The 47398-nt window shown below is 67.7% G+C and carries 45 protein-coding genes and 3 pseudogenes; 28 read left to right on the forward strand and 20 right to left on the reverse strand.

Annotated features, from left to right (window positions below; genetic code table 11):
* Positions 1 to 31 precede the first annotated feature (31 nt).
* The 5 genes from IPZ69_RS31225 to IPZ69_RS31245 all read right to left on the reverse strand — a co-directional run bounded on the left by IPZ69_RS31225 (position 32) and on the right by IPZ69_RS31245 (position 5771).
* Entirely contained in the window at positions 32 to 1279 is a 1248-nt protein-coding gene (locus IPZ69_RS31225) for a cytochrome P450 family protein (RefSeq protein WP_235458012.1), read from the reverse strand.
* Positions 1280 to 1558: 279 nt separating this feature from the next.
* On the reverse strand, positions 1559 to 3283 hold the full coding sequence (locus tag IPZ69_RS31230) for an acyl-CoA dehydrogenase family protein (protein ID WP_235458013.1): 1725 nt from the start codon (positions 3281 to 3283) through the stop codon (positions 1559 to 1561).
* A 102-nt stretch (positions 3284 to 3385) separates the two neighbouring features.
* Positions 3386 to 3958 carry a PadR family transcriptional regulator gene (locus tag IPZ69_RS31235; protein ID WP_235458014.1) on the reverse strand — a complete coding sequence of 191 codons (573 nt, stop codon included), beginning with the start codon at positions 3956 to 3958 and terminating at the stop codon, positions 3386 to 3388.
* A 167-nt stretch (positions 3959 to 4125) separates the two neighbouring features.
* A complete protein-coding gene (locus IPZ69_RS31240) occupies positions 4126 to 4653 on the reverse strand; it encodes a DinB family protein (RefSeq protein WP_235458015.1) in 528 nt (175 codons plus the stop codon).
* A gap of 125 nt (positions 4654 to 4778) precedes the next feature.
* The gene (locus tag IPZ69_RS31245; protein WP_235458016.1) at positions 4779 to 5771 is read right to left on the reverse strand and encodes a zinc-dependent alcohol dehydrogenase family protein; all 993 of its coding nucleotides are present in this window, start codon (positions 5769 to 5771) and stop codon (positions 4779 to 4781) included.
* Positions 5772 to 5873: 102 nt separating this feature from the next.
* Between IPZ69_RS31245 and IPZ69_RS31250 the strand changes: the two genes are divergently transcribed.
* The 5 genes from IPZ69_RS31250 to IPZ69_RS31270 all read left to right on the forward strand — a co-directional run bounded on the left by IPZ69_RS31250 (position 5874) and on the right by IPZ69_RS31270 (position 9878).
* A complete protein-coding gene (locus tag IPZ69_RS31250) occupies positions 5874 to 6806 on the forward strand; it encodes an AraC family transcriptional regulator (protein ID WP_235458017.1) in 933 nt (310 codons plus the stop codon).
* A 330-nt stretch (positions 6807 to 7136) separates the two neighbouring features.
* Complete coding sequence (locus IPZ69_RS31255) at positions 7137 to 7340, forward strand: cold-shock protein (protein ID WP_037751662.1); 204 nt, start codon at positions 7137 to 7139, stop codon at positions 7338 to 7340.
* A gap of 475 nt (positions 7341 to 7815) precedes the next feature.
* A complete protein-coding gene (locus IPZ69_RS31260) occupies positions 7816 to 8289 on the forward strand; it encodes an ester cyclase (RefSeq protein WP_235458018.1) in 474 nt (157 codons plus the stop codon).
* Positions 8290 to 8336: 47 nt separating this feature from the next.
* Positions 8337 to 8843 carry a nuclear transport factor 2 family protein gene (locus IPZ69_RS31265; protein ID WP_235458019.1) on the forward strand — a complete coding sequence of 169 codons (507 nt, stop codon included), beginning with the start codon at positions 8337 to 8339 and terminating at the stop codon, positions 8841 to 8843.
* Between the two features lie 480 nt (positions 8844 to 9323).
* Positions 9324 to 9878, forward strand: a complete 555-nt coding sequence (locus IPZ69_RS31270; RefSeq protein WP_235458020.1) for a LysR family transcriptional regulator — start codon at positions 9324 to 9326, stop codon at positions 9876 to 9878.
* Positions 9879 to 10018: 140 nt separating this feature from the next.
* On the opposite strand, the gene IPZ69_RS31275 is transcribed toward IPZ69_RS31270, so the two are convergent.
* On the reverse strand, positions 10019 to 10627 hold the full coding sequence (locus IPZ69_RS31275; RefSeq protein ID WP_235458021.1) for a hypothetical protein: 609 nt from the start codon (positions 10625 to 10627) through the stop codon (positions 10019 to 10021).
* 772 nt (positions 10628 to 11399) lie between these two features.
* On the opposite strand from IPZ69_RS31275, the gene IPZ69_RS31280 reads away from it, so the two are divergent.
* Both IPZ69_RS31280 and IPZ69_RS31285 read left to right on the forward strand, forming a co-directional pair.
* Positions 11400 to 12917, forward strand: coding sequence for a serine/threonine-protein kinase (locus tag IPZ69_RS31280; RefSeq protein ID WP_235458022.1), 1518 nt, complete (start codon positions 11400 to 11402; stop codon positions 12915 to 12917).
* Between the two features lie 1130 nt (positions 12918 to 14047).
* A pseudogene (locus tag IPZ69_RS31285) lies at positions 14048 to 14338 on the forward strand (NPCBM/NEW2 domain-containing protein); the annotation flags it as partial.
* Positions 14339 to 14477: 139 nt separating this feature from the next.
* Here the strand turns inward: IPZ69_RS31285 and IPZ69_RS31290 are convergent.
* The gene (locus IPZ69_RS31290) at positions 14478 to 15194 is read right to left on the reverse strand and encodes a FadR/GntR family transcriptional regulator (RefSeq protein WP_235458050.1); all 717 of its coding nucleotides are present in this window, start codon (positions 15192 to 15194) and stop codon (positions 14478 to 14480) included.
* 240 nt (positions 15195 to 15434) lie between these two features.
* Between IPZ69_RS31290 and IPZ69_RS31295 the strand changes: the two genes are divergently transcribed.
* Together IPZ69_RS31295 and IPZ69_RS31300 are read left to right on the forward strand one after the other, a co-directional pair.
* Positions 15435 to 16265: an IS5 family transposase gene (locus IPZ69_RS31295; RefSeq protein WP_235458023.1), complete on the forward strand. Its 831-nt coding sequence runs from the start codon at positions 15435 to 15437 to the stop codon at positions 16263 to 16265.
* Positions 16262 to 16702 (forward strand): hypothetical protein, encoded by a 441-nt coding sequence (locus tag IPZ69_RS31300; RefSeq protein WP_235458024.1) that lies wholly within the window; start codon positions 16262 to 16264, stop codon positions 16700 to 16702. The genes IPZ69_RS31295 and IPZ69_RS31300 overlap by 4 nt, the downstream gene beginning before the upstream one ends.
* Before the next feature lie 9 nt (positions 16703 to 16711).
* On the opposite strand, the gene IPZ69_RS31305 is transcribed toward IPZ69_RS31300, so the two are convergent.
* Positions 16712 to 16981 (reverse strand): helix-turn-helix domain-containing protein, encoded by a 270-nt coding sequence (locus IPZ69_RS31305; protein ID WP_235458025.1) that lies wholly within the window; start codon positions 16979 to 16981, stop codon positions 16712 to 16714.
* Between the two features lie 260 nt (positions 16982 to 17241).
* Positions 17242 to 17544 carry an ATP-binding protein gene (locus IPZ69_RS31310; protein WP_235458026.1) on the reverse strand — a complete coding sequence of 101 codons (303 nt, stop codon included), beginning with the start codon at positions 17542 to 17544 and terminating at the stop codon, positions 17242 to 17244.
* A gap of 804 nt (positions 17545 to 18348) precedes the next feature.
* Between IPZ69_RS31310 and IPZ69_RS47095 the strand changes: the two genes are divergently transcribed.
* The 9 genes from IPZ69_RS47095 (at position 18349) to IPZ69_RS31350 (ending at position 25975) form a co-directional block, all read left to right on the forward strand.
* Positions 18349 to 18474: a hypothetical protein gene (locus tag IPZ69_RS47095; protein ID WP_268835261.1), complete on the forward strand. Its 126-nt coding sequence runs from the start codon at positions 18349 to 18351 to the stop codon at positions 18472 to 18474.
* Between the two features lie 106 nt (positions 18475 to 18580).
* Positions 18581 to 19531 (forward strand): SagB/ThcOx family dehydrogenase, encoded by a 951-nt coding sequence (locus tag IPZ69_RS31315; protein ID WP_235458027.1) that lies wholly within the window; start codon positions 18581 to 18583, stop codon positions 19529 to 19531.
* Between the two features lie 9 nt (positions 19532 to 19540).
* The gene (locus IPZ69_RS31320; protein ID WP_235458028.1) at positions 19541 to 20629 is read left to right on the forward strand and encodes a hypothetical protein; all 1089 of its coding nucleotides are present in this window, start codon (positions 19541 to 19543) and stop codon (positions 20627 to 20629) included.
* Positions 20626 to 21990 carry a YcaO-like family protein gene (locus IPZ69_RS31325; RefSeq protein ID WP_235458029.1) on the forward strand — a complete coding sequence of 455 codons (1365 nt, stop codon included), beginning with the start codon at positions 20626 to 20628 and terminating at the stop codon, positions 21988 to 21990. The genes IPZ69_RS31320 and IPZ69_RS31325 overlap by 4 nt, the downstream gene beginning before the upstream one ends.
* Positions 21965 to 22639 (forward strand): CPBP family intramembrane glutamic endopeptidase, encoded by a 675-nt coding sequence (locus IPZ69_RS31330; RefSeq protein WP_235458030.1) that lies wholly within the window; start codon positions 21965 to 21967, stop codon positions 22637 to 22639. The genes IPZ69_RS31325 and IPZ69_RS31330 overlap by 26 nt, the downstream gene beginning before the upstream one ends.
* Positions 22636 to 23397 carry a CPBP family glutamic-type intramembrane protease gene (locus IPZ69_RS31335; protein ID WP_235458031.1) on the forward strand — a complete coding sequence of 254 codons (762 nt, stop codon included), beginning with the start codon at positions 22636 to 22638 and terminating at the stop codon, positions 23395 to 23397. Before IPZ69_RS31330 ends, IPZ69_RS31335 begins: the two co-directional genes overlap by 4 nt.
* Complete coding sequence (locus IPZ69_RS31340) at positions 23394 to 24407, forward strand: ABC transporter ATP-binding protein (RefSeq protein ID WP_308407564.1); 1014 nt, start codon at positions 23394 to 23396, stop codon at positions 24405 to 24407. Before IPZ69_RS31335 ends, IPZ69_RS31340 begins: the two co-directional genes overlap by 4 nt.
* 3 nt (positions 24408 to 24410) lie before the next feature.
* Entirely contained in the window at positions 24411 to 25160 is a 750-nt protein-coding gene (locus IPZ69_RS31345; RefSeq protein ID WP_268835262.1) for an ABC transporter permease, read from the forward strand.
* 5 nt (positions 25161 to 25165) lie between these two features.
* The gene (locus IPZ69_RS31350) at positions 25166 to 25975 is read left to right on the forward strand and encodes a class I SAM-dependent methyltransferase (RefSeq protein WP_235458034.1); all 810 of its coding nucleotides are present in this window, start codon (positions 25166 to 25168) and stop codon (positions 25973 to 25975) included.
* Between the two features lie 217 nt (positions 25976 to 26192).
* On the opposite strand, the gene IPZ69_RS31355 is transcribed toward IPZ69_RS31350, so the two are convergent.
* The 5 genes and pseudogenes from IPZ69_RS31355 to cynR all read right to left on the reverse strand — a co-directional run bounded on the left by IPZ69_RS31355 (position 26193) and on the right by cynR (position 31318).
* The gene (locus IPZ69_RS31355) at positions 26193 to 27161 is read right to left on the reverse strand and encodes a LysR family transcriptional regulator (protein WP_235458035.1); all 969 of its coding nucleotides are present in this window, start codon (positions 27159 to 27161) and stop codon (positions 26193 to 26195) included.
* Positions 27162 to 27787: 626 nt separating this feature from the next.
* Positions 27788 to 28711 (reverse strand): glycoside hydrolase family 31 protein, encoded by a 924-nt coding sequence (locus IPZ69_RS47100; protein ID WP_268835263.1) that lies wholly within the window; start codon positions 28709 to 28711, stop codon positions 27788 to 27790.
* Between the two features lie 82 nt (positions 28712 to 28793).
* Positions 28794 to 29147 (reverse strand): annotated as a pseudogene (locus IPZ69_RS47105) (TIM-barrel domain-containing protein); the annotation flags it as partial.
* A gap of 290 nt (positions 29148 to 29437) precedes the next feature.
* Positions 29438 to 29773 (reverse strand): annotated as a pseudogene (locus IPZ69_RS47945) (glycosyl hydrolase family 31); the annotation flags it as partial.
* Between the two features lie 639 nt (positions 29774 to 30412).
* Complete coding sequence (gene cynR / locus IPZ69_RS31370) at positions 30413 to 31318, reverse strand: transcriptional regulator CynR (RefSeq protein WP_235458036.1); 906 nt, start codon at positions 31316 to 31318, stop codon at positions 30413 to 30415.
* Between the two features lie 130 nt (positions 31319 to 31448).
* Here cynR and IPZ69_RS31375 point away from each other — a divergent pair, with 130 nt between their 5' ends.
* Positions 31449 to 32042 carry a carbonic anhydrase gene (locus IPZ69_RS31375; RefSeq protein WP_235458037.1) on the forward strand — a complete coding sequence of 198 codons (594 nt, stop codon included), beginning with the start codon at positions 31449 to 31451 and terminating at the stop codon, positions 32040 to 32042.
* Positions 32043 to 32148: 106 nt separating this feature from the next.
* Positions 32149 to 32619 carry a cyanase gene (gene cynS, locus IPZ69_RS31380; RefSeq protein WP_235458038.1) on the forward strand — a complete coding sequence of 157 codons (471 nt, stop codon included), beginning with the start codon at positions 32149 to 32151 and terminating at the stop codon, positions 32617 to 32619.
* A gap of 226 nt (positions 32620 to 32845) precedes the next feature.
* Here cynS and IPZ69_RS31385 read toward each other — a convergent pair whose 3' ends face one another.
* From IPZ69_RS31385 to IPZ69_RS31400, 4 genes are all read right to left on the reverse strand, one after another.
* Positions 32846 to 33421 carry a TetR/AcrR family transcriptional regulator gene (locus IPZ69_RS31385; protein ID WP_235458039.1) on the reverse strand — a complete coding sequence of 192 codons (576 nt, stop codon included), beginning with the start codon at positions 33419 to 33421 and terminating at the stop codon, positions 32846 to 32848.
* Between the two features lie 35 nt (positions 33422 to 33456).
* A complete protein-coding gene (locus IPZ69_RS31390) occupies positions 33457 to 33972 on the reverse strand; it encodes an ATP-binding protein (protein WP_235458040.1) in 516 nt (171 codons plus the stop codon).
* 201 nt (positions 33973 to 34173) lie between these two features.
* Positions 34174 to 34647 (reverse strand): nuclear transport factor 2 family protein, encoded by a 474-nt coding sequence (locus IPZ69_RS31395; protein ID WP_235458041.1) that lies wholly within the window; start codon positions 34645 to 34647, stop codon positions 34174 to 34176.
* Between the two features lie 196 nt (positions 34648 to 34843).
* Entirely contained in the window at positions 34844 to 35995 is a 1152-nt protein-coding gene (locus IPZ69_RS31400; RefSeq protein ID WP_235458042.1) for a glycoside hydrolase family 3 N-terminal domain-containing protein, read from the reverse strand.
* 548 nt (positions 35996 to 36543) lie between these two features.
* On the opposite strand from IPZ69_RS31400, the gene IPZ69_RS31405 reads away from it, so the two are divergent.
* The 5 genes from IPZ69_RS31405 to IPZ69_RS47110 all read left to right on the forward strand — a co-directional run bounded on the left by IPZ69_RS31405 (position 36544) and on the right by IPZ69_RS47110 (position 42753).
* Complete coding sequence (locus IPZ69_RS31405; RefSeq protein WP_235458043.1) at positions 36544 to 37410, forward strand: LysR family transcriptional regulator; 867 nt, start codon at positions 36544 to 36546, stop codon at positions 37408 to 37410.
* Between the two features lie 908 nt (positions 37411 to 38318).
* Entirely contained in the window at positions 38319 to 39737 is a 1419-nt protein-coding gene (locus tag IPZ69_RS31410; RefSeq protein ID WP_235458044.1) for an aldehyde dehydrogenase family protein, read from the forward strand.
* Positions 39738 to 39809: 72 nt separating this feature from the next.
* Positions 39810 to 41249, forward strand: coding sequence for a GMC family oxidoreductase (locus IPZ69_RS31415; protein ID WP_235458045.1), 1440 nt, complete (start codon positions 39810 to 39812; stop codon positions 41247 to 41249).
* 422 nt (positions 41250 to 41671) lie between these two features.
* Positions 41672 to 41875 carry a cold-shock protein gene (locus IPZ69_RS31420; RefSeq protein ID WP_037751662.1) on the forward strand — a complete coding sequence of 68 codons (204 nt, stop codon included), beginning with the start codon at positions 41672 to 41674 and terminating at the stop codon, positions 41873 to 41875.
* Between the two features lie 749 nt (positions 41876 to 42624).
* On the forward strand, positions 42625 to 42753 hold the full coding sequence (locus tag IPZ69_RS47110; protein ID WP_268835265.1) for a hypothetical protein: 129 nt from the start codon (positions 42625 to 42627) through the stop codon (positions 42751 to 42753).
* 108 nt (positions 42754 to 42861) lie between these two features.
* Here IPZ69_RS47110 and IPZ69_RS31425 read toward each other — a convergent pair whose 3' ends face one another.
* Positions 42862 to 44028 (reverse strand): FAD-dependent oxidoreductase, encoded by a 1167-nt coding sequence (locus IPZ69_RS31425; RefSeq protein ID WP_374294472.1) that lies wholly within the window; start codon positions 44026 to 44028, stop codon positions 42862 to 42864.
* Positions 44029 to 44036: 8 nt separating this feature from the next.
* The gene (locus IPZ69_RS31430) at positions 44037 to 45008 is read right to left on the reverse strand and encodes a Clp protease N-terminal domain-containing protein (RefSeq protein ID WP_235458047.1); all 972 of its coding nucleotides are present in this window, start codon (positions 45006 to 45008) and stop codon (positions 44037 to 44039) included.
* A 68-nt stretch (positions 45009 to 45076) separates the two neighbouring features.
* On the opposite strand from IPZ69_RS31430, the gene IPZ69_RS31435 reads away from it, so the two are divergent.
* The 3 genes from IPZ69_RS31435 to IPZ69_RS31445 form a co-directional block, all read left to right on the forward strand.
* Positions 45077 to 45436 (forward strand): excisionase, encoded by a 360-nt coding sequence (locus tag IPZ69_RS31435; RefSeq protein ID WP_235458048.1) that lies wholly within the window; start codon positions 45077 to 45079, stop codon positions 45434 to 45436.
* Positions 45437 to 45873: 437 nt separating this feature from the next.
* Positions 45874 to 46251, forward strand: coding sequence for a hypothetical protein (locus IPZ69_RS31440; RefSeq protein WP_235458049.1), 378 nt, complete (start codon positions 45874 to 45876; stop codon positions 46249 to 46251).
* 202 nt (positions 46252 to 46453) lie between these two features.
* Positions 46454 to 47398, forward strand: a 945-nt coding sequence (locus IPZ69_RS31445; protein WP_308407565.1) for a PP2C family protein-serine/threonine phosphatase, incomplete at its 3' end; no start/stop codon positions are given.

A 47398-nucleotide genomic window follows, 5' to 3' on the forward strand; every position in this document is an offset into this window, starting at 1 on the left:
GGGCAGAGACCCCCTGAACAGCCGATGCGTCTCAGCGCCGCACCGGGCGGACCGGGAGCGCTTCGACACTGTTGCCGATGAAGCTGCGCTGACGGGGCAGTTCGGCCTCGGGGACGGCGAGGTCGAGGTCCGGGAAACGGGTGAAGAGCCGTTCCAGCGCGATCGTGGCCTCAAGGCGGGCGAGCGGGGCGCCCACGCAGTAGTGCGCGCCCTGGCCGAAGGAGAGGTGCCGGGCCGCACCGGGTCGGGTGACGTCGAAGCGATCGGCGTCCGGGCCGTGGAAGGCCTCGTCGCGCCCGGCGGCGGTGTAGCCGGCTAGGACCGGGGTGCCCTGCGGGATCACGGTGCCGCCGAGGGCCAGGTCGCGGGTGGGGTAGCGGAAGGGGAACCAGCTGACCGGGCCGTCCCAGCGCAGCGTCTCGTCCACCACGTCCGACCAGGTGGCCTTGCCCTCCAGGACCAGCGTCAGCTGGTCGCGGTGGGTGCAGAGTGCCCGGACGGCATTGCTGATCAGGTTGAGGGTGGTCTCGTGGCCGGCGACCAGCATCAGGCGCATCGTGCCGATGAGTTCGGCCTCGCTGAGCCGGTCGCCGCCGTCCTCGCGGGCGGCTATCAGGGCGCTGGTGAGGTCGTCGCCGGGGGCGGCCCGGCGGGCGGCCGCGATCGTACCGAGCAGCTCGACGAGCTCGCGTACGGCGGCCATCACCTCGGCCGGGGTGGTGTCGGTGGCGATGATCACCGTGTAGGTGAGGTCGTGCAGTCGGCCGCGGTGCTCGTCGTCCACACCGAGCAGCTCGCAGATGACGCTCAGCGGGAGCGGGAGCGCGAAGTGGGTGCGCAGGTCCGCGATGCCGTCCGGGTCCTCGTCGGCGGACCGGCCGAGGTCGTCGAGGAGGCCGACGGTGAGTTCCTCGATGCGCGGCCGCAGCCGCTCCACCTGGCGGGCGGTGAAGGCGTTGCCGACGAGGGAGCGCAGCCGGCGGTGGTCGGCGCCGTCGGCAGTGTGCATGCCCTGGGCATTGGCGAAGACCCGCAGCGGCCAGTCCGCTGGGATCGTTCCGTCGTTCAGGGCCGGGCAGTGGCGGGCGTCCTTGGCCACGTCGGGGTGGGAGAGGAACTCCTTGAGCGTGTCGTGCCCCAGGACGACCGCCGCGGGCACCCCGCCGGGCAGGACGATGTCCGCGACGGGGCCCCGGGTCCGCAGGTCGGCGTTCAGGGCGTGCGGACAGCCGCCGGCGGGGTCGACGACGTGGGCGGGCGCGGGGGTTTGGGAGGACAAGCCGGGACTCCTGATCCTGTGGACGACTACCGGCCAACAGTGCGGTGTCGAAGGCCGGTTGTACAAGTCCACCTCGCCGATGCGTCGGCCGAGAGCCCGGCGGCACGGCGTCCAGGTCGATGGTCCGGTCGAGAACCCGGGCGGGCTGGATACGGCCTTCGGGCACGACGCCGCGTACAGGTTGGCCACATCAACGGTGGGAATCGACGCAGAGCCGAAACCTGACCCACCGGTGGCGAGCCCCGGGCGAGGCTCACCACCGGTGATGCGCGGACGCGCCTACGGAGCCATCTCGTACGCGCCGGACAGCGCCTCGACCCGCTCCCAGACCCGCTCCGTACGCGCCTCGTCGACGACCGGCCGCCGGATCGCACTCAGCGCCCAGCCTTGCTGCTGCTCGGTCGCGGAATCCTTGCCGTGCAGCTCGACGGCGTGTGCGGTGAAGTCCCGTACGAGGACGGCGAAGAGTTCGTCGAGCACGTCCTCGTCGAGTCCGTTCAGGGCGGCCTGCTCCAGGACGAGCTGCCCGTGCACGACGAGGGCGAAGAGCTGCCCGACCGCGAGGACGAGGTCGAGATCACGGCTCTGGTCCGCGTCGGGAGCGGCCGTGGCCACGAACTCACAGAGCGCATCGGCCTGTTCGCGGAAGCGGGCCACGTTGGGCAGGTGCGCGTACGAGTCGAAGGCGGGTCGCCAGTCGTGGAAGCGCACCGAGCCGAGGCCGCGGGCCGGACCCTGCCGGAACAGGAAGTCGTCGTCGGCCGCGTCGAGACGGGTCGGCACCGCGGGGTACTCGGTCGGGTCGAGGAGGTGGCTGCGCATGAACTTCAGGATCAGGGCCAGGTTGACGTGGACCGTACCCTCCAGCTTCGGCAGACCGCGGATCTCCACGGCGGCCTGACCGAAGTAGTTGTCCTTCTCGAAGCCCTTGGCGGCGATGACGTCCCACATGAGGTCGATGACCTTCTCGCCCTCCGTGGTCACCTTCATCTTCGTCATCGGGTTGAAGAGCAGGTAGCGGCGGTCGTCAGGGCCGGCGGAGCGGAAGTAGTCGACGGCGCGCTCGCTGAACGACTTCATGCCGACGAGCCTGACGTACGCGTCGGTCAACTCGCGCCGCACGTGCGGGAAGCTGGTGACGGGACGGCCGTAGAGGATGCGGTTGTGGGCGTGGGTGACGGCCTCGTACATCGCGTGCTCGCAGATGCCGATCGAGGCGGTGCACAGGTTGAACTTGCCGATGTTGACGGTGTTGAGGGCGGCGTCGAAGGCGGCGCGGCCGGTGTGCAGGACATCCTCGGCCGTTACGGGATAGTCCTCCAGGCGGAACTCGCTGACGAACTTCGAGGAGTCGACGACGTTCTTGACCAGGTGATAGGCCGGGTGACGGCTGTCCGCGGCGAAGAATACGTAGCCGTCGGGGCCCTCGACGTCGGTACGGCGGCCGAAGACGGAGACGAGTCCGGCGGCGTTTCCGTTGCCGATGTAGTACTTGGAGCCCGTGGCGCGGAAGCCGCCGTTGCCGTCGGGTTCCAGCAGCATGTCGGTGGAGTAGATGTCGGCGCCGTGCGTCTTTTCGGACAGGCCGAACGCGAACACCTCACCCTGGGCGAGGAGTTCCGCGGCGCGGGCGCGGGCGGCGGCGTTGTCGCTCTGCCAGACCGGGCCGAGGCCGAGGATCGTGACCTGCCAGGCGTACCAGTAGTCGAGGCCGTAGAAGCCCAGTATCTCGTTGAGCGCGGCGATCCGGGCGGTGTCCCACCGCTTGTCCGGTTCCCCCGCCCCCGCGGCGGACGACGGCGTCAGGAACGTGGCGAACAGGTTCTCCTTCGCCGCGAAAGCGAGGAAGTCGCCGAGCCACGCGCGGGTCCGGTAGTCCTCGATCAGCTGCTTCTTCCCGCGCTCCTCGAACCAGTCGACGGTGGCACGCAGCAAGCGGCGCGTCTCGGGGTCGAAGTGCGCGGGGTCGTAGGTGCGCGGGTTGAACAGCGGCTGGTCGGCCATGGGGCTGTCACCTTTCGGCTGGTGGACGGGTGGGATTCGGGACGTCTGACGACTGGGCGGGCCGGATCGGGAGGATCGGCCGGCGGGTGGGTGTGGCGGGGGTCAGCGGCCTGGACCGAACCGGGACAGCGTGGCCAGCACGTCGTCCAGCCAGTCGATCATCATGCGCTCGTAGGCGATGCCGCCGCGCAGTACGACGTGCTGGAGCTCCCGCTCGGCGTCGAGCGGTGCCCGCGGACCGGCCGTGCTCGCTTCGGGCACCGTGAAGTCCCTTGTCTCTCCCGCGAGATAGTGCGCCAGCCGGTCCCGATGCACCTGCCGGTGTCGCTCCACCTCGCGGATCAGGGCGGCCGGGTCGTCGAAGGCGGCGCCCCGGATCTTGACGGCCAGGTCGTGGCGGACGCTCTCCGGCTCGATCGGATCGTGCAACCAGGACGACAGCGCGGCCCGGCCGAGGTCGGCGACGGAGTACTCCTTCTTGTCCGGCCGGCCCTGCTGCGGGATGTCCCGGACCTCGACCCAACCGTCGTTGTCCATGCGCTTGAGCACGCGATAGATCTGCTGGTGGGTCGCGGTCCAGAAGTAGCCGATGGACCGTTCGAAACGCCGGGCCAGCTCGTAGCCGGAACCCGGCTTCTCCAAGAGCGACACCAAAATCGCATGTTCGAGCGCCATGCCGCTGATCCTTCTATGCAACTCGTTGCATAGCAAGCCTGGCTCGCTCCGATGCGACGCGGCTCACCCTCCGGACGCCTCCATGACTGAACGAAAGGCCGCCACCAGCTGAGAGGGAGGCGGCCGCTTGCGCGGTGGAGGAGGTCCTCCGACCGCGCAAGCAGTTCTCATACCCCGGTGACTCCGTCGATCTGCTCGCGGATGAGATCGGCATGACCGTTGTGACGTGCGTATTCCTCGATCATGTGCACCATGATCCAGCGCAGGGAGACTCCCTGATCCCCCACGTGACCCGCTTCCTGTTCGGACAGGCTGCAGGAGTCGTCGAGCGACGCTTCGGCAATCAGCTCACGTCCGCGAGCAACCTCCGCTTGCCAGGCAGCCATCGCCTCGTCGAGTCCACGGCCCGACTCAAGGGCGAAACCGTCGGGATTACCTTGCCCGAAGACCGCCGACACGTCCTGGCCCGCGAAGACACGCTGGAACCAGTTGCGTTCGACCTCGGCCATGTGCTGCACGAGACCAAGCAGTGTCATCGACGACGGCGACGCCGCGGCAAGCCGCAATTGAACATCTTTGAGGCCCGTGCATTTGAGAGCGAGAGTCGCACGGTGAAAGTCCAGCCATGCGTCCAGCATGGCGCGCTCGTCAGCATGCGCGGGCGGGACAGGGCGCCCATCCGGTGTCGTATTCATGAGCACACCCTGGCAGGAGCGGACGCGGCGCAGGACCGTCTTCGCCGACGTCCAGGAGTTGCCGCTGCCCGTTCCCGGCGCGCTCCTCGGCCTCCAGCATCGCCGTCGGCAACCGGGGGGCGCCGTCAGACCCGTACGACGATCTTTCCTGTGTGCCGGCCGGACTCCATCAGGCGGTGCGCGTCCCGGATGCGGTCCAGGCCGTCGAAGACCTCCGCCACGACAGGGCTGAGGGTGCCGTCGGCGAGTCCGGAGGCGAGGTAGTGGGAGGCCCGGCGCCGGCCCTCCGGATTCCCGGTGAGTACGACGTTCGCGTACCCGTGCACGGTGAGTGGCCACTGCCTGGGGAGCAGGATGGGCTGCTCGTCCAGCCAGCCGTAGCTGACCAGGGTGCCGTCCTGAACGGTCGCCCCGCCCAGTTCGGCAAAGCCGGAGCCACCGATCGCGTCGAGGACGATGTGCACACCGTCCCCGCCGGTCAGCCGCTTCGCCTCCTCGATCACGTCCTCCTCTCCGCTGACGATGACATGCTCGGCGCCGAGGTCGAGCAGCCGCCGCCGTTTCTCCGCCGTGCGGGTGGTGACGATCGGTACGGCACCGGCCCGGCGGGCGACCTGGATCGCGGCCGTGCCCACACCGCTGGACGCGCCGGTGATCAGCACCCGGCGGCCGGGGACCAGTCCCGCCCGTTCCACCAGGGCGCCATAGGCCGTCGTGTAGGTGAGCCAGACGGCGGCCGCGGTGACCGCGTCGGTCCCGGCCGGGCGCGGGACGAGGGCGCTCACGGGCAGGACGACCCGGTCGCCGTACACCCCGTGGGCGCTGAGTTCGAAGTTGGCAGCGGCGATGACGGGGTCTCCCGGCGCGAACGCCGTGACGCCCTCCCCCACCGCCTCGACCTCGCCCGCGGCCTCGTAACCGTTGCGCGAGCCCGGCAGGGTCGGCTGGTAGTAGTAGCCGCCCGAGCGGAAGAGCGCCTCGGCGCGGTTGAGTCCCAGCGCCTCGACCCTGACGAGCACCTCGCCGGGTCCGGGCGCGGCCAGTTCGACCTCCTCGACGGTCAGGACGTCGGGGCCGCCGAGTTCATGAAAGAGCACTGCACGTGCGGAAGTTGACATGCCGTCGACGCTACGCAGCAAGCCCAGGACGATCCATGTCCATCGAGCTCGATTTCATGTCCGTACGTCTTCCATCCCGGACTCCAGAGCTACGGTGGGAGCATGGACGTGCTCAGCGACGTCGTCGCCGCGATGCGCACCGGCCGACCGCACTCCGCGCGCCGGGACAAGTACGCGCCCTGGGGTCTGCGGTTCGCCGCGGCGGACGAGGCCGGGTTCCATGTGGTGCTACGCGGTTCGGCCTGGCTGATCCCGGCAGAGGGCGAGCCGGTGGCCCTGGCACCGGGCGACGTGGTGTTCCTGGCGCACGGGCACGGGCACGCGCTGGCCAGCGGTCTCGACGTACCACTGCGGGAGGTACGACTCCTGCCGGACGGCACCTGGAACGAGTCACCGCCGAGCGGACCGACCGCCGGACCATCCTCGTGCTGCCCCGACACCGTCACGCTGTGCGGCACCTACCGGCTCGACCGGTCCCGCGCCCGCCGTCTGCTGGCCGAACTGCCCGAGGTCGTGCATCTGCCCGCACGGGTCGGCACGCACCGCTCTCTGCGCGCCGCAGTGGAGCTGCTGGGCATGGAACTGGAGGAGAACCAGCCGGGTACGGACGCGATCGTCACCTCGCTCCTCGACACCCTGCTGCTCTACATCCTGCGTGCCTGGTGGCAGAGCGAGCGCGAGGCCGGGCGCCCGCGGGGCTGGGCGGCCGCACTGGCCGACCCGGCGGTCTCGGCGGCGCTGCGCGCGATCCACGGCGACCCGACGCACCCGTGGACAGTGGAGGAGCTCGGCGCCACCGGCGGCCTGTCCCGCGCGGCCTTCGCCCGCCGGTTCGCCGCGCTGGTGGGCGAGCCGCCGCTGACGTACCTGACGTGGTGGCGCATGACCACGGCCGGCCGGCTCCTGCGCCACGACGACCTCTCGCTCCGCCAGGTCGCCGAACGCACCGGCTACACCTCGGAGTTCGCCTTCGCCAAGGCCTTCAAGCGGGAGTACGGGGTGGCACCGGGCCGGTACCGCAGGGGCAACGCCTGACGAGCACGTGGGAGCGGTCGGGACACACGGACCGCGGTCGATCGACAGCGTCTCCCTCTTCCAACCGCTCTCGTCCACCAGCAACAGCCCGGGGACCATCCGCTGTCCGTGCCGCACGGCTCAACGCAAATCGCGACACTGCCTGGTCCGATGATGCCTACTCACTGGTGACAGAGCAGAGTCGCAGTGTAACGTCACTCCCAGATGTCGTGGTTCGCAGTACCTGCCCGCGCTGTTGCGCGGGCGTTTTGCTGTGCAGTGCCCGAGGACCAGGACGACCACCTCCGGGTCCGCGCGGTGCGGACCCGCCATCGATTGGAAGGCACAGACATGGCCAGCGGTACCGTCAAGTGGTTCAACGCCGAAAAGGGCTTCGGCTTCATCGCGCAGGACGGAGGCGGCCCCGACGTCTTCGCGCACTACTCCAACATCAACGCCAGCGGCTTCCGCGAGCTCCAGGAAGGCCAGGCCGTCACCTTCGACATCACCCAGGGCCAGAAGGGCCCCCAGGCGGAGAACATCACCCCCGCCTAATCGAATACCGCAGACGATGCACGGTGCCCAAGCGCCCACGCCAACGGCACCGTGCATCGCGGCACACCAACCGGCCCAGTTCAACCCGCCGGAGCAAGCCACGGTGTGAGACTCCACCTCCACCAAATCCGTCCTACCGCCGCCCCCGCCGCCCGCCCTGTCGCCTGGGCCCGGCAGCCCCACCCAGAGGCCGCGGAGATCGTCGGTGCCCCGCCGAGCTGCAAACTAATCAGGTAGGCATAGCCGGCATCCTCATCCGGCCCTTCAGCCGCAAGGCGGCGTCCGCTTCCCCCTCCTTGCCGGTGACGTAGGTAGAGCGTCGGATGCCCTAGGTGCAGTTGCACGCCCGGGTGCTCTGGCGCACGTGGGGACAAGGATCCCGTCGACACCGGGCGGACAGCTCCGGACAGGAATGGACAGCCACCACTTCTGCCGGACCTGGAAAGTGGACACCGTCCCTCGCGAGACTCGCCCCATGAACCTCCAAGGAACACAGCCGCGGGAGACGTCAAGCGCTCCCCAGGGCAATCGCGAAGCCACGCAGACGATGCTGGACGCATGGGTCCGACTCTGGAACGGCGACCTGGCTCAGGCCGCAGTGATCATCGCGCCCGATTTCCGTATCCACGCCGCCCTCCTCGACGGCGGAGACGGTAGCAACCTGCCCGGTGTTGACGGCCTGGTGGCCTGGATCAGCCAGATACGTGCGGCCTTCCCGGACCTGCGCTTCGCCGTCGAAGTCCCCCCGCTGATCGACGGCGGCTACGCATCCGTGCGCTGGACGGCCACCGGCACCTACGCCGGCGGTTTCCCCGGCGCCCAGGCCGAGCCCGGCACCGTGGTCACTTTCACCGGCACCGACACCCTCCGCGTGGAGGGCGGCCGATTCGTCGAATACTGGATCAACTCCGACACTCTGGAACTGGTCAGGCAACTCCAGGTGCAGTGACGTACCGATCCATCACCCGCCGCACCATCATCCAAAGGAACATCACCATGAAGTTCAGCCCGGCCCGTGCCACGACCGCGCTGATCGGCGCCACAGCCGTCTGCGCCGCTTTCGGCACCACAGCTTCCGCCGCACAACCCGCCGAACAGCGCCTGCCGAAGGCCGTTACGGCCTGGGCCGCAGCCTGGAACGGCACCGACCCCCAAGCGCTCGGCGCTCTGTTCACCACCAACGGCACCTATACCGACCAGGGCCTGGGCGTCACCTTCCACGGCCGCAAGGAAATCGCAGGCTGGAAGGCTCGCTCCGACGCCCTTATCGACAACATCCACGTCACCGTCCGAGCCGCATACCGCGACAGCGACCACATCACCATCAAGGCCGTCTACGCCGGGCACCTCAAGGGAGCGCCCAAGCCCTTCGCCGTGCCGATGGCCACTCTCCTCGAACTCGACAACCGCCACCGGATCAGGTCCGACCAGGACTACTACGCTCTCAACGCCGTCCTCGCCCAGTCCGGCCTGCCCGCGGACTGGACCCCGCCCACTCACTGAGCGGCGAGACCGACGTCTGTCTGGTCTGGTGACTCCCGTGGAAGAGACCTGAACTGTTCGGGCCCGGGCCGTTCCCTGGTTAGGCGCCCAGCGCTTGTCATGAAGACCCGCGTCCGCCTAGTGAACTTCACCCTCGATTTGCGGACCGAAGATGGCAGTTACTCAGTCCGTGTGTCAACTCCAGCCAGTAAAGGACCTGTTGGATACGTCGAGCCGCTGCGCCCCACAGAGGCATTGTGCAGGCACAACCCAGTACCTCACCTTGCACCGGCCGACACTCGCAGGATGAGCATCACACTCTCCATTCCCCTTGCCCTCTTGGCAATTCACGGAAGCGTGTGGAAAGTTGAGTACCACCAACTCGACATACCGAACGGCGAATGGGCGGGGGCTACTTCCCCTTGTCCGACAAGATCAACGTGTGCACAGGCGACCAGGCGATGTGTTCACCTGGTCGCCCGTGGCCGTTCCGAAGGGAACATGTACTGGCGTACCAAGGCCCGCCGGATCTCGCCAGCGTCCGCTCAAGGCCCGTGCCACCACGTCGAAGTGCCGCTTCGACACGGGTTGGCTACCGATCTCCGAGCCCGCCTCTCGGTGCGGCGTCCTGTCTACCGCTACGGACGTGTCGGCAAGGCCGCGAGCCTGCTCGGCCTGTCCCAGCCGACCGTCGCACGTCATCTCAAGACACTTGAACGCAGCACAGGACGCCAGCTCTTCGACCGCCGGACCCGAGGGGTCGCCCCGGCGTCCGGGGCAGGAATCCTCCTCGCCGCCCGGCTCGCCACCCACGCTGGGGGCACCGAGCGACCTGCTCTCCGTCCACGTCCTGCCCAAACTGACCCCGCTACCGGAACGCGGCACCCACCCTCACCATCGCCGACCTCCGCACCATCGTCACCGCCGTCACAGCCGGCACCGGCCGCCATGACGCCAGCAATGGGCAACTCTCAGAGCAGGCAAGGTGTTTGCTACGAATCAACTGAGTGGCAGCCGCACCGGAGACGGAACTGCGTGCCCACGCGCCACGCATGACAGCTGGCGCCGCGCACCGACGGTCAGATCCCACGGTGCGCTGCAGGGTCGTAAGGCAAAGCGTCAGGCGCAGTGCGTCGACATCGATGCGCCAGGGCCTTCCCTGCTATGGTCTGACCCCCACCGCACGGCAAGCATGATCAGGTGGAGACAGGCTCCTTGTCCGCCACCGAAGCGGCAACCGCGGTATAGAACACAGACTTGCCCTGCTTACTGCGCCGGACCTGCCCCTTCGCCACCATCGCCTCAAGCGTGCTGCGCACAACAGTGATCTTGATGCCCCGATCCCGGTACGCCTCACTCAAAGCATCAGTGACGACAAGAGCCGAACACGGCCGCCCTTGCTCACTGAGGTACCCCACCACGAGATCACGCAGAGTCGGAGTGCTCCGCCCACCCGGAGCGGCAACAGCAGACCCCGCCGAGGACACCGCCCGCTCGGACGTTGACTGCTCGCCCCGATCCGCCTCCGGCCTGGCAGCCCCTGACCCCACACCACCCTGCGACGGCACAGGGACACCGGGGCCGGCCTGCGGCAACGTCCCGCCAGACCCCTCCACATCTCCAAGCGCCTGCTGCATATTGGCCAACAGAACCTGGTTACCCCGCAAGGTCTCCAACCGCTCCTGCAGAGCAGCCACCTCACTGACCAACCGCTCCTGCTCCTGAGCGTTGCGCTCCAAGTCCTCCGCCAACCGCGCCGCATACAGCGGCTTGAGATTGGCGATGTCGTCCTGAATGTCAGCCACGTTGGCCCTCCCTGCCGGAATCACCTGCCATTGCGTTACTGGATAGTACTCACAACAATTACGAATATCTCAAGCACGCACCCAATCTCCAACACCACCTGTGATGGATCCGTTGCAACGCCGGGCCCGACATCGGCCTTCCAGCAGAGCGGCCGCCGAGGCAAGTAACTGGCCGTACTCCTGAGCGGTGGTCGGCACGGCCGGGGCCTGCGCTCTCGGTACACCAGGCGTGCCGGAATGCTGGCACTGAGCGCCTGAGGGGGCCCGAGCAGGAGTCCTGCCAGTTCTCACTCCACTCGTTGGAATGGTGGTCCGGTCAAACAACCCCTGACGCGCCATCAGACAACCATACCCGTGTGGACGCATTGGCGAGCGTCTCATCGACGCCGTCTGCAGCAAGGGCGCCGCCCTCAGGACACACAGCCGGTTACTCCATGGGCCTGGCCGGAGAAGACATCCGCGGCAAGCCAGGAGTAACCATGGCACCCGGGAGAGAGTCACCTACACGGGCCGCCGCGAGCCTGTGGTGTGCTCCCGTGAGTCACCGGTGAAGGCAGCCGGCAGACGGCACCCGCAACACGGAAGGCCCTGCTTTCATCGGGGCCCCACCCTCCGACACCACCCACCCAAGCTCTCCCCCCCGGCCGAGCCAAGGCAGCGAGCGACTGGAATCCACTCATCCCGTTTCGGGCCCTGCGCGATTGAGTCGAATGGGTTATCGTTCTTCGCCGACCTGTCCCATTCACGAATGGGAAGCGTAGAAGGAGACCCGGTGTCCGATCTTGGGCGGCTCGTCGTCGGCCGGTACCTGCTCGTGGAGCGGGTGGGTAGCGGTGGCATGGGCACCGTGTGGCGTGCCGAGGATCAGCTACTCGGCCGTCATGTCGCCGTGAAGAAGCTGCGCGTCCCGCCGCACTTGCACGACGACCAGGTCCAGACGCTCCACGAACGCACCCGGCGCGAGGCCCGCAGTGCCGCCCGAATCGCCCACCCGAACGTGATCGTGGTGCACGACGTCGTCGATGACGAGGGCCTGCCGTGCATCGTCATGGAGTACATACCTTCACTCACGCTGGGTGACGTTCTCAAGCGTCGGGGTGCGCTGCCACCCGAGGAAGCCGCCCGGATCGGCCATGCCGTGGCAGCTGCCCTGCGCGCCGCCCACGACGCCGGGGTGCTGCACCGGGACGTCAAACCCGCCAACGTTCTGCTCGGCGACGACGGGCGGATCGTCCTCACCGACTTCGGGATCGCCGTTGAGTCGGGAACGTCCTCACTGACCAAGTCCGGTGAGTTGATCGGTAGCATCCGTTACCTTGCGCCCGAACGCCTCAAAAGCGGAAATGTCGGGCCTGGCCCCGCCAGTGACCTGTGGGCCGTCGGAGCGATGCTCTACCAGGCGGTCGAGGGACGGCACCCGTTCCTGCGTGATACCCCGATCGAGATCGCCTACGCCATCGCCACCGAACCGTACGAGCCGCTACGCCGTGCCGGGGACCTGGCCCCGGTGATCGAGGGCCTGCTCGTCAAAGACCCGGACCAACGCTTGGACGTACGGGAGGTCGAACGCCGCCTGAAGGATGTGATCACCGGTACCCGAACCGCTCCCGTCGATTCCCCCACGCGGCCCGCCCGTATCGGTGACCTCATGCCTGCCGAAGCAAAGCCCGCCGGCAACCGCCGTCGCACAGTATTGCGATCGGCCGTGGCGGCGGCACTCGTCACCACCGCGGCAGGCGGGGCACTGTGGTGGCTCAAGGACCCTGCCGGCACACCGAGTGGCCATGCCGCCCGAACCCCCTCCGTCTCCTCCCCGACTGCCAGCCCCACCCTGCCGCCCGTGCCGGCCGGATACCACCTCAAGAAGGCGGACAGCGGCATCCTGGTGCCCGTGCCGGACGGCTGGACCAGCAAGACGCTGCCCGGTGGTGAGGTCGCCTACATTGATCCGTCCGGCCTGGTGGGGCTGAGGATCAACGTCGTCCGGTTCGCGGGCTCCGATCCGCTGCGGCACTGGCGTGAAACGGAAGAGGACCAGACTCGACGTGACAACCCCGGCTATGAGCGAGTGAGGATGGCCGCAACAACCTTCCGCGGACGACCGGCCGGGTATTGGGAGTTCACCTTCGACGGCCGAGCACGCAAGTACCGGGCAGCCGAGTTGGCCTTCGCCGCCGCGGACGACACCCAGTACGTGATCTACCTCTCCGCACCGAACGCGCAATGGCAGACCTACCGGCGTGTCTTCGACACGGCCACGGGCGGAGCTCACCTGAGCAACGACGCCTGACGGCCAACTAGCCGGAAGGGCAGAGCGGTCCCACAACCGCATCCGGGAGAAGCACGATTCCCGCACCGGCTTCCGGCACGCCGCGCCCCGATGATCAGGCCCGTGGGGTCGGCGGTGCCGGGGATGATGAACCACCGCTGCCCCGCGGTTGGCCCGCCAGTGCCATCCTGCCGGATCGCTTGCGATTCACCGATGTGCAGGCCCAGGTAGGCGGGGCGCACACAGCGGCATGACTGCGGCACGCCACCCGAGCACGACAGTGCCGCCCTGACCGAACCCGCATACGCCGACCCGCGACGCAAGCACCGGCCCGCCCATCAACACCATGCATCAGCATGATGCAGGGGACAGCGCTGTACCGGCGGAGAGGGACACAGCGCTGTCCAGCAGTCGCACCCGGGAAGCGAAGGTTTCCCACGCCGGACCCGGCGGAAGACCGGTTCCGCCGAGATTCCGGCTCCTCAGCCGGGAAACCTCCGTCCCGGGCGCTACATGGATCATGGATCCCCTTGACCTGCGCAGGGAGATACCAGCCACCGATAACGCACGGCTATCCGAGGCCGTCAGATCCGGCATCGAGCCGGATACGGCATGACAACCCTCATCAACATGCCACGTTCTAAATCGGGTTGAGAAGTCGTCATGCATTGACGCACTCCTTGACGGAGGTATGCCCCCGACCTGGGTGTACTTGCGGATCTCGACGGGCCCTGCCGCAGTCGCACCGGTTTCGCCCGGACCGCCGACGACGCCGTCCGCGCTGAGCACGCTAACTCTCTCCTATCACCCTTTGCCATCATCACACCTGCCACATGGGCCCCGACACTCGACCGATGGCACCTCCCCCACATCCAAGGAGCCATCGATGGGCGTTTCCCTGCGTCGGGTCCCGACGGCGGCGGTTCCCAGGTCACGGACTCATCATCGTCCAACTGGCCTCCACGGCACCGGCCCAGCTCTAGGCATCCAACGCCGGACACCCCGTCCTGCGGCCGAAGCCCGTCATTGGACCTACGACGCCTCGGGTGCGCCCTCGTTCGCGTCCAAACGAATGTTGGTCTTCGGCTCATAGCGCTCCATGCCGCCGTTCGGCGAGGACAGCGAACCGACCGTTCGGCGGTGCCCCACCCCAAGAGCTGATCGCGGTCGACCAGGACCGGTTGGGGCGGCAGGCCACTGTGCTGTCGTCCAGTGGGGGCCGCTGGGTCATCGTCAAACAACTCGCCGACGGCAGCCGTGCGGTGGCCTTGTTCAACGAGACCGGCCAGCCCCAGACCATCAGCACGACCGCCAGAGCGGTTCAACTGCCCACCGCAAGCACGTACACCGTCCGCGATCTGTGGCAGCACACCGACACCCGTACGACGGGAAACATCACTGCCACCGTGCCCGCTCACGGAACCGTCGTTTACCGGGTCTCCCCCGCTACGACAGGCAACTGACCAACCACGCATACCGCCTGACACGCACTCCCCCCTCGCTCCTGAATCGAGGGGGGAGCTCAGTCACCGATTCGGCTACGCCGCCACACGGCCGACTAGCGCTGCGTTGCCTCACGTCCTAAGCGTAGGGGGCATCAGCCGTGCCGGACTCGTGCGCTCTTTCGCCTAGGAGGCGACGCATGGCGTGTTCTGCCGCGTCCGGGTCCTGCTCTCGTACGGCCTCAAGAACGGCCCGGAAGCGGGACATGAGGTTCACGTCGAGCGGGTGGGCATCGTGGGCCAGGTGGGCGCGATGGGCCACGTCCGCGGCGACGACTGGGTGCATGCGTATGAGTAGTTCGTTGTGGGTGGCGGCGAGCACCGCCCGGTGAAAGGCCTGGCCAGCCATCAGGGTGTGCTCAGAGCCGGCTTGCTCCTGCATCGCGGTCAGCGCCGTCTGTAAGGCTTCCAAGTCCGTGTCCGTTCGGCGGATGGCGGCCAGCCGGGCGGCGGCGGGCTCGACGATGCTGCGCACCTCGCCGAGGCTGTGAAGCAGTGCACCGTCGGCGGCGGTGCCGCATCCGTCCCCGAACTGCCAGCGCAACACGTCGGCGTCCAGGAGATTCCAGTCGGTCCGGGGACGCACGAACGTGCCACGCCGTTGGCGGGCGTCGACCATTCCTTTGGCCACGAGCACCTTCAGGGCCTCACGCAGAGCGGTCAGGCTGACGCCCAGTTCACCTCTGAGGGCCCCGATATTGAGGGTGGCTCCCTCGGGGATCTGACCGCTGAGCACGCGGTGACCGAGAGTCTCCACGGTCCGGCCGTGCACTCCACGGCGCGCGTAGGACTGCAAGCTGTCCGCCACTTCTTCCTTGCCTCCCGAGGCCGACGCAGGACCCCTGAACGACGACAATGCTGATCGCTTACGCCACTACACGCTCAAGGCGGGCCGAACCCTCCGGTTGGGGACCGTTGGACCAGTGGGCTCTCAGAGGGCGGTATGAGACTTCATACGGGTTTTGTCGTCACCTGAACGTGTGACGGTGCGGCATCCCGGCCGGTCGGCGGCCATGGGCATGTTGGGCTGGTCGCTGTGAGCGAGCGCAAGCCCTACAAGACCGACGTGAGTGACGAGCAGTGGGCGCTGGTCGAGCCTGTGATCGCCGCGTGGAAAGCCGCGCATCCCTCGGTCAGCGGCCATCAGGGCCGGTACGCGATGCGGGAGATCGTCAACGCGCTGCTCTACCAGGGCCGCACCGGCTGTCAGTGGGAACTGCTCCCGCACGATTTTCCGCCGGCCGGCGCGGTGAAGTACTACTTCTACACCTGGCGTGACGACGGCATCGACCAGACCATTCACGACCTGCTGCGCTGGCAGGTGCGGGAAATGGCGCGCCGGAAGGCGGACCCGAGCCTGGTGGTGCTCGACACCCAGAGCGTGCACGCGGCAGCTGGGGTGCCCGCTGAGTCGACGGGGCGTGATGCGGCAAAAAAAGTACCGGGCCGCAAGCGCGGCCTGGCCGTTGACATTCCGGGGCTGGTGATCGCGGTGGTTGTGGCGGCCGCGTCGGCGCACGAGAACGCCGTCGGGATCGCGCTGCTGGACAAGGTCGCCGCCGACACCGACACCGTGCAGAAGGCCCTGGTCGACCAGGGCTTCAAGAACGCCGTCGTCGCGCACGGGGAGAAGGCGGGCATCGAGGTGGAGATCGTCGAGCGCAATCCCGCGCAGACCGGGTTCGTTCCCCAGGCCAAGCGGTGGGTCGTGGAACGCGCCTATGGGATCTTGATGTTGCACCGCCGGCTGGTGCGCGACTACGAGCACCTGCCCCGCAGTTCGGAGTCGCGGGTGTACTGGGCGATGACCGCGGTGATACTGCGCCGGCTGACCGCGGCGACCGTGCCCGCCTGGCGCACCGCATGACCGGCGGGGAGCTGACGCTCGGCGCGGTGCTGGCACGGCTGGAGGAGCGGGAACGCGAGATCACCGCGCAGGCCGAGACGACGCGGGAACAGATCACGCAGCTGACCGCCCAGCTCGACGAACTCGGCCGGGCCGCCGAAGAAGTCCGGATCACCCGCAAGACGCTGTTGGCGCTGCCGGACCCGCAACCGTCCGCGCCGCCGGTACTGAAACTGCCGGATCACCCGGCCTACCAGCAGATCATGGCGGTGTTCACCGCGGCCGACCATCCGCTGCGTGCGCGGCAGGTGTGCGAGGCGATGGACCTGGAGATCGCGCCCAACAACATCAACAACGTCCGCCTCAAGCTCAAGCGGCTGGCCGACCGCGGAATCCTGGCCGAAACCGAGCCAGGACTGTTCACCAGGCCAGGACCGCAATCGGGAATTCAGCCCTGACCAGCACGCCTACTCGAGGTCCTTGGCCGAGTCGGCCGATGCCTCACGCCCCATCGCCTCGGACGGTGCGGTCTTGATGCTGCCCGGAGCCCAGCCGAGGAGTTCCTCGAAGCTTCGGGCAACGGTCGGGGTGGGCAGGTCCCCACGGCCGCGTTCGAAGGTCCTGATGGTCGCCTCACTCAGCCAGGTGCGGCGCGCGAGTTCACGCTCCGAGATGCCTTCGGCCTCACGGAACTCGATGAGGGCTCTCGCCAGCCGTGTCGAATCCTCTCCACTCATGACCGCAGTATGTCGCCGAGCCCGGGCCGGGATGGCCCTCTTGCTCGGTCCCATGCCAGGGCACCGGGCCGCGGCAACACGCCCACCAGGCCGAATCCCAGTCGGATTTGTTCGTCCTCGGCATGCAACCGGCACTCGTTAACAGCCCTGATCTGCACGCCAATCCCATAACAGAGTCAGATACAAGGCAAAAACTCGCATACCACCCTCTCAGGTCGCGTAGCGCAGATCCGCCCATCGCGTGATCCCCTCAAGGTTCATCAACCTGCCGTGAGCTGTCGCAAGCGCGCCACGATCAGGCCTCCGCGGCCGTGTTCATCCGGCTCGAAGTTCTCCCTCCGAGTGCTGTGGCGGGCCGGGCCGCCGTCGGTCACTTCCACCCGAATCACGCCGACAGTGACCACGTGATGCAGACCCAGGCGCAGTGGAGGGAGTGCGTGCGCCACCGAGTTGGTGACCATTTCGGAAACGATCAGCACCGCGCCGTCGATGTCCTCCCCCGCCAACCCCCATTCGTGCAGGACGATTCGAGTGATACGGCGGGCGCGCCGGGCGGTCTCCACCCGATGTGGCAGTGCCCAGACTTGGCATGATTCTTTCCGTCGTCCGGGGACGGTATGAGGTGGTGAGCCGGCCGTGGAACAACAGCATGGATGTCGCAACATCGCACCACCTTGGTTCGTGACTCTTTAGCCGTGGAAAACCATGCCCCATGTGCTCTTGGGCCTGAATCCCAACGAACCGCTGCGGTCTGTCCGGCCGACAGGTCGGCAAAGCAGGGGACAGCGCTGCGCCGCACCGGGGGGAATGGGACAGCGCTGTCCCGCAGCCGCGCCCAGGGAACTGACGACTCCCGTATCGACCCCGGCAGGTAGGCGGCCGACCCCACCTGCGATCGAGCACGTGAGCCGGTGTCCTTCCGTCCCGAGCACTACATGGATCATGGAGCCCTGCGTTCCCGGGAAGGGAGATGCCAGCTGCCGATAACCAGCCAATATCGATACGCCTCTCGGCCGACAGTGGCGCCGACAGCAGCGGCTTGGAAACAGCTGCGGATGTCACACGCGATGAGTGCGAGAACATACGCGTCAACCTCGTAGGTTCGGCCTGGGTCGGCAGGCATGCCTACCGGTCGCCCCTTCGCTCGATTCGGCCAGCGGCACCCGCCAGGTCAGGCAAGAACGACCTGAATGCGCATGTCCGAGAGTCGACCGCGATAGCACCGAGCTGTCGCAAAGGGCTATACGTCAAACCCTGCTCGGGCCTTTCCCGGAGCGTTACTGCACAGTAGAAATGGTCACGGCCAGTTACCAACCGCCCCTCAAACGGGCATCACCCCCTTCCTCATCCGATTGGAGATGAAGTTCATGCTGCGTTTCTCCGGCCAGGTCGGCAGCACCGCCACCGGTGGCGCGTTCGTCCAGGTTGCTCCGGGTGCCAGCACCACCTGTGGTGGCGGCAACTGCTCCTGCACGTCCTGCTGCAGCTGGTAGTGACTCCGGTCGGGCGGGATGCACCGAACCCGCCCGACCGGGCTGCGGCGACACGCGCTGCCGAAGACCGATGTCGTAAGCCACTCCTTGAGTGAAGGACCGGAGGATGTCACTCAAAGACTCCCAAGAAGCCGTCTCCGAATACCTCGCCCAGCAAGGCCCTTTGGCCACGGCAGCCGCTTTCGGGCAGCAGCACACGTCGATCTCCGTCTACAGCGCGACCACGGTGGTGCGTGCGCCCGAGGCCGTGGTGCGGGGCCGGTGGAGTCCGGCCGTGGACGGGTTCGTCGGCGAGGAACTGCTGCTCAACCATCGCCGCAGCGGCCGGGATCTGGGCATGCAGCTCGGGGTCTCGCGCTACTACGGCCACGACGCGGTGACCTCCAGCGCGCACAGTGAACTTCGGGAGCGGCAGGACCGCGCCATCGCCCTGCCCCAGCACCGTCGGCTGAAGGGCGGACTCACCTCGATCGTGACCGAGCGGCGCAGTGGGCGGCAGTTCTCGGGGCGGGCTTGCTCACTCGACGAGTTGGCGACCGTGGTGTGGCACGGGCAGGGCGTCACGGGCAGCCTCCCGGTACCGACCGCCCAGGACGCCGGCGCCGCCGTGTCCCTGCGCACTGTGGCGTCCGGGGGCGGCCTGTACCCGGTCCGGCTGGTCGTTCTTGCACAGCACGTCAAGGGCCTGGCCCCGGGTGCGTACGAATACCAGCCGCACAGCCACACCCTGTATCCACTGCAACGGACTCCGACGCCCGTGGACCTGGCCCGGCATCTGTGGACAGCGGACCTGGAGGTCGACAAGGTCGCCTTCACGCTCGTGTACGTCTATGACCTGTACGTCAATTCGCAGAAGTACGGCGACAGCGGGCTTGTCTTCGCGCTGCTCGAAGTCGGCGGGATGTCCCAGAACATCCACCTGGCCCGCACCGCGCTCGGGATGATCGCCTGCGACCAAGGCGGCTACGACAAGCAGAAGCTCGAGAAGACCCTGGGCTTCGACGGCACGTCACGCCATGTCGTCCACTTCACGCTCGTCGGACACGGAGAGGCCTGAGAACCAGCAATGACCGCTGCACCTTCCGATCCGGGAATCGTCCTGGCAACATCCGTGCGGCTTCTGGCCGTCGAGCCGGGCGTCATCCGACTGCGCTGGGGGATATGGAACTTCTCCGAGGTGAACGTCGACCTACGCCAGGAGTCAACGGACGTCCGCTCCGCCATGACCTCGTTCTTCGAGACCCTGGCCGCGGGCGAACCCGCTGACGGATCCTTCGACTGGGCCGATGGCCTCACCCCGGTCGAACGAGCGAACCTGCGCCTGGCGGTGACCGAGCTGCGGCAGGCGGGCTTCCTCGCTCACGACCGTCCCTCCGAGCACGGTACCGAGATGGCACGGGCGTTGCTCGGGAACCTGGACCTCTACGGGACAGCCGAGTCCTCCCGGGCCACGGTCGGTTTCGTCGCCGACTCGTCCAGCGCCGCCACCTATGTGTCCCGTCATACCGAGGCCCTCGGCGCACCGGTCGATCTGATGCCTACCGAGTTCATGGCGGAGCTGGCCGACGCCGATCTCACCTCGGGAATGGGCGGACTGAGCGCCGCCGACACACTCAAACGGCTCGGCACGTACGTCGAACACTGCGACTCACTGATCGTGTGCATCAGCCAGGCCTCCCTCCTGACACTGCGCAATCTCAACCGCCTCGCCTGCCACCTGGAGAAGCCGGTGGTGGTGGGCCTGCTCGACGGCCCGTTCGCCACGGTGGTCGGCGCCGACAGCCCGCGGACCGGCTGCCTGGAGTGCTTCGAGCAGCGTTCGCTCGCCCGACTCGAAGACCACATCGGCTACCACGCTTTCGTCGGCTCCGCCGTACCGACAGCGCGCAGCGGGCCGAACGGCATCGAGTGGCTCCTCTGCGCCCACCTGGTCAACGAGGCCGTCCTGTTGCGCTCGCTGGGCACCTCGCGCTTCCTCGGCCGTGCGCTGAGCATCTACCTGCCGACCTACGAGATGCAGGCCCAGGACGTATTGCGGATCGGCACCTGCCCGGCCTGCGGACACGTCTCACGGGACATCGTGGAGGAAATCAACTTCAGCAGCAGGGTCGTCGTCGACCGCCAAGTCCGTAACGCCCTCGGGGGACCCCGATGAGCCCCATCCCGACCCACGGCTACCCGGGGATGGCCACCGCGCTCGCCCGGTACGAGCGGATCGGCGGCAATCAGGGCGGGATCCTGCCCGGCATGCTGGTGTCGCCCGCCGCGGTCGCCGGTGAGCCGCACCTGCGCTCGGCGACCGCGGCGATGCCCCAGTACCACCGGCTGGCGCTGCGCGACCCTCACATGCAGATGCAGTACCACCTGGCCGGATACGGGTCGACGCACGAGGAGGCGGTGACCCGGCTCACCGGCGAGTCCGTCGAGCGGTACGCCGCGATGATGGCGATGCCCGTCTTCCAGCACCGCATCGAGTACGCCTCGTACCGTTCGCTCTCCTCACGTCACCACTGCCTGCCGATGGAGCTGCTCGGGATCTTCGACGCCGCGCAGCAGCAGCGCATCGCCGGCATGATCCACCGATACTCGCCCGAGTTGCCGAGGGAGGACGACGTCATCGCGTGGATCGCCTGCCCGTCGCTCACCCGACCGGGCGAGGAGGTCTACCTGCCGGCGCAACTGTTCTTCCTGGGCTTCCGCAGCAACGCCGAGTACGGCGACAAGCTGTTCACCCCCTCCTTCTCGACCGGCACGGCAGCGCACGTCTCGCTCGACAAGGCACTGCTCAGTGCGCTCGTCGAGGCCGTACAGATCGACGCGTTCATCCTCAACTGGTACACGGACGCGAAGGCGCCCGTCATCGAACCGGACGCCGACGGGCGCGAACTGCTCGCGGCCGCCGGCCTGCACCCGGACGGGCCGTACGAGGTCCGAGCGACGTACTTGACCAGGCCCGAGCTGTCGCTGCCCAACGTGGGCGTCACCCTGGTACGACGCGACCGGGAGCTGCCGTACATCGCCTTCGGGCTACAGGCGGATCCGGACCCGCGCCAGGCCCTGCTGCGCGGGGCTGCCGAGGCCACGGCCATCCTCGCCATCGGCATGTACAGCACCATCTTCGACCTCCCCAATGTGCACTACGCACAGACCGGCTCCACCTACACGGATCTCGACACCAACGTGTTGTACTTCGCCGGCCCGAACGACGCCGAACAGAAACTCGCCGCGGTCGAAAGCCGCACCTCCGGGCTCATGGACCTCAGCACGGTGGGCGCCTACGCCTCTGACGACGAGTCGGCGATCCGCCGGCTGCTCGGCGAGCTCTCCGCGGTCAGTGACTGGGCGGGCTATCTGGACATCACCCCGCCGGCGTTGGCGGACACCCCGTGGAAGGTGGTCCGGGTACTCGTCCCGGAGCTGCTCAGCATGTGTCTGCCCGGGTTCCCGGCGAGCGCCCATCCCCGGATGCGCAGCTACGGGGGTGTGACGCATGTGGTCCCACACCCGCTCCCTTGAGGGTTTGATGCTGGTGGCGACCGTGGCTCCCGCCGAACTGGTCCGCATCGCGGGCTCGTTCGGCAGCTCCACGGGACGGGACCGGAGCCGAGCACGGACGACCGCGACAGTCGGCGTGCCGGCGGCTTACCTCGTCGTCACCGGCCTGGCCCTCGCCGTCGTGGCGTCCGGTCACCTCGCGCCCGATCGCCTGATCGTGCGATTCACGGGACTTGCCTGGCTCGTGATCGCAATCGGGACCGGAGTCGGTCTGGTCGCGGCCGAGTTCGCGCTCGGAGCCGTACCGAAACTGCTGCGCGGAACGCGGATTGTGCGCCTGTCCGTCCAAGCACCCGCCGGGCCTGGCTATCTGACCTCGATTCTGATCACGGCGGTGGCCGAGGAACTGCTCTACCGCGGACTGTGGATCGGCACCTTGGAACAACGGCTGCATCTGCCGGCGTGGTCGGCGATCTGCTGCGCGGCGGTCGGCTATGCACTCGGGCACCTCTACTTCGGCGGACTCGCAGTACTCCAGAAGACGCTGTCCGGAGTGGTGTTCGGGCTTCTGCTCGTGGCCTCGGGCAGCCTGCTGGCGCCGGTACTCGCACACCTCGGACAGAATCTGGCGGTCCACGCCCTGGCGGAACGTCAGGGGAGGCGCCGGTGAACGTGCCGGAATACGCGTGCCTGTGCATCGTGACGATCGCCGGGTGGCTGGCGTTGTACCGTCTGCCGTTCGGGGATCCGGCGCGTCGGCGACGGGTGGGGCTGTGGCTGGCGGACAGGACGGCGCTTCGTCCGGAAGTGGCATTCGCGCTGTTCGGAACGGTGCTGTATCTCCTGCTCGGTGCTTCGGCCCTGGCGCTGCTCGGGGCGTTCGCCGGGCTGTCGGCCGGGCAGATCGTCGGTCGGCCGTCGGTCGGCGCGATTCCCGCCCTGCTGCTCGCGGTGTGCGGAACGTCGAGCCTGAACATCCTGTGCATCTCACTGCTGTACCGGGCCGACCCGCGGGCGGACGTGCCCGGGGAGATCACGCGGGTGCAGTGGATCGCCTCGATCCTCTACCTCCCCCGGCACTTTCGCTGGGTGATCCCCGCCGCGGCCGCGATGGTCGAGGAGTTGGTGTTCCGGGGCGCCGTACTGCTGGGGCTCGGAGCGGCCGGCAGCGGCTTCGTGTTCGCGGCGGCCTTCAGCACTGTGCTGTTCGCCATCGGCCAGGTCGTCCTGGTCTCCACCCGGGTCCAGGCCTACGTTCTCGGCACGTCCAGCCTCGCCCTCGGCACGGTCGGCAGCCTGCTGGTCGCCGCCACCGGGAGTGTCCTGCCGGCGCTGGCCCTGCACATGTCCTTCGCCGGCTTCTACACCAACCTGAGCGCCAGCTCCAGTGCGCGCCCGTCGACCGCTCCCAGGAGGCTGAGCCTGTGACACCGAAACAGTCCGGCGCGTTCGCGCGCCGGCAAACGCCGACAGCCGGGGACGGCCCAGTCGTACGGGTCGAACGGCTGAGCGTCGCCTACGGTTCGCTCGTCGCCGTTCGTGACGTCTCCTTCGAGGTGGGCCCCGGGGAAATCTTCGGGCTGGTCGGACCGAACGGGGCTGGCAAGACCTCGATCACCGAATCGGTCGGCGGCCTGCGCAGCCCCGTGCGCTCAGGTTCGATCTCCGTCTGCGGTTTGGATCCGCATCGCGATCGACGGGCCGTCAGCCGTCTGATCGGCATGCAGTTGCAGGAGTCGCAGTTCCCCAGCCGCACCCGGGTCGGCGAACTGTGCGACCTCTATGAAGCGATCTACTCCGAACCGGGCGCCTCCGCACGGCTGTTGGAGACCTTCGGCCTCGCCGACCGACGACGCAGCCTGATCACGGAGCTTTCCGGGGGCATGCGCCAGCGCCTCGCACTGGCCCTGGCGCAGATCGGCGATGTCCGGCTGGTGATCCTCGACGAGCTGACGACGGGTCTCGATCCGGAGCATCGCCGGGGTACCTGGCACGCCGTGCTCGATCTCGCGGAACGTGGCGTCGCGGTGCTGCTCACCTCGCACTCGATGGACGAGGTGGCGGCGTTGTGCGGACGGGTCGGGGTGCTGCGCGACGGTGAACTGATCGCGCTGGACACCCCGGCGAGGCTCACTGCGGCACACGGCGGACCCACGATCATCTCGGTCGGCTTCGACGCTGCTGCTGGCATCGGGCAGTTGCCCGAAGCACTCGGGCTGACCCGGCTGTCCTCAGGGACGAACGGGCAGGTCGACTACGCGGCACGCTTCCCGACCGACTACGACCGTGTCGTCCAGCAGGTGGTGACAGCCGGTCTGCCGGCCTCCGCGGTGACCCGCCGTCTGCCGACTTTGGAAGACGCCTACCTCGGACTGGTCGGCATCGGAACAGACCGAACCGCGCCCGAGAACCACGCATTCGAGAAGGGCGGCGACTGACCCATGGGACTGCTCTGGCAGGTCGTCAGGTTCGAGGCACGGCGCATGATGCGCAACTTCGCGCCGGTGTTCTTCGCGCTCGCCTTTCCGGTGCTGATGCTGTGCATGTTCGGCGGCATCTACGGCAACAAACCCTCCAGCCAGCTCGACGGCCGGGGAACAGTCGACCTGTCGGTGCCCGCCTACCTGGTCCTGGTCGTCTCGGTCACCGGGCTGATGAGTTTCCCGCTCGGCCTGGCCGAATACCGTGACCGCAAAGTGCTCAAGCGGTTCCGCGCCACTCCGCTCGGCGCCCCGGCCATGCTGATAGCCCAAGGGCTGGTGAACATCGCGCTCAGTTTGCTGGGAGCCGTACTGCTGATCGTGGCTGGACGTCTCTTCTTCGGTCTGCACCTGCCGAACTCGACGGGTGCGGCGGTGGCCGCCGCCGGTGCGCTGGTCCTCGCGACGCTCGTGATGTACGCACTGGGCGGGGTCATCGCGGCGGTCGCGCCGTCGGAGCGCGCGGCGACCGCCGTGGCGAACCTGGTCTACTTCCCGATGATTTTCCTTTCCGGAGCGACCATCCCGCTGCAGATCTTCCCCTCCACGATGAAGAAGATCAGCGACGGCGTGCCGGCCACCTACGCCGTGAAGCTCCTGCAGCACGCCTGGCTGGACAGCCCCACGAACGTCGCCCTGGATGTGGGCGTTCTGGCAGGCCTGCTGATACTGGCCGCGACCGCCGCCGCACGGCTGTTCCGCTGGGAGTAGCTCCCTTGTCCGCCGACATTGTGGCCGCCGGCAATGTGCCCGCCACCGCCTTCCTGACCGCCCTCGCCCGGGCCCGAGCGACGGACGATCCGGACAACCTCCTCCGCGATCCGATCGCGGCCCGGTTCGCCGAGCTCTGCCCAACAGCGATCCGCGGGGTCACCCGGCACACAGCGGGGGCCGCGGTCGTGGTGGCACGCACAGTGCTCATCGACCGGATGCTGGCCGAACTGTTCGCCCGCGAGAGCGTGGACACCTGCGTCAACCTCGGTGCGGGCTTCGACGCCCGGCCCTTCCGAATGGCATGGCCTGCCCACTGCCAGGTCATAGAGGTGGACTCCGCTCCGGTACTCGACCTCAAGGACGAGCTTCTGCCCGCGGCCACCGCCGGAGTTCCCGTCGAACGGCTCCGCTGCGACCTGCGTGACACCGACCGGCTCACCGCCCTGCTGCTGCCCCGCACCGCAGGGCGGCTCTGCGTGATCCTCGCGGAAGGCCTGCTGACCTACTTGCCGCAAGCCTCCGTCGGTGCGCTCGCCTCCGCTGTGGCCGGCGTGGGTATGGCTGCAGACTGGATCTGCGACGTGCTCTCACCGGACTCCGCTCGCAGTCTCACGCGCGCCTCGCAGGCCGCCGGGGCTCCGCTGGAGATGCACGGCCACACCCAGCTGACCCTCTTCGAAGCAGCCGGCTGGCGCTGTGAGCAGCTCGAACTGCTCCCCTCCGCACGCCTGACGAAAGCGGCGGCCGGCTCCCGCGCTGCCGCCTCAAGCCAACTGCTGCCCGACAGCGTGCTGCGGCTGCGCCGACGGTGACTGTCCGGTCCGGACAGTATGTACGGACCGGCCGAGGCCGGTGATGGTGTCGAACGGAGGGGACAGCGCTGACGCACGGGGGAACGGACAGCGCTGTCCCACAGCCGTACTCGGAAAGCGGCCGCCCAATAGCACGGCCGGGGGGCTCAACCACATTGCGACTGAAGGAAGGTAACTAGGAATCCCGCGCAGCGTCAGCAAGCGGACCGGCCTGTCACTAGATTCCGTGCGGCCCATCCATGCTCTGTCCCCCAAGAGGGTTGCCGTGCGCAGCGAGCCAATCGCGGTAGACAGGGCTTCGGAGTGCAGCCTCGGCATAGGCCGACTTCAGATCGGCACAGATACTTTCAATTTCCGTTCCGACACGGCAGTAGACCAGCAACTTAACGGCGATCGGGTCATCTTGCAGTGGCCGGATGACCATGTCGTCACAGGGTGTCGAGACAGGCCTGCACGGGGCGACTGCGACTCCGATCATGACCAGAGTGCTGGCAGCATGATAGTCACCCTGCACCAAGGGTGGGCTTATTCCGGCCGAGAGCAGCACGCGCTGAAGGCCTGCGAGCTCCCCGTCGACGGTGGGGTCGACCATCCACTGGTCACCGGCGAGGGCTCTGATATCGACAACGGCGCCCACTGCTGCTGGGTGATCGACCGACATCGAGATGAACTGCGGCTCTCGATCCAGGAGAGTCCAAGCCTCCAGGCCGTTAGGTACGCGCAGCGGAAACCCTTCGACTTCGTGTACGAACGCAAGGTCGATCTGGCCGCGAGCCAAGTCCTGCAACAGCGAATGAGCCGAGACGTTCACGTGCAGCGATATGGGAACATCAGGAAAGCGTCTCTGCAATCTTCGCAACCAACCCGGCAGTGCACGATTGGCAGTCGCACCGATCCGAAGACCCGAGCCCGAAGTCCGATTTGCGGCAGTCCTGATGTCGGTGATGAGTGTGCTCATCTGCGCCACCAACGGGCGAGCTCTGCTCAGCACGGCCTGACCCGCCGGTGTGAGTCGACATCCGTTCTGCTCGCGAGAGAAAAGCTTGGCCCCTAAAGCGTCCTCAATACGCCGCAATTGGGTGGTCAGCGCCGGCTGACTCATGCCCAAGTCCCGTGCCGCTTTGCGTATGCTCCCTGTCTCAGCGATGGAGCACAGCACTTCTAGATGCCGTATTTCGAGTTTCATGCTGTGTACGGTAGTCACGAGAGCGCAGTCGAGCTTCCGCCCGACTTGCAGAAGTGCACCGCCCTGCGCTACCTGATCCCCCTTTCATAGGTAAGGGGGCCACCCTCTGCATTGACGCCGGCCCGCGTCGTGTGCAGTTCGCGGCCCCTTCGCCGGCGTACTCCTCGTACCCCAACTACGCTGGTCAGCAATGCCTGTTGGATCATTAGGGGAGCGGTCACCTCCCGTACGCCATCGCCTCAGGTCCGAGTGCATCGAGGGCGCCTTCGGCGGAAGGCACACCCGATTTAGGGTTCCGGCTCCGCTTGGTCCTCCGAACCGCGGTCCAATGGCCTCCCGCTGATACGGGTCGCGTGTATCGGCGTGGCCAAGTCACGAAGTCGCCAAACTGAGCGGTGGTGAGTGATTATGCCATGAAGCGAGCTCGAAGTAGCATGTTCATGCAGGAATCATCGGGTGCGCTCGGACCGGATTCCCCGGCCGGCACGGGCGTCTCGGACGCACGAGCGGCACGCTTCTCCGCCGTCGGCGTCTCCACGTCCACCGGCACAGCACAGATGCCTGGCCCCCTCCCTCACGGAGGAGCCCAGGCATCTGTCAGGCTCGACGTCCTGTTCGCGCGGTGACTACTTCACAGGCGAGGCGGACACTGCGGACGTCGCGGGCAAGGTGACGCCGGCAGCCGTGACACTGAACGCGCCGGACTGCGAGCCCGCCTTGATCCGCAGGACACCCGAGCGACCACTCGCGTCGTGGAACCACCCGGACGATGCGCCGGCGAAGGCGCTGCGCGTCGACAGCGGCATCAGAGCTGTGCCGTTCACGGTGACGCTGCTCGGCGCCTTGGCCACATGCAGGCCGAGATCGTATGCGCGTGACGACGGCTTGCCCGTGAAACTGCCGCTGGGCGAGCCCACGGTGACACGCACATCGCCAGTGCCCGATGTGGGGGCGGTGACATTCACCTTCTGCTCGGCGAACGCACCGTGCTGGTACGCACGGGTGATGCCGTCGTCCTCGTAGAGGGTGAACGAGGAGTTGCCGTGGGGGTGAATGTCGTAGGTGAGTGTCGACACCGGTTTCTCACAGATGTAGTTCATCTGCGGCCACACGGGGACGATGGCGCCGCCCTTGACGAACAGGGGCAGGGTGTCGAGCGGTGCGCTGTAGTTGTTGATCCAGCCCGGTCCGGAATAGTTCTTGTCCGTCCAGTAGTCGGTCCAGGTGCCGGCCGGCAGGTAGATGTTGTTACGGACCGTGGTGTCGGAGACGACCGGGGCGACCAGGAAGGAGTCGCCCGCCATGAACTGGCCGCTGGTCTGATTGCCGCGGGCGACCGGGTCATTGGGATACTCCAGGACCATGGACCGGGTGCTGGGTACGCCCGTCTCGCTGGCGTTGCGGCTCATCGAGTAGAGGTACGGCATCAACTGCATCTTGAGCTTGAGGTACTTGCGGTTGATGGACAGGTACGGCTCGGAGAACCGCCATGGCTGCTTGTCCTGGTAGCCGGCCGTCGGGTCGGTGGGGCCCCAGCCGGACATGGTCATGAACGTGGCTTCCCCCGAAGATTCCGTCCACGTCGCCGGACGCGTAGTTCAAGCCGGACAGTCCGGCACCCGTGATGGCGGGCACGTGCCAGCGCATGTCGTCCCAGGTCCCGTTGGTGTCGCCGGTCCACACGATGGCATTGCGTTGAGTGCCGGCCCATCCGTCGACCGTCCATACGAAGCGCCGGCCGTCGGAGTTGTTCTCGATGCCGGCCACGGCCTGCTTGACCCCGTCGAAGGCGTACTTGTAACCACGCCCCACCCACGCGACATCGGTCTTGACTCCGCGCGATCCCGCGACCCCCACCTCGTAACCGATGTTCCCCAGTCCGGTGGAGGTCCACAGTCCGGTCTGGAAGCCTTGTCCTTGAGCTGTGACACGGTGCTGGGAAGGTTGGTGTAACTGCAGCCGTAGCCGTCGTTGGGCAGGAACCACCCCGAAGGCATGTCGGCGTTACGGGCGTCGTCGGCGTATCCGGCCACGTCCGGGGTCACCTGGTGTCGTTGCCGGTTGTGATTGCCCTGGTAGGCGGGGTTGGAGGCGTTCCAGCAGTCGGCGTTGCCCAGTTGGAATCCCCACATCGGCGCGAGGAAGGGTTTGCCACTGACATCGGTGTACGCACTCAGCACGCCCTTGGGCGAGCCTGCGACGAAGTACCAGGCGTCGAAGCGGTTCTCGTTGTGGGTGAAGGCGCCCGGCGAGGTGAAGCGGTACGAGCCCGGTGCCCAGGTGTTGCGCATGACGCCGTAGCCGTTGGTGGACATGCAGAAGGGTGCGGGGCTGGCGTTGTTGTTCTCCCGCCACCGGTTGTCGATGGCGACCGGGACGGTCTTGCCTCGGAGCGCCCACTCCCCCAGGCGCAGACCCGTACCGTAGAACTGCTCATCAGGGCCCTGACCCAGGTACTGCGTCGTCTGGCCGCCGGTCCACGACGTGGGCTGTGTCTCCTGCCAGACCAGCGTGGTGTTGTCGGTCCGGTACACCGAGAACATGAGGGGGGACTTGTTCACCCGGATGGTGACCGCCGGCGTGGTGATCTCGTAGTAGGCACCGGCGTCCAAAGAACTACCTGAGCGTCCCCAGCTGCTCGACCATGCCCCGCGCGAACGCCCTCTTCGGGGGACCGACGAGCACCGACGCGGGAGGGCTCTTCGGCAGGAGCACGGCCAACTACGAGTATGGCGGTGACTGCCTCGGGCGCTCGAACTACAAGGCTCAGCAGGTCGGCAACGGAACGCAGGTGTCCCGCGGGTTCGTGAGTGGGATCAGGTCGAGTAAGTAGGCGGGCGGACATCTGGACGGTCCTGATCGAAGCAGCGCCGGAACCGCACGTCGACGACACGTAACGGGTCTCCTCCTGAGAGATCCCCCTCCCGAAGTCAGCCACGAACCCATACGCGTCTTCCCCAGCCTCCCCGGTCCGATGGCCGGGGAGGCCCACCTGCTGCCCGATGAACTCCGTGAACCACGTTCGGGCCTTCGGGAACGCCAGCCCCTCGCGGCGGGACGCCATCCGCGACTGAAGGGCGCCGCCGTTGACCAACCGCGCCCTCGGTTGGCAGCTGCGCTGATACCCAACGACGCTGCTGACTCGTCCGTGCCAGAGCGACCGTTCGCGACGACAGCGACACCGTGCACGACTGGTGATTCGGCTTCACGCTCTTGGACCGAACAATCAACAGAACCGTCCACACACGTGCTCAGCCGGGATCGTAACCGCGGGCCCTTACATGGCCGTGGATGAGATGAGTCAAGGCCCGAGCGGCCGCGGATTGGTAGGTGTCCGCTCTGGTCAGCAGGGTGACCGTGCGGGTCGGCAGTGGCGGGTCGAGGGGGATGGAGACGAGACGGGGGTGGTCATAGGCGGTGGCCTGGGGAAGGACGGTGGCCAGGGGTGTGCGCTGGACGATCTCGGCAAGGGCCTGGACGGAGTTGGCCTCCACGGTGATGCGTGGGTGGACACGATGCCGGGAGAAGTACGCATCGACGTGGCGGCGCGTGGCGAAGTCGCCGTTGAGCAGGGCAAGTTGTTGCCCGCCGAGGGCCTGGACCGGTACGGGATCCTTGTCGGCGGTGGCGGCATGCCGGGCTGCGGCGACGAGAGTGAGGGCCTCGGCGAACAGTGGGGTGGCGTTGATGCCGGACAGGTGACTGCCGCTGAAGGCGATACCGAGGTCGAGATCGTCGACGAGCAGATCGGCCTCGATACGGTCCTGCGGCGCTTCCACGACGGTCAAGGTGATGCCGGGGTGGCGAGCGTGGAGTTCGGCGGCGACCGGCCCGACGAGATACGCGGTGAACGTAGGGGTGACCGCGAGGCGGACATGGCCGCGGGAAAGGTCCTGAACGTCGTGGACGGCCCGTTCTGCGGCGGCCAGCTCCCGCAGTACCCGGCGGGCATGGTCGACGTAGACCTGGCCGGCGTCGGTGGGCCGTACGGCGCGCCCGGTGCGGTCGAGCAGAAGCACGCCCACGGTCCGCTCAAGCTGCCGAATCTGCTGGGAGAGGGTGGGCTGGGAGACATGCAGTTCTTCGGCGGCACGAGTGAAATTGCCCTGCTCGGCCACGGCGAGCAGGTAGCGCAGGTGACGCAGTTCCAGTGCCATAACCCCACTATAGACAGGACCAATAGGAGATATGGACAGCAAGTCTTGGACTCTATATCTCCAGTTCATGCAGGGTGGATTTCACAAGCCGCCGCAAGGCGACGACCGTCACGAAAGGAATGACCACCCCGTGCCACGCCTCGTCGAGGGCCACGCCCGTTTCCTGCGGAACATCTTCCCGGCCAAGACGGAACTCTTCGCCCACCTGGCCACCCACCACACCCCGCACACTCTTTTCATCGGCTGTTCCGACGCCCGCGTCGTCCCCGAGCTGATCACCGACTGCGAGCCGGGGCAGCTGTTCGTCATCCGCACCGCCGGCAACCTCGTCCCCGCCTACACCCCCGGTGCCGACTCGGTCACGGCGAGCATCGAGTACGCCGTCGCGGTCCTGGGCGTGACTGACATCGTGGTCTGCGGCCACTCCGCATGCGGCGCGATGACCGCCCTGGCCGAAGGCCACGCCCTGACCACCGCTCCGGCCATCGCCGCTTGGCTCCGCCACGCCGATGCCTCGGTGGCCCGGACCAAGGCTGCCGGTGAGGTGGACGCGCTGGTGCGCGAGAACGTCCGCGCCCAGCTCGCGAACCTGGTTACCCACCCTTCAGTCGCGCGAGCCATGGTGGAGAAGACAGTGACCATCCGCGGCTGGGTCTTCGACATCCGCACCGGACGCGTCCATGAACTCAACCCCGCCAACTCCTCCGCCGCACCCGCGGCCTGAACCGAGCCACGGAAGGTCCCGACCGCAGCACGCGCCCGGGACGACCACCCATCGCGCCGCTACCGCATGTGCGGATCGGCGCCCCGCAAGATAAGGAGCCACTCTCATGACGCACGCCCAGTTCGACCCCACCGCCCGACAGGCCCTGGCCGTCAAGGCAGTGGAAGCCAAGATTCGCGAGGACCTCACCTGGCAGCAGATCGCCGATGCCTCAGGATTGTCAGTCGCCTTCACGACTGCCGCTCTGCTCGGCCAGCATCCCCTGCCGGAGGAGTCCGCCAGGGCCGTTGCCGACCTGCTGGGCCTGGACGAGGAAGCCGTGATACTGCTGCAGACCATCCCGACCCGCGGTTCGATACCCGGCGGCATCCCGACCGACCCCCTGATCTACCGCTTCTACGAGGTGCTCCAGGTCTACGGCACCACCCTCAAGGCGCTGGTCCACGAACAGTTCGGCGACGGCATCATTTCCGCGATCAACTTCAAGCTGGACGTGAAGAAAGTCGCCGATCCCGAGGGAGGCGAGCGCGCGGTGATCACCCTGGACGGCAAGTACCTGCCGACCAAGCCGTTCTGACACAGCGGTATCGCATCTGGCGGGGCGGACCGGATCCCATCCTTTCCGGCCCGCCTTTCCGCCTGCTTCCCGGTGCACCCGACAAACGCTGAACACTCACGCACGGCACGACACTCTGCGGTGCACAGTGCCTGTTCGTGCCTTCGCGCTTGCCCCTTCGGACATCGAAGGCTCGCACCATGCACGAGCCACAATTCGAACGTGGGGGCCTCGCCTACCCCAGGCCTCAGGCAGGGATGTCGGCCCCCGCACGAGAGGCCTGCAGCAAGGTGCGCGCCGCGTCTTTGGCCTGGCGAGCCGACTCGGGGGAACCATGGATGGCTGCCGTGGTCATCGCACCCTCGGCGAGAAGAACGAGGTGGTCGGTGAGCCAGTTGGGCGCTTCCGCAGCAGCCACCAGGTCGGCGACGAACTGCCGGAACGCCTGCTTGTGAGCCTTCGCGATGTCGGCCACGGCGGGCGATGTCGCCCCCATCTCCCCAAAGGAGTTGATAAAACCGCAGCCGCGGAAGTCCGGCTCGCTGAACCAGGCGTACAGCCAGTCGAACACTGCCAGGATGCGCTGTGTCGGCGAGTCGGCAGTCTCCACGTACTGGGCCAGATCACTCAACCAACGCGCGTCCCGCCGTCGCAGGTAGGCCTCGATCAGAGAGTCCTTGGAGGGGAAGAGCTGGTAGAGGCGCTTGAGCGGGACGGCGGAGGCGGACCGTATCGCGTCCATCCCCACAGCCCGGATGCCCTGGCCGTAGAACAGCTCCTCGGCTGCGTCAAGAGCTCGCTGCTCGGCCTCTTCGCGTTCCACTTCAGTCACATCCCTCCGGGGGAACTATCGTTCTCCTACGATACCGCGTGCGCGGCCGGAACGGACGCGCTCTCGCCGGCACCGCCTGGCATCCCCGTGCCGCCTGGCATCGCGACGTCGGTGGAGGCGAGAGGGAAACCGGCGCGGGCCCGCCATCCGTCTCGTCCCCTGCGTGTCTCGGACCACTCCGCCAGACACTCGACGATGTCCAGGCCGCGACCGTGCTCCTCACAGCTACCGAAGCGCCGAGAACGGACAGGGGCAGAACCGGCTCCACAGTCGGCGACCTCTATGCGCACGCTCCGCTCCTCCAGCGTGAGGCCAACGGTCATGTCGGCGCGCCCGTGCCGGGCCGCGTTGGCCGCAAGCTCACCGATGATCAACAGGATGGAGTCCCGGTCGCCCTCGGAGACGCCCCAGTGCATCAGCAGAGCCGTCGCGAAGCGGCGGGCCACGCAGACCCAGCGGTCCTCGGCCGGGAGGGCGATCATGCCGTGCCGGGCGATCCGCGGGTGACGGAAGAGTGGCACAGTGGCTTGCGAGAGGATCATGGGAGTTCCCCGCGGAACTACAGGCCCCTGAGCGGGACCGGCTCACGTCGTGCGACTGCTTTACGGTGCCCCTGGATGATGACGCCAGGGCCCCAGCCGGGGCCCGGAGAATCATCGTTCTCTCAGCTGTTGAACGGCGATTCTCCACGCCACACCACCGAGTAGTCGACCTGCAGCGCCGATCGACCTCGGCGACGAGACCTACAGACCCAGGTCACTCAAGCCCGGGTGGCCATCGGGGCGACGCCCCAGGGGCCAGTGGAACAAGCGCTCCGACTCCTTGATGGGCAGTTCGTTGATGCAGGCGTAACGGTGATGCATCAGCCCGTCGTCACCGAATTCCCAGTTCTCATTGCCGTACGCGCGAAACCAGTTGCCCGAGTCGTCGTGGTACTCGTAGGCGAACCGCACCGCGATGCGACTGCCGTCGAAGGCCCACAGCTCCTTGATGAGGCGGTAGTCGAGCTCCCGATTCCACTTCCGGGTGAGGAAGGAGACGATCTCGTCGTAGCCGGTGGCGAACTCCGCCCGGTTTCGCCACCGAGAGTCCACGGTGTAGGCGAGGGCGACCTTTTCCGGGTCTCGGGAGTTCCAGCCGTCCTCCGCCAGCCGGACCTTCTCCACCGCGGACTCACGAGTGAACGGGGGGAACGGACGGCGCGGTTCGTGTGTCATGTCATTTCCTTCGGTCAGGCTCACGTTCACACCATGAGCAACTGCCACATCCGCGGCGGCGCCCCAGCCTAACGACGAAGCCACCACCTCGTAAGAACGTACGTTCTCCGCTTCCAGCACACTAGCGAGAACGATGGTTCTCCGCAAGGGACGGAGTGGTCGGAAGTCGTCGGCGCTACCACCATGGGCTGCGGGTTCAGTGCGCGCAGTGAATGAGGCCGGCTGCCCTCTTGGCCGCCAGGATCCGCCGTACGCTCGCCTCGACGTGCGCCCGGAGCGCCGGCTGATCGCGTTCCGCGTTGAGCACCGCCGATGTCATCGCGGGGATGTGGTCGGCATTCACGGTGAGCACGAGATCCCCACCCGCGCGGAGGAAGGCCAGAGCGCGCTGGGTCGGAGGCATGGACTGCACCGCGGCCGCGTTCCCCAGGTCGTCCGAGATGACGACTCCGTCGAATCCGAGGTCCTTGCGCAGCGCACCTTCGATGACGACGGGCGAGAAGACCGCCTGGTGCGCGGGATCGATACGGGTGTACGTCGCCAGGGAGACCATGACAAACCGAGCGCCGGACGCGATGCCCTCTCGAAAGACGGTGAGGTCTCGGGAATCGCGGCCCACCACGGTATCCGTGACCTGAGGAGTCGTGTCGGTGTTGCCGCGGACACTGCCCAGGCCGGGGAAGTGCTTGAGGGTGGTCAGCACGCCCGCCTGCTGGAATCCCTGGATGAACGCGGCGCTGTGCCCGGAAACGGCTTCGGCGGTGTACCCGAACTGCCGGTCATAGCGACCGATGGGGCCATTGGCCCGCCCCATGTCCGAGGAGACGACGTCGGCGACCGGGGCCAGGTCGAGGTTGATGCCTGCCCCGTGCAGTTCGGCCGCCCAAGCTGCCGCCTGCCGGCGCAGTCGTCGCTCGCTCCAGCTGCCCTGGTCCAGAGCACTCGGAATGTCGGTGAAGCCTGGCCCGCGCAGCGGCTGCACCTGGCCGCCTTCCTGGTCGGTCGAGATCAGAGGGGCGATGCGATTGTCTCCGACGGTCTGGGCGAGCAGGCCCACACGCTCTGTCACGGCCTTGATCGCCGACACGCCGGCGCCATTCGGTCCCATGAGGATCACCGAGCCGACGTGGTGGTTGCCCAGGGCGTCCAGGCTCTGTGCCGTGGTCCCTTCGCTGCCGGGCCTGACCCGCACTCCTGCCACGAACAACTGGCCCACCTTCTGGGCGGGCGACATCCGCGAGCGGATCCGGTCGAGGCAGGTCGCCGTCGATCGCCTGGGGGCTGCCGAGGGAGGCCTGGTCCCCTGTTCGGCCTGCGTGTTGCCCTGTTGCGACTCCGCCCCGGTCATGTTCGGAGCGGAGTCGACTGCCGAGTCAGTCCCGCCACCGCAGCCGGAGAGGAACGCTGCGCAGGCAGCTGCCAGAACGACGAACCGAGAAGCTGTGGACCGTGTCCTCCGGCCGTCTCGGCGAATGGGATCCGTTGCCCGTGCCATGGTGTCACCCCTCCAGTGGTTGAACCCGGGGAGTCAACCCGGGTTCCGCTTTCTCCGGGTGAGTGGCACGGGAGGCAGGAAGAGTTCGCGGGGCCTTGCGTGACATGAGCCACAAGGGCAAGGCAGGCGACTCTCCGGGATGCTTGTCACATCCCTCGGCACCTTCATCCCCTTGGCAACTGGTCGACTGGTGTGGAAAGTTGACCGTCACCAGCCCATCCCGCTGGTCGTGAAGGTAGGACACCTTTCCTCCTCTTCCCCGGCAGGATCAAGGGTGAGCGTGAGCCTCCAGGTGGCTCGGCGGCATAGGTCAACGGCTACTCATTTCCCGGCCCGGCCATGGGCACACGGGCAATGCGCTACCTTAGGAGAACGTTGGTTCTCCCCGAAGGGTTCCGGCCATGAAACATGGAACAGATCTCGGCATCCTCCGCACTTTCCTGTGCGTCTACCGATCCGGGGGCGTTGCCAAAGCCGCAGTCCTGCTCGGCCTGTCACAGCCCGCCGTCTCGCGTCACCTGAAGACGCTGGAAGGCATCATGGGGCGGCCTCTCTTCGACCGGCTGGGGAGAGGGGTCGCCCCGACGCAGGCAGGAGTTCTCCTCGCCAATCAGATCGCCGCTCACCTCGATGCCCTGGAAGGCGCGATGGACGCGCTGCCTCCACCCAGCGCCACTGCCCCTGTACTGCTGGGCGCGCCAAGCGATCTGCTCTCGGTCCATGTACTGCCCAAGCTGACCCCGCTGCTGGCACGCGGTGTCGACGTGCACTGCCGCATCGGCCTGTCTCCCGAGCTCGCCCAGACTCTCCTGCACGACGAGTTGGATCTCGTCGTGGTGACGAAGATCGAGCAGGCCCCCACCAAGCAGCTCCACCTGCGGCACCTGCGCGAGGAGGAGTTCGTACTGGTCGGCCGGGCCGGAGAAGCCCCGTACGTGCCGGAGACCGACACGCGTCGCTTCATCGGCTACTCCCCCACCATGCCGATGGCCCGGCGCTATTTCCGCACGTGCTGGGGCATACAGCCGCCGGCACCGGCTCTGACGGTCGCCGATCTTCGCACCGTGGTGGCTGCCGTCGCAGCGGGGACCGGTCTGAGCGTCGTACCCCGCTATCTCGCGCAGGAGGCGCTGGACGACGGCAGGCTGAGTCTGCTGCACACGCCGGTCGCCCCCGTCAGCAACTCGATATACCTGGCCACGCGACGGGGACGCGAGCATCTGCCGCAGATCAAGGCCGCGTTCGAGTTGCTCTGCCCGGCGATCTGACCGAACGGATGCGGAGTCGGTCGACGCGAGGCGACATGCGGGCAGGCTGAAATCCCCGCCCCATTTGGCGGGGAGCACGTCAAGTTCTCCGACTGTTCGAGGCGGCGCGGGCAACGCGCCTCGACCGCACCGGCCGCGCCGCCCGGCAGGTGCGGACGGCGCGGCCTTTGGTCGGTCGTACAGCGGTGCCAGACAGGGCTAGGAATCGGCGGCGGCCAGTGCCGAAGCGGCGGGCGCGATGCCGGTCGTCCTGCCGCGGCCCGCCAGCGGCACCAGGGATCGACCAGGTCATCCTGCGCCCACCGGCGTAGCGTGCGGGTACACGAACACGGGTGGGGCGAACGGGGGGTCCGGGGCCTCACTGCACACGTGGTGTCCCTGAGAAGCCAGCACACCGGCCACTGCCGCAGTCAGAACCCCGACGCTGTACGCCAGTCCGACGCCCTCGTCGCCGTATGCCCCATACAGGCTCTCGTCGGGCACGTTCCACGTCAGAACCAGGCAGTCCTCGGTCACGCTCAGGTCGACGCCGTCCGGCCCACACGTTCGTTGCGCTTCGTCGGCCAAGTGCACAGGGATGCCGACACGGTTCAGATCCGACCATACCCGTGAGGCCAAATCGGCGAGTGAATGGCCGGCGATTGACTCAAACGCCGCTGTGATCACGAAAGCACACTAGCGTCGCCGCCACGTGACATGTGCTCTGCAGCGCGGCCCAAGCCCCTTGCATTTTCTGATGGTTGAAGATCGCTGACGTCGTGGCTCACCCCGTGCCCCATGGGCTTGGCTGGCAGTCAATCGCGCAGCTTGCGCCACAGCGCCCTGCGTTCGAGCCATATGTACGAGCGAGCGGCCATGTCGCCGTCCTGCCGACAGGCGGTCGTAAGTTCACTGCACAGGAGAAACACATGTCCAGCTTGCGGAGCCGGATCACCGGCGGGCAGCAGGCTCCAGCCAACCCCGACGGCCCTGCGGCCGCCCACCACACCGCCGTGCGTGCGGTGAGCACCGCTCACCAGGCCTTCGAGTCCTGGTCGACCCGGCCTCCCGCGGAACGCAGCGCGATCCTGCTGCAGGCAGCCCAGTTGCTGATCATGCGCACCGGCCAGGTCGTCGACACGATGGCCGCGGAGCTCCGAGCCGCGGGGCAGTGGTCCATGTTCAACGCGAGGACGGCTGCTCAGATCCTGATCGACGCATCGGCCGCGGTCGCACAGCCGAATGGCCAGGTCTTACCCACGCCCACCTTCGGGGCGGTCTCCCTGCAGATCCGTGTGCCTCTGGGAGTGATCGCGGCCATCACGCCCCCGTATGCTCCGCTCGTCCTGGGAGCTCGCGCCATAGCTCTGCCACTGGCTATGGGCAACGCCGTCGTTCTCAAGCCCGGTCAGGAGACGCCCCTGTCCGGCGGCGTGCTGCTCCGCGAAGTACTCACCGAGGCAGGCCTTCCCGAAGGTGTGCTCGGTGTCGTCGCCCCTGACCGCGACGACGACACCGACGTGATCTCCGCGCTCGTCACCGACCCACGGGTGCGTGCCGTGCACTTCACCGGCTCAACTTCCGCGGGCCGCAAGGTCGCTGTGGAGGCGGCCCGGCACCTCAAGCCGTCCGTCCTCGAACTCGGCGGAAAGAACTCCCTGCTCGTCCCGGGCGACGCCAACCTCGACTACGCGGTGGACGCCGCGCTCGTCAGCTCGTTCCTGAACGCCGGACATGGCTGCTGGAGCACCGAGCGCATCATCATCGACCGCACTGTGGCCGATGACTTCCTGTCCCGATTCGCCGACAAGGTCACGGCCCTCCCCCTCGGCGGGCCCACCTGGCCGGCCGAGGCCACCGGCACCATGGCCGACTCCCGCACCGCACAGCGCGTCGCGGCGTTGATCGCCGACGCCCTCGGCAAGGGCGCCACCGCAGTGACCGGCACAGGCACGGTCCAGGCGGACGGTATCTCCATGGCGCCGGTCGTACTCACCGATGTCACTCCGCACATGGACATCTGGACCCAGGAAGTCTCCGGCCCCGTCGTCGCGGTCCATACGGTCGACAACGCGCAGGAAGCCGTCGCTCTCGCCGCCACGCCACCGCACGGGTTGACCGCGGGCATCATCACCGATGACTGGGCGGTCGGCCTGAGCATCGCACAAAGGCTCGCGGCAAGCGCCGTTCATGTGAACAACCGCGGCGTCCCCGCCGAGCTCGCCGCCCCTTTCGGAAGCATCACCGACTCCGGACTCGGCCGCTTCGCGGACCGGGCAATCGACTGCTTCACCGAGACACGATGGGTCACCGCGGGCGTCGAAGGCCGACCCGAATTCCCCCTGTGACCTGTGTCCCCGCATGTCCCTCTGCGAGGCGCGCTCCACTGCGGGACAACGTTGCCATTGAAAGGATTTCCCGTGCGAACAGTCATCGTGGGGGCCGGGTCCGCCGGCCTCATCTGTGCCTGGAGGCTCAGCGCAGACCCGAGTCATGAGGTCGTTCTCGTGGACGCGGGCATCGACCCCGGCCCTGACGTACCGCCGGAGTTGCGGACGGACATCCTCCTGCCGCCCGAGTACTACTGGCAGTACACCGACCAGGACACAGGGAACTTCCTGCCCCGGGGCAAGGTCTTCGGCGGTTGCTCAGCGGTCAACGCGGCAGCCGCGGTCCGCGGTCACCCGTGGTGCTTCGACGCCTGGGGGTCCGAGCAGTGGTCCTTCGACGCCTGTCTGCCGGCCTTTCGCGCGCTGGAGGCCGACCAGCAGTTCGGGCAGGAGGAGTACCACGGCTCCGACGGTCCCATACCGATCACCCGGTACGAACAGAGCGCGTTCGACCTCGCGTTCCAGGAGGTCTACCGGCGCAGCGGCTATCACCCGGTGGCCGACCACAACGCTCCCGGAGCCCTGGGGTTCGGCCCCTTCCCCACCAACCGCGTCGACGGCGTGCGGATGAGCACCCTGGTCACCGTGCTGCCCGAGGTCAGTACCCGGCCCAATGTGGAACTGCGCGCGAGCAGCGAGGTCCTGCGGGTTCTGATCAGCGACGGCGCGGCCCATGGAGTGGTCCTGCGCGACACTCATGGTGAGCACACCGTCGAGGCCGACCAGGTCATCCTGTCCGCGGGAACGTTCGGGACCCCGGAAATCTTGTTCCACTCCGGTGTCGGTCCGGCCGACGACCTGCGCAAGGCGGGCCTGCCCGTAGTCGCCCACGCACCACAGCTGGGCACGAACCTGGCCGACCACCCCTTGTTCCAGATGAACGTCAAGGTCACCGACCCCTCCGAACCGCCCATGCCGGGCGGACAAGGCACGTTGCTCACGTACGAGTTGCCGGGCGAACGCCATCCGCAGGGCCAGATATTCGCCTATCACGCTCCCTTCTTCGACCCCACCGCCGAGCCCGACACCGCCGCGGTGGCAGCCTCGCTGCAAACACCCGAAAGCCGGGGTCACCTCACGCTGGGGCGCCACAGGGCCCGGGTTCACATGAACTTCCTGTCGACGCCTCTCGACCGTGCACGGGCGGCCGACGTCGTCGCCACGGCCGGCGACATCATCGACGACCTGGCCGCCCAGGGACGGGTCGAGCTCCCCGACACGCCGTGGTGGCGCAGCGAGGACCTCGAACACGTCTGTCGCGCACACGTCCTGCCCTACCACCACGCGGTGGGCACCTGCCGGATGGGGCGCGACAGTGACAGCGTCGTGGACGAACACCTGCGGGTGAGGGGTGTTGACCAGCTGATGGTGGCCGACGCCTCCATCATGCCGACCATTCCACGCGCCCACACCAACCTCGCCACGATGATGATCGGCTACCGGGCAGCCGACTTCGCGGGCCAGGAGTAGGCCCACCGTATGGGTTAGTCCCATGCCAAGGGGTGCCCCAGGACAGCACACGCTCTTGGGGCATTCCTGTACGGCGGACCGGCTCGGGCGACCGGACCTAGAGGCAATGACGTTTGCTTGGGTGTATCCGCCGTGCCGGGCTTGGATTAGCTCTCGCCGACTGCCTCACCGGGAAGTCGGCCCGGGGACCATCCGCTGTCCGTGCCCACCGCTCAGCCCACGGCGCGACACTGACTGATCCAATGGCACTTACTCACTGGTAACGGACCCGAGTCGCGGTGTAACGTCACTCCCAGATGTCGTGGTTCGCAGTACCTGCCCGCGCTGTTGCGCGGGCGTTTTGCTGTGCAGTGCCCGAGGACCAGGACGACCACCTCCGGGTCCGCGCGGTGCGGACCCGCCATCGATTGGAAGGCACAGACATGGCCAGCGGTACCGTCAAGTGGTTCAACGCCGAAAAGGGCTTCGGCTTCATCGCGCAGGACGGAGGCGGCCCCGACGTCTTCGCGCACTACTCCAACATCAACGCCAGCGGCTTCCGCGAGCTCCAGGAAGGCCAGGCCGTCACCTTCGACATCACCCAGGGCCAGAAGGGCCCCCAGGCGGAGAACATCACCCCCGCCTAATCGAATACCGCAGACGATGCACGGTGCCCAAGCGCCCACGCCAACGGCACCGTGCATCGCGGCACACCAACCGGCCCCGTTCAGCCAGCCGGAGCAGAGCGCGGAGTGAGACTCCGACTCCACCGAATCCGTCTTGCCGCTGCCCCGCCGCCCGCCCTGTCGCCTGGGCCCGGCAACTCCACCCGGAGGCCGCGTCGTACCAGTAGCGGCACGAGCCCGCGCCCGACCCCGCCGCCGCTCTCCCGCTCTCCGCCCCTGGCGAGCCGCCAGTTCTTCGGTGTCGCGTCGCGGAAGTTTTGGTATGCGCACTGCTTGAGCCGGTGGAGGTTGGCTTCGGCGACGCTGGAGAAGTCGTAATCGGCCCGGTCGTCACTTCATGTGCACCGTCAGTCATCCACGATCGGCCGGAGCACAACTCGCGCACCTTGCCCAATCTGCATGAAAATGGAGATAGTCTCAGCTTCCGGACGTCGTGTTTCCCAGCAACTGGCCGGACCGGAAGGAGCGGCATGAGAAAGAGCAGATGGGTCGCCCTGGGCACGGCGTTGTGCGCAGCCGCAACAATCGGCGTGGCCGTGCCATATGTGGCCGTAGCCGCCCCCGCCAGCTGTTCCTACACGCCCTCGGCGTATCGGCCCGCGGTTACATACGGTGACACCGGTCGGGCCGTCAGGCAGGCGCAATGCCTGAGCAACGTGTGGGGAGGTCAGCCCGCCAAGCTCGTCCTCAATGGAGTCTTCGACTCCGTCATGCTGAGGAAAATCCAGTGGATCCAGGGCTGCCATGGCCTACCGCCGAGCGGTGTCATCGAGGGCCGCACCTGGCAGGTGCTCTATCACCCGGCCCTTGACTGTTACGACCCCTATCCGACCACCTGAACAACCCACGTACGCACAGGCCGAGTTTCGCGCTGCCGCGCCACACGTTGCCCCGGCGGACCAAAGCCCCGGTCTCGCCACGCTCTACCACCACGCCGCACGTCACCTTCAGCCCCGTTGGAAGAACGCGAGCATTTTCCGGCTGGCGTCAGGCGACGTCAGGATTTCCTGGACGTACGCGGACTGCCGGCCGGCGGCGCTGGTGCGTGCGAACATCTCGCGTTCGTATTCCTTGACGGCGGCGGGAAAGTCCTCCGGGTGCGCGGCCAGCGCGAGGCCGAGCAGGGCGCCGTCGAGCAGTGCCATGTTGGCGCCTTGCCCCACCGGCGGCATCAGGTGCGCGGCGTCGCCGAGCAATGTGACGCCTGGTCTCGACGGCCAGGTCAGGCCGACCGGGAGAGCGGTGATGGACCGTGGCAGGAGCGTGTCGTCGCAGGCTGCGATCAGTGCGGTGAACCGTGAGTGCCAGCCGGAGAACAGGTCGATCAGCCGCGCCCGGGCGGCAGCTGGGTCGCCGAACGGGATCCCACTGCTCGCGAACCAGTCCTCCGCGGTGTTGAAGCTGAGGTAGATGCGTACGCGGCCGTCGCCGTTGCGCTGCGCCGACAGGGATTGTCCGTTGCCGAGCACCCAGTAGTTGCCGCGCCCCACCATCGCCGCGAGATCGGGGTGGGTGCGGTCGATGTCGGGAATGCCGAGCTCAACGACGTTCTGGCCGGTGTGCGCCAGCCGGGCGTCGGTGAGCAGCGCGCGGACCCGGGAGTCCGCGCCGTCGGCGCCGACCAGCAGGTCGTACGTCGCACTGCTGCCGTCGGCGAAGTGCAGCAGGCCATTGTCGGCGGATTCGAACGCGTGCCCCCAGCACACCGCGTGTTCGGGGAGAGAGTCCAGCAGCAGGTCGCGCAGATCGGCGCGGTCGACCTCAGGGCGCTCAAGCGGGGCGTCGTCGGGCGTGTCCTCCTGGAGCAGCAGGGTGCCGTCCGGCTGGAGAAGACGCAGGTCCTGGCCTTCGCGACGGGCGATCGCGTGGAACTGGTCGATCAGGCCGGCCTCGCGCATCGCCCGCTGCCCGGTCCCGGAGTGCAGATCAAGCATGCCGCCCTGACCGCGCGCGTCGCGCGACGATTCACGTTCGTACACGACGGCTTCGATGCCGTTCACGTGCAGCACACGGGCAAGGGCCAGGCCGCCCAAGCCGGCTCCGACGATGGTGATGGCTGCGCTCACCAAGCCCCCGTCCTCGCTTGTCCCGCCGACCGGTTCAAGCCCGCTCATCAGCCGGTTCACCGGCGGAGCCGGGATGCGAGCACCGTGCGTACGGTCTTGGCTGCCTTGCTCGCGGCGGATCCGTCGTCTTCTTCGGGCCCCGGTTCCAGCGTCCCTTGGATCTGCCCCAGCAGCTGGTTGGTCGACCGCCAGAGCGGGACGAACATGCCGGCGACCGGCCCGACGCCCTGGATCGGACCATTGGACAGCTCGGTGACCTTCTTGGCGATCGTGACCGTTGTCGGGTCCCGCAGGATCAGGTGCACCTCATCGTCGACCAGTCGGATCTCCATCTTGCGCGCGGCGGCCTCCTCCGGGTTCGCGTCCGTGGTCGTCTCGGGATCCAGTTCGTCGATCTTGGCGGCGACCGCGTCCGGGTCGACCCCTAGTTCGCGCAGCGCCCTGGCCGCCATGCTGTTCTCCGCCCGGAGCATCGCCTCAAGCAGGTGATGACTGCCGACCGGAGCGCCGCCGGCCAGTGCGGTGGCGGTGGACATGGTGTCCTCGGTGGCGGGTGTGCCGACTGGCCATGGGCCGGCCGCGACGTCCTGTGATCCCTCCACTGATGCCAGCACCGCGGCACGGACCTTGCTGATCGGATTGATCCGCTCGGCAAGCACCTTCGCGCCAACGCCCTCACTCTCCCTGACCAGGGCGAGCAGGATGTGTTCCGTACCGATGTCGTTGTGGCGCAGCTGCTGCGCCTCGCGCAGGGCGAGTTCCAGCGTCTTCTTCGCGGGCGCGGCGAACGGGATATGACCGCTCAGTTCCTCCGTGCCCGGCTTGACCACCGCGGCGATATCAACGCGCGCCGTCTCCTTGTCGTACCCGAGCCGGTGCAGCACTTTCGCGGCCGTGCTGTCCGGCACGTCGAGCAGCCCCAACAGGATGTGCTCCGTGCCGATGTGGTTGTGCTTGAGCAGCCTCGCCTGCTCCTGGGCCGCGACGACCGCCTGGCGGGCTTTCACCGTGAACCGTTCAAAAGTCATGGCTCCATGGTCCCAACCATGTCAATACACTGTTATTGATAGGGTCACCGCGCTGAAAGGAGGGTGTGATGGGGACACCGTCGGAGTGGGAGGACCGGCTCGCGCGCTGGCAGAATGAGCTGGAGCTGTTCGAGCAGCTGGACGAGACGCCCTGGGTCACGCTGGCCAAGGCAGAAGCCGAGACCGGCGTTTCCCGCTCCGCCCTGCGGTCCTGGTACCGCAACGGCGAGATCCAGTCCCGGCTGGTGGACGGCCCGAACGGGCCGCAGCGCCTGGTCCGGCTGGACGCGGTGATCGAGCGCGCCGCCGCGTCACCGCGCATTCAGCGCAGGGCGGAGCGAGAAGTCAGCCTGGAAGCCCAGGTCACCCTGCTACGGCACCGGGTTGACCAGCTTGAGCTGCGGCTGGCCGCGCTGGAACGGAAGTGACAGGCGCGAAAAGCACCGTGCCGCCGTCGGGCCGGACCGGCGCCACCGCCGCCGGATCCGCCTGCTCATCCGCGGCCAGGGTGTATGGCCGAGCTTGGCCTGGTCGGCCGGCACCATCGCGGTCCGTGCCGCGTACAGCATTCACGTGTTTCAGTCGCGCCTGCTCCAACGTCCGCGCCCAAGACCACGCCCGGCGACGATTCGGTCCGCGCCGAGGAAAACCACATTCGGCGTGATCGACCGCAACGGCTGCCCGGCGGCACTGCCCACGACCGCCTGGCTCGACTGCCGCAGCCGCCATCAGAGTTCGATCACCTCCACCTCCGGCGAATCGGCCAGTGCAAGGATCAGAGCCGTGCCCGCTCCACCTGATCCCGCCGTCCTGCACCCCGATGTCACGGCGGCCGCGGTCTCGCCACAGCACTCCGGGCCGAGGCGTGCCGCGCATCGACGGCGGTACGGGCGACCTGGCGCAGGTCGCCCGGGCCGCCCGAGCGTGGCATGACGGGGCAGCCCTGGACGACATCCGACAGGTGGCGCCCTGCGTGCGCCTCACGGGCCGGTTCGAGGTGCCCGACAACGATCCCGAGCTCCTGACGGAATCCGACGGGCAGGGCAAGCGCCAGGAAGCGGCCGATCTGGAGTACGTCTGGCAGGAGACGTACCAACGGCTGATCGAGGCGGCGTACGCCGAGCCGGTACTGCGCGTCATCGGCGGCCAGGACCTCGGCGAATTCGCCACGGCGCAAGAGGCCGTGGCGGCGGCAGTGCGTCACCAGCCGTCCGGGCTCGGCCCGACCACGCTCGGCGGATGATCCCGCCCGGCGAGCGCCCGGTTTCGGCACGGTTGCGTCGGCGGCTACGCGCTCCCTGGAGGTTGTCGTCCTGGGGGTCACATCGCCTGGGGCAACGGGCCGCAGGCGGGCATCGTGCGAGGGTGCCGAGGACGCTCATGCACGGTAGAACGTAGGGGTGAGGGACGCGAACATCCCTGACGAGGATGCACGGCCGCAGCGCGTGACGAGGTCAGGGATCGACTACCAGGCGTTGTTCGCTGTCACCCCGAGCCCCTACATGGTGCTCGGCCCGGACCTGGTGATCGCCGACGTCAACGAGGCGGCTTGCCGGGTGACCGGCCGTACCCGGGAGGATCTGCTCGGTCGGTACCTCTTTGACGCCTTCCCTGAGAATCCGGCGGACCCGGGTGCTGAAGGGGTGCGGAATCTGCGCGCCTCCTTGCAGTGGGTCCTGCGTTCGAAGGAACCGGACACGATGGCGCCGCAGAAGTACGACATTCCCGTGGCCGATCAGCCTGGCGTGTTCGAGGAGCGGTGGTGGTCCGCGATCAATACCCCGGTGCTCGGGCCGGACGGGCAGGTGACGTGGATCATCCACCGGGGGGAGGATGTGACCGCGTTCATCCTGTCCCACCGTCGCCCGCGCGAAGGCACAGCGCTCAGCGACGCGGAGGCGATGGAGGTCGAACTGTACGCGCGGGCGCGCGAGCTCAGGCGAGTGAACGAGGAACTGCGCCAGGCCCACGCCCGGGAGCGCCAGGTCGCCGTCACCCTGCAGGAGGCCATGCTCCACTCGCCCCATTTGGCCCGGCATCGGGACACCGCGGTGCGCTACTTGCCCGCCGCCGGGTCACTGAACGTGTGCGGCGACTGGTACGAGGTGGTCGACCTGCCCGAGAACAGGTTCGCCGTCTCGGTGGGCGATGTCGTCGGCCACGGCCTGGAGGCCGCCGCCGTCATGGGCATGCTCCGCAGCGCGCTCTCCGCCTCCGTTCGGGCCGTCGGAGAGCCCGCGGGGGCCCTGGACATCCTGGGCCTGTACGCCCGCTATGTGGAAGGTGCGATGGCCACCACTGTCGTGCAAGCGGTCGTCGACACCCGCGCCCGCCGCATTACATACAGCAGTGCCGGTCACCCGCCGCCCGTGCTGCTCCACCAGGACGGC

The sequence above is a fragment of the Streptomyces olivochromogenes genome (assembly GCF_021538895.1).
GTDB classification, from domain to species: Bacteria; Actinomycetota; Actinomycetes; order Streptomycetales; family Streptomycetaceae; genus Streptomyces; species Streptomyces olivochromogenes_A.

What these genes read in the sequence shown, in the direction of transcription:
- IPZ69_RS31230 (WP_235458013.1), bottom strand. Translation starts at nt 3,283, where the DNA reads ATGGCCGACCAGCCGCTGTTCAACCCGCGCACCTACGACCCCGCGCAC.
- IPZ69_RS31235 (WP_235458014.1), bottom strand. Translation starts at nt 3,958, where the DNA reads ATGGCGCTCGAACATGCGATTTTGGTGTCGCTCTTGGAGAAGCCGGGT.
- IPZ69_RS31240 (WP_235458015.1), bottom strand. Translation starts at nt 4,653, where the DNA reads ATGAATACGACACCGGATGGGCGCCCTGTCCCGCCCGCGCATGCTGAC.
- IPZ69_RS31245 (WP_235458016.1), bottom strand. Translation starts at nt 5,771, where the DNA reads ATGTCAACTTCCGCACGTGCAGTGCTCTTTCATGAACTCGGCGGCCCC.
- IPZ69_RS31250 (WP_235458017.1), top strand. Translation starts at nt 5,874, where the DNA reads ATGGACGTGCTCAGCGACGTCGTCGCCGCGATGCGCACCGGCCGACCG.
- IPZ69_RS31255 (WP_037751662.1), top strand. Translation starts at nt 7,137, where the DNA reads ATGGCCAGCGGTACCGTCAAGTGGTTCAACGCCGAAAAGGGCTTCGGC.
- IPZ69_RS31260 (WP_235458018.1), top strand. Translation starts at nt 7,816, where the DNA reads ATGAACCTCCAAGGAACACAGCCGCGGGAGACGTCAAGCGCTCCCCAG.
- IPZ69_RS31265 (WP_235458019.1), top strand. Translation starts at nt 8,337, where the DNA reads ATGAAGTTCAGCCCGGCCCGTGCCACGACCGCGCTGATCGGCGCCACA.
- IPZ69_RS31270 (WP_235458020.1), top strand. Translation starts at nt 9,324, where the DNA reads ATGTACTGGCGTACCAAGGCCCGCCGGATCTCGCCAGCGTCCGCTCAA.
- IPZ69_RS31300 (WP_235458024.1), top strand. Translation starts at nt 16,262, where the DNA reads ATGACCGGCGGGGAGCTGACGCTCGGCGCGGTGCTGGCACGGCTGGAG.
- IPZ69_RS31305 (WP_235458025.1), bottom strand. Translation starts at nt 16,981, where the DNA reads ATGAGTGGAGAGGATTCGACACGGCTGGCGAGAGCCCTCATCGAGTTC.
- IPZ69_RS47095 (WP_268835261.1), top strand. Translation starts at nt 18,349, where the DNA reads ATGCTGCGTTTCTCCGGCCAGGTCGGCAGCACCGCCACCGGTGGCGCG.
- IPZ69_RS31315 (WP_235458027.1), top strand. Translation starts at nt 18,581, where the DNA reads ATGTCACTCAAAGACTCCCAAGAAGCCGTCTCCGAATACCTCGCCCAG.
- IPZ69_RS31320 (WP_235458028.1), top strand. Translation starts at nt 19,541, where the DNA reads ATGACCGCTGCACCTTCCGATCCGGGAATCGTCCTGGCAACATCCGTG.
- IPZ69_RS31325 (WP_235458029.1), top strand. Translation starts at nt 20,626, where the DNA reads ATGAGCCCCATCCCGACCCACGGCTACCCGGGGATGGCCACCGCGCTC.
- IPZ69_RS31330 (WP_235458030.1), top strand. Translation starts at nt 21,965, where the DNA reads ATGTGGTCCCACACCCGCTCCCTTGAGGGTTTGATGCTGGTGGCGACC.
- IPZ69_RS31345 (WP_268835262.1), top strand. Translation starts at nt 24,411, where the DNA reads ATGGGACTGCTCTGGCAGGTCGTCAGGTTCGAGGCACGGCGCATGATG.
- IPZ69_RS31355 (WP_235458035.1), bottom strand. Translation starts at nt 27,161, where the DNA reads ATGAAACTCGAAATACGGCATCTAGAAGTGCTGTGCTCCATCGCTGAG.
- IPZ69_RS47100 (WP_268835263.1), bottom strand. Translation starts at nt 28,711, where the DNA reads ATGACCATGTCCGGCTGGGGCCCCACCGACCCGACGGCCGGCTACCAG.
- cynR (WP_235458036.1), bottom strand. Translation starts at nt 31,318, where the DNA reads ATGGCACTGGAACTGCGTCACCTGCGCTACCTGCTCGCCGTGGCCGAG.
- cynS (WP_235458038.1), top strand. Translation starts at nt 32,149, where the DNA reads ATGACGCACGCCCAGTTCGACCCCACCGCCCGACAGGCCCTGGCCGTC.
- IPZ69_RS31390 (WP_235458040.1), bottom strand. Translation starts at nt 33,972, where the DNA reads ATGATCCTCTCGCAAGCCACTGTGCCACTCTTCCGTCACCCGCGGATC.
- IPZ69_RS31395 (WP_235458041.1), bottom strand. Translation starts at nt 34,647, where the DNA reads ATGACACACGAACCGCGCCGTCCGTTCCCCCCGTTCACTCGTGAGTCC.
- IPZ69_RS31400 (WP_235458042.1), bottom strand. Translation starts at nt 35,995, where the DNA reads ATGACCGGGGCGGAGTCGCAACAGGGCAACACGCAGGCCGAACAGGGG.
- IPZ69_RS31405 (WP_235458043.1), top strand. Translation starts at nt 36,544, where the DNA reads ATGAAACATGGAACAGATCTCGGCATCCTCCGCACTTTCCTGTGCGTC.
- IPZ69_RS31410 (WP_235458044.1), top strand. Translation starts at nt 38,319, where the DNA reads ATGTCCAGCTTGCGGAGCCGGATCACCGGCGGGCAGCAGGCTCCAGCC.
- IPZ69_RS31420 (WP_037751662.1), top strand. Translation starts at nt 41,672, where the DNA reads ATGGCCAGCGGTACCGTCAAGTGGTTCAACGCCGAAAAGGGCTTCGGC.
- IPZ69_RS47110 (WP_268835265.1), top strand. Translation starts at nt 42,625, where the DNA reads ATGCTGAGGAAAATCCAGTGGATCCAGGGCTGCCATGGCCTACCGCCG.
- IPZ69_RS31425 (WP_374294472.1), bottom strand. Translation starts at nt 44,028, where the DNA reads ATGAGCGGGCTTGAACCGGTCGGCGGGACAAGCGAGGACGGGGGCTTG.
- IPZ69_RS31430 (WP_235458047.1), bottom strand. Translation starts at nt 45,008, where the DNA reads ATGACTTTTGAACGGTTCACGGTGAAAGCCCGCCAGGCGGTCGTCGCG.
- IPZ69_RS31435 (WP_235458048.1), top strand. Translation starts at nt 45,077, where the DNA reads ATGGGGACACCGTCGGAGTGGGAGGACCGGCTCGCGCGCTGGCAGAAT.